Raw genomic sequence first — 55,533 nt, 5'->3', positions numbered from 1 at the left:
ATCTCCCTTGCCGCCGCGATCCGCGGGACCCTCACGCACACGGCCGCGAACGGCCGCGAATACGCCGTCACGGCGGAGCGCACGCCGACGATCGTGATGCGACCGCGCGGCTGGCACCTCGAGGAGCGCCACCTGACCTTTACCGACGCGCACGGCCGCACCATGGCGACGTCTGGATCCCTCGTGGACTTCGGGCTGTACGCGTTTCACAACGCCCGGGAGCTCGTCGAGCGGGGCCGCGGTCCGTACTTTTACCTGCCCAAGATCGAGCAGGCCGAGGAGGCCCGGCTGTGGGATCAAGTGTTCTCCTTCACGGAGCACTACCTGGGGCTCGCCCACGGCACGATCCGCGCGACGGTCCTCATCGAGACGCTGCCCGCAGCGTTCCAGATGGAGGAGATCCTCTACGAGCTGCGCGACCACTGCGCCGGCCTGAACGCGGGGCGCTGGGATTACATCTTCTCCATCATCAAGACGTACCGCGGCCGCGGGTCGCGCTTCGTCCTCCCCGACCGCAACGAAGTCACCATGACGGTCGGATTCATGCGCGCCTACACGGAGCTCCTCGTGCGCACCTGCCACCGCCGCGGCGCGTATGCCATCGGCGGCATGAGCGCCTTCATCCCGAACCGGCGCGACCCCGAGGCGAACGAGCGCGCCCTCGCGAAGGTCGCCGCCGACAAGCAGCGCGAGGCGCGCGACGGCTTCGACGGCACGTGGGTCGCCCACCCCGACCTCGTGCCGGTTGCCGAGGCGGAGTTCGACGCCGTGCTCGGCGATCGCCCCCACCAGCTCGGCCGCGTCCGGGAGGACGTGCAGGTGCGCGAGCGCCACCTGCTCGATCTGTTCATCGGACGCGGGATCACCGACGCCGGGGTCCGCGAGAACGTCGAGGTGGCGATCCGGTACATCGAGGCCTGGCTGCGCGGTCAGGGCGCCGTCGCGATCGGCGGGCTGATGGAGGACGCCGCAACGGCCGAGATCTCCCGGTCGCAGGTCTGGCAGTGGATCCGCCAGGACTGCGTCACGACAGAGGGCACGGCCATCACGCGGGAGCACGTCGCGGGCCTCGTCGACGCGGTGCTGCGGGACGCGCCGCGCACGCCGGACGACCGGTTCGACGACGCGGCGGACGTCTTCCGCGACGCCGCGCTCTCGCCGACCTTCGCGCCGTTCTTCACGACGAAGGCGTACGCGGACCACCTCGCCCCGCGGGCCTGAGCCTCGGCGCGCCTGGCGGGGGCTCACCCCCCGCCAGGCGCTCACGCGGGCGGCGCGCCCGGTGCGTCGCCGCCCGTGGGCTCCGTCGACGTGTCCACGCGGGCCACAAGCGGAGGTATCCGTTTGCTTGGAGTCGCGCCGCGCCCGCCGCCTGGCGTGTCACACTCGTCCCATGCCCGCCGCACCGCCCTCCCGCCCGGGCGGGAGCATCCCCTCGCGGCTGCTGCAGCCCGTCCTGCTCCTCGCCGTCATGTGGGCCGCGCGGATCATGGACGACCTCCTCCCGTACGACGCGAACCGCGAGCTGGGGATCCAGTCGTGGGCGTGGGAGGGGCTCGACGGGATCCTCGTCTCCCCCGTGCTCCACGGCAGCTGGGCGCACCTCGGCGCGAACACCGTGCCCTTTCTCGCGCTCGGCGTGCTCGTCGCGCTCGACGGGGCGGGCCGTTTCTGGGGCGTCACCGCCGTCATCGCGGTGTTCGGCGGACTGGGCGTGTGGCTCGTCAGCCCGCCCGGGACGATCACGGTGGGGGCGTCGGGCCTCGTGTTCGGGTACTTCGGGTACCTGCTGGTCCGGGCGTTCGTCGCGCCGTCGCTCGGGCACGGCATCCTCTATGCCCTCCTCGCGATCGGCGTCGCCGCCGTCTACGGCACCTCGATGCTCGCGGGCATCATCGACGCGGGCGCGGGCGTGAGCTGGCAGGCGCACCTGTTCGGCGGCATCGGCGGCGCGTACGCGGCCGTCCTGCTACGCCCGCGGCGGATCCGGCGGGCGCCCGCCCCGCCCGGCTGACGCCCCGCGGTTCCGGGCCTCTCCTCGCGCCTCGGGCCTCACACCGCGGGGGCGTTGTGGGGCGCGCACAATAGCCCGCGGCCGTCAGGTCCGAAGCCGGTAGCGTCGCCCGTCGTGAACGTTCTCTGGCGCACGATCCTCGTCCTTTTCCGCGCGCGTCGGCGGCACCGCCGCGGTGATACCCTCGCCTACGACGACATCGGGCGGATCCGCCTCACCACGCTGCCGACCGACATCGACCTCCTCCGTCACATGAACAACGGGCGCTACCTGTCGCTGTTCGACCTCGGGCGGTGGGACTTCACGACGCGCACGGGGCTCTCCGACGTCTTCCGCGACAACGGGTGGTACGCGGTCGTCGCGAACGAGACGATCTCGTTTCGCCGCTCGCTCCAGCTCTGGCAGCGCTTCGAGCTCGAGACGCGGTGGCTCGGCTACGACGATCGCGCGCTGTTCCTCGAGCACCGCGCAATCGTCGGCAGCGAGATCGCCGCGCGCGCCGTGATTCGCGCGCGGATCCTGCGCCGCGGGGGCGGATCCGTCACGCACGACGAGCTGTTCTCCGCGATGGGCATCTCCGGGGGCTTCCCCGAGGTCCCGGCCTGGGTCCACGACTGGGCGGCCGCGGCGAGCCTGCCGAGCACGCGCCAATCGGCCCCGCGCGACTGGCAGGACACACCGCGGAGGGGGTGACGAACTCGATTCACGGGAATAAGATGGCGGCGGCGACCTCCCCGTGGGCCGCCGCGTTCCGCGCCGCGAGCGCACCCGTCGCGGCGTACGAAAGGATGATCCCATGAAGGTCACGGCAGCCGTTGCCACGGCCCCCGAGCAGCCGCTCGACATTCGCGAGCTCGAGCTGGACGACCCGCGCCCGCTCGAGGTGCAGGTGCGCCTCGTCGCGAGCGGCGTATGCCACACCGACGCCATCGTGCGCGACCAGTGGTACCCGGTGCCGCTGCCCGCCGTCCTCGGCCACGAGGGCGCCGGCGTCGTCGAGAAGGTCGGCGCGGGCGTCACGTCGGTCGCCCCGGGCGACAAGGTCGTGCTCGCGCCGGCATCCTGCGGCACGTGCACGCAGTGCATCGGCGGCCACCCTGCCTACTGCACGAAGTTCTACGAGCTGAACTTCGGCGGCGCGCGCCCCGACGGATCCACCATGTTCCGCGACGGCGACACCTCGGTCGCGTCGAACTTCTTCGGTCAGTCGTCGTTCGCCTCCGTCACGAATGTCAACGAGCGCGGCGTCGTCAAGGTCGCCGACGACGCCCCCCTCGACATCCTCGGCCCGCTGGGCTGCGGCATCCAGACCGGCGCGGGCGCCGTCCTCAACGTCCTGCGCCCGGGGCCCGGCTCCTCGATCGTGATCTTCGGCACGGGCGCCGTGGGCATGGCCGCCATGCTCGCCGCGGTCGCCTCCGGGTGCACGACGATCATCATGGTCGACATCGTCGACTCCCGCCTCGAGTTCGCCCGCGAACTCGGCGCCACGCACACCATCAACTCGCGCGGCACCGACCCCGTCGAGGCCGTCAAGGAGATCACGGGCGGCGGCGCGAACTTCGCGCTCGACTCGACCGGCGTGAAGTTCGTCTTCCCGCAGATGGTCGCCTCGCTCGGCACGCGCGGTCACGGCGCGCTCGTGGGCGCCTCCCCGCTCGGCACGGAGGCGCCGTTCGACATCGGCACGCTGCTGCTCACGGGGCTCACCGTCAGCATGGTCGTCGAGGGCGACTCGGTGCCGCAGGAGTTCATCCCGAAGCTCATCGACATGCACGCACGCGGCCTGTTCCCGTTCGACAAGCTCGTGAAGCACTACGCGTTCGCGGACATCAACGAGGCGTTCGCCGACTCGGAGTCGGGCGCGACGCTGAAGCCCGTCGTCACGTTCTGACGCCGCAGCGCCCGGCCCGATCGGGCCGGGCGCGGCCGGCGCACCAGGCACGAAAAAGGCCCCGGGAATCCCGGGGCCTTTCTGTTCGAGCCACCTGTCGGAATCGAACCGACGACCTATTCATTACGAGTGAATCGCTCTGCCGACTGAGCTAAGGTGGCGTCTCGCGCCGCGCGAGCGGCACGAGAGACAATATTACCCGCTTGCCCGCCCGCGCGCGAATCCGACCCGCACCCCGGGCGTGCCGCGGGATCCGCCCGTCAGCAGGTCGCGCCGTCGGCGGGCACCTCGCCGTCGATGAGGTAGGCCTCGACGGCGGAATCGACGCAGTCGCTGCCCGCCTTGTACGCCGTGTGCCCCTCGCCCTCGTAGGTGAGCAGCGTGCCGCTGTCGAGCTGATCGGCGAGCGAGACGGCCCACTCGTAGGGGGTCGCGGGGTCGCCCGTCGTGCCGACCACGAGGATCGGGGCGGCGCCGGCAGCGTGGATCTCGCCGCGCTCGCCCGTCGGCTCGTACGGCCAGAACGCGCACACGTCGGCGCCCAGCATGTACTGCCACGTCACGGGAGCCTGCTCGGAAAGGATCCGCTCGTCCTCCGCCGACGTGTCCTCCGACTCGGTCGGGTAGTCCATGCAGTTGTAGGCCGTGAACGCCTCGGTCGAGTTCGTGGGGTAGGTGCCCTCCTCGCGGCCGTTGTAGAAGTCCGCGAGGAACATCGCCATGGTGGCGTCGCCCTGGAGCGCGCCGGCGAGGGCCTCGGTCAAATACGGCCAATTCTGCTCGCTGTAGAGCGCCGCGACGACCGCGGTCATCAGCGCGTCGCCGCCGAGCTCGCGGCCGTCCGCGGCCACGAGCGGCGCGCGGTCAACCGACGCGAGGAGCGCGGCCACGTCGTCCATCGCCTGATCCGCGGATCCGCGGAACGGGCACGACGCGCCCTCGAGGCAGCTCGCGAGGTAGGTGCGGAACGACTCCTCGAACGCGATGACCTGCGTGCGCCCGACCTCGCTGCCCGACACCGAAGGGTCGATGGCCCCGTCGAGCACGAGGCGGCCGACGTTCTCGGGGAACAGCTCGGCGTACGTCGCGCCCAGGAACGTCCCGTACGAGTACCCGAGGTAGTTCAGCTGCGCGTCGCCGAGGACGGCGCGCAGGAGGTCCATGTCGCGCGCCGCCTGCTCGGTCGTGACGAACTCGAGCACCTCGCCGGAGTTCTCGGCGCACGCGTCCGCGAACGCCTCCGCCTTCTCGTCGAGCGCGGCCTCCCACTCCTCGGAGCCTCGCTCTCCCGCCGGGATGTCATAGAGGTAGGCGTCCATCTCGGCGTCGTCGAGGCACGACACCGGCGTCGATCGCGAGACGCCGCGCGGGTCGAACCCCACGACGTCGTAAGTGGCCAGGAGGTCCTCCCCGATCCCGTCGTACTCGAGCGAACTGTAGAGCAGATCGATGCCCGAGGATCCGGGCCCGCCCGGGTTGATCAGGAGGGAGCCCGCGGGATCGGCGGGGCGGTTGGCGGGACGCGCGATCCGTAGCTCGATCTCGCCCGCGCCGGGATCCGCCCAGTCCTGAGGCGCAGTGACCGTGGCGCACTCGACCTCGACGCTCGTCTGCGGACCGTCGCACGCCTCCCACGCGAGCGTCTGCTCGTAGAACGGCAGGAGGTCGGCCGGCACGCCGTCGGTGGCGGGGGCGGTCGTCTCCTCGCCGGCGCCCGGCACGAGGTCCGGGAGGGGGTTCGCGCACCCCGCGAGCAGGAGGACGGTCGCGGACGCCGCGGCCACGAGGCTGAGGGCGCGCCGGGCGCGGGTGAGTGAGGTCACGGCTTCCTTCCGCTGACGATGGTCACGAGCAGGCTTTCGAGCGCGAGCGCGGGCTGGACGTTGCGCTCGAGCGCGGCGCGCGTCTCGGCGATGTGGTCGAGGATCGTGAGGGCGCGGCGGGGGCGCCAGGCCTGGGCGACCTGCCGGATGTCGTCGACGAGCTCAAGGTTGATCATGCCCTCCTCGCGGCCAAGCTGGGCCAGCGCGATGTCGCGAAACAGCGACTGCATGTCGGTGAGCACGCGGTCGAGCCCGTCGCGCACCCCCCTCTTCGCGCGACGCTCCTGCTCGTCCTTGAGCGCGTTCAGCTGCGACCGCACGGCGGGCGGGACCTTCGCGCCGTCGGGCACCCCGACCGTGCGCAGCAGGGCCTGGCGCTCCGCCTCGTCGCGCTCGGCGTTCAGGGCCTTCGCGTCGTCGGTGGCGGCCTGCACGATGCGCCCGGCGATCTGCACGACGTCGCCGATCGCGCGCACCCGGAGGACGTCACGAAGGGTCTGGTCGCGCCGGACGCGCGAGGGCTCGTCGGTCGCGAGGCGCTGCGCCATGCCGATGTGGCGCTGTGCGTGGCGGGCGGATTGCTCCGCGATGGCGCGGTCGACGCCCGTGCGCACGGTGATGAGGTGCGCGACGTCGTCAACCTCGAGCTCGCGCAGCCGCAGCGAGCGCACCCGCGAGCGGATCGTCGGCAGCAGGTCGGCCTCGCTCGGCGCGCACAGCACCCACACCGTGTGCTCGGGCGGCTCCTCGAGGGCCTTGAGGAGCACGTTCGAGGTGCGCTCGGTCATGCGGTCGGCGTCCTCCACCACGATCACGCGGTGACGCCCCACCGAGGGCGCGTAGTAGGACCGCTCGACGATGTCGCGCGCCTGCTTGATCGTGATGATCACGCCCTCCGTGCGCAGCCGCGTGAGGTCGGGGTGCGTCCCCGCGAGGACCTGTCGCATCGTCGCCTCGTCGCCCGGGCCGCCCGCGATGAGTGCGGCAGCGAACGCGAGCGCCAGCGTGGATCGCCCGGACCCGGGAGGGCCCGTCACGAGCCAGCCGTGCGCCAGCTGGGCCGGGTCGGCGGCGGCGCGCTGGAGCGTCTCGACGGCGTCGCGCTGGCCCAGCACGTCGCCCCACGGGATCGCGGCGGCGGAAGTCAGGGGCATGCGTTCAGCCTACGGGGAGCCACCGACAACGAGCCGGGCCTCACACGAGCGGCGCGACGCGGGCACGGATCCGCTCGGCGATCCGCTCCGGATCCGCCGACGCGTCCACGACGAGGAAGCGGTCGGTCTCGGCCGCGGCCAGCTCGAGGAACGCCTCGCGCACGCGCCCGTGGAACTCGGCCGCCTCGGCCTCTAGGCGGTCGAACGGCCTGTCGTCGGCGTCGAGCCGCCGTCGCGCCGCGGCCGGGGCGAGATCGAGCAGCACGGTGAGGTCGGGAAGCGCGCCGCCCGTCGCCCACAGCGACAGGTCGCGCACCTCGGTCATCCCCAGCACTCGCCCGGCGCCCTGATAGGCCACGGACGAGTCGAGGTACCGGTCCTGCAACACGACCTCGCCGCGCGCGAGCGCGGGCAGCACGCGCGTCGCGACGTGGTGCGCGCGGTCGGCGGCGTACAGCAACGCCTCCGCGTGCGGGGCGATGTCCCCGCGGTGGTGCAGGACGAGCTCGCGGATCCGCTCGCCCACCTCAGTGCCGCCCGGCTCTCGCGTGCGCACGACCGCGCGGCCGCGGGCGGCGAGCCACTCCTCCAACAGGCGCGCCTGGGTCGTCTTGCCCACGCCGTCGCCGCCCTCGAAGGTGATCCACGGCGCGCGGCGGGCCGCGGGTTCCATCACTCCCCCGCGGCCTCGCGCGCGGCCTTGTTCCGCGCGCGAGTCGCGGCGGCCTTCTTGGCGGCCTCCGAGCGCGCGGCCGAGACCTCCTTGCCCGCGGCGGTCGTCTTCTTCGCGGGCGCCTTCTTCGCGGGCGCCTTCTTGGCCGCGGCCCCGCGCTTCTTCGCCGGCCCCTTCGCCCGTTTGTCCGCGAGCAGCTGCACGGCGCGCTCGAAGTCGACGTCGGTCGCCGTCTCCCCGCGCGGGATCGTGGCGTTCGTCTCCCCGTCCGTGACGTAGGGGCCGAACCGGCCGTCCCGGATCCGAATCGCCTTCCCGCTCGTCGGGTCTTCCTTCTCGAACTCCTTCAGGGAGCTCGCCGCGCGACGGGCGCCGTACTTCGGCTTCGCGTAGACCTCGAGCGCCTCGTCGAGGGTGATGTCGAAGATCTGTTGCTCCGCCTCCAGCGACCGCGAGTCGCTGCCCTTCTTCAGGTAGGGGCCGTAGCGGCCGTTCTGCGCCGTGATCTCCTCGCCGGAGGCGGGATCCGTCCCGACCGTGCGCGGCAGGGCGAGCAGCGCGAGCGCCGTGTCGAGGTCGATCGTCTCGGGCGACATGCTCTTGAACAGCGATGCGCGCCGGGGCTTGGGCGCCGCGGCCTTCTTCGTCGCCTTCGCGGGCGACTCGGTAACCTCGCCCGTCGCAGGGTCGACCTCGCCCGGCTCCTCGGGCTCGCTCTCCTCGAGGTACGGACCGAAGCGGCCGTCCTTGACCACGACGATCTTGCCGTTGTCGGGGTTCTCCCCGAGCACGCGGTTGCCGGCGACGGGCTGGTCGATGAGCTCCTGGACCTTCTCGGGCGTGAGCTCGTCGGGCGCCAGCTCCTCGGGCACGTTGATCCGGCGCGGATCCGCCTCCGGCGCATCGGGATCGACGACCTCGAGGTAGGGACCGTACTTGCCGAATCGCAGGGTCGCGCGCTCCGTGATGGGGGTCGCGTTCAGCTCGCGGGCGTCGATCTCGCCGAGGTTCTCGACGATCGTCCGGAGGCCGGGGTGCTCGCCGCCGCCGAAGTAGAACGACTTCAGCCAGTCGGAGCGGTCCGCCTCGCCGCGGGCGATCCGGTCGAGATCCTCCTCGAGCTCCGCCGTGAAGTCGTAGTCGACGAGGTCGCCGAAGTGGCGCTCGAGGAGGCGGATCACGCTGAACGCGAGCCAGGTCGGCACGAGGGCCTGCCCGCGCTTGACGACGTAACCGCGGTCGAGGATGACGCCGATGATGCTCGCGAACGTCGAGGGCCGGCCGATGCCGCGCTCCTCCAGCGCCTTGACGAGGCTCGCCTCCGTGTAGCGCGGCTTGGGCGAGGTCTGGTGGCCCTTCGCCTCCGCGTCCGACAGCTGGACGGCGTCGCCGACCGCGACCTGCGGGAGCTGCTGGTTCTGGTCCTCCTCCGAGGCGTGGCGCTTCTCGTCGGCGCCCTCCTCGTAGGCCTCGAGGAAGCCCTTGAACGTGTACACCGTGCCCGAGGCCGTGAACTCCAGCGCGCGATCGTCCGCGTCGGCCGCGAGCGTGATCGTCGTGGTCTCGAGCTTCGCGTCGCTCATCTGGCTCGCGATCGTGCGCGTCCAGATCAGGTCGTACATCCGCTGCTCGTCGCGGCCGAGCTGGCCGACGACCTCCTTCGGCGTGCGGAAGGTGTCGCCCGAGGGGCGAATCGCCTCGTGCGCCTCCTGCGCGTTCTTCGACTTCGACGGATACACGCGCGGCTTGGCCGGGATCGCGGCGTCGCCGTAGAGCGCGACGGCCTGCGACCGCGCGGCCTGCACGGCCTGCGCGCTGAGGCTCGTCGAGTCGGTACGCATATAGGTGATGTAGCCGCGCTCGTAGAGGCTCTGCGCGACGGACATCGCGACCTTCGCGGTCATCCCGAGCTTGCGCCCGGCCTCCTGCTGCAGCGTCGAGGTCGTGAACGGCGCGGACGGACGGCGCGTGCCGGGCTTCGCCTCGACCTTCGTCACCGCCGCGGATCCGGCCCGCTCGATCGCGGCCGCGAGCCGCGTCGCCTGCTCCTCGTCGAGGACGACGACGGCCTTGGTCAGCTCGCCCTTGTCGTTGAAGTCGCGCCCCGAACCGAGCGGGGAGCCGTCGATCCGGGCGAGGCGGATCCCGAACCCGGTTTGCTCGCGCGTGGCGCGCGCCGAGATCGACCAGTAGCTCGCGGACACGAACGCCATGCGCTCCCGCTCGCGGTCGACGACCATGCGCGTGGCCGCCGACTGCACGCGGCCGGCGCTGAGCGCCTGGCCCGAGGCGCCGGATCCGACCTTGCGCCAGAGCACGGGCGAGACGTCCCAGCCGTACAGGCGGTCGAGCACGCGACGCGTCTCCTGCGCGTCGACAAGGGAGGTGTCGAGCTCGCGCGTGGACTCAACGGCCTTGCGGATGGCGTCCTTCGTGATCTCGTGGAACACCATGCGCTTGACCGGGACCTTGGGCTTCAGGGTCTCGAGAAGGTGCCACGCGATGGCCTCGCCCTCGCGGTCGCCATCGGTCGCGAGCACGAGCTCGCTCGCCCCCTTGAGCGCGCGCTTGAGCTCGCTCACCGTCTTCGTCTTGCGGTCGCTCACGACGTAGTACGGGGTGAAGCCGTGCTCGATGTCGATCGAATAGCGGCCGTACGCGGCGCGATCCTTCTCGGGGATGTCGCGCTTGTCGGCGAGGTCGCGGATGTGCCCGACCGAGCTCAGTACCTCGTAGTCGTCTCCGAGATAGCCCTGGATAGAGCGCATCTTGGTGGGCGACTCGACGATGACGAGTTTCTTGCCATCTGCCAAAGGGGGCGTCCTTTCTTCGATGCACACCATACACACCGGGCACTGTGCGCCGGCGTCGACCGCCGGACGCGGGTCCCTAGCCGCGCGCGGCGCGCCGCGGCCACGGCACGCGGGGGCGCCGGGGCGCGGCGGGGAGAACCGCGCGCCCCGCGGACGCGGTCGCCTCGCCGCGCGCGATCGCCCGCGCGAGGCGGAGCCGCCCCGTCGCGGCGACCCGCGCCGCGACGGAGGCGTCGTCGTCCGGTGCTCCGGGCAATGCTCGGGCGAGGGCACGGGCGACGCGCGCGTCCAGGTCGCGACGAGCCTCGCTCGTGGCGAGGTGGGCGTCGGCGGCGGCGACCACGTCCGCTCGGGTGCTCCGCGGATCCGCGCACGCCTCGAGCAGCTCCGTGAGCTCTCGGGGCTGCCGGGCGACGAGGAGCCTCGCGCGGACGATCGCCTGCGCCGCGGGATCCGGCGTCTCCCACCCCGCGCGAATCGTGAGGTCGTCGAGCGCGCGGCGCGAGGCGCGGCGCAGCTCGGCGTAGTCGGCGGAATCGTCGGCGAGCGCGGTCGCCGGCTCGGCCGACCACATGTCCGTCGGGAACGCGGCCTCGAGCGCGTCGAGATCGACCTCGGCGGCGGGGACGGGCCCCAGGCGGACCGCTTCGTCGACCGTCTGCGCGAAGGTCACGTCCGCGCGCCCCGTGCCGGCGTAGTAGTCGACGTATTTAAAGGCGTGCTCGGCGCGCGGCACGACGGGACGGGACGGGACACCGTAGGCGTCGGCCAGAATGAGAGCGTGGAGCGAGCTCGCCACGACGAACTCGGCGCCGGCGATCCGCGGCACGATATCGAACGGATCCCCCAGCGGGCTGAGCACGCCCTCGTCGCGGAACCGGTCGGCCTCGTTGAGATTCGGCACCACTACGACGCCGGCGGACGCCACGGGTCGCACGTCCGGGAACAGGCGCGGAAACAGCAGCGCGGGATCGCCATAGACCGCGGGGGTCGCGACGCCGAATCCGAGGAGGACCGACCGCGTCAGCGGGCCGCGCACCGCGCGGACGTCGAGCGGGTAGTGGAGGCGCTGGCGCACCTTGCCGTTGACGCCGGCTCCCCATATGACATCCCCGCCGCGGGCGAACTGGAGCACGCTGCCGACGGAGAGGAGCCTGCCGGGCCGCGTCGCCGCCGCGTCGCCCGAGAGCGCCGCCACGATGGCCGGGCCGATTTCGTCCCCGAAGTTCGCGGGCCCGCCCGCGCCGTCCGGCACCCATCGCGGTACGCGGACGCCGCCGATCTCCTCTTCGGTAAAACTCACGCGCGTCACCCTCACACTTCGTCGACTCCGCGCCCCCGAGCGCGACAGCTCCAGTCTCGCACGCCGTGCGCGACGCTCAGATCGACCCACTGCGCTCGGCGCGGACCCTGGAATCGGCGAGAAGGAGCCCCGTGCTCGGATTCACTCAGCTCGCGCGGCGTCGAGACGCCGCGTTCGTCGGCGCGGTGCGCCGTATCGCGGGTCGCCACGACCACGTCGGCGTGTTCAATCCGAGCCTGGGGCGCGTCGGGGAAACGACGCTTCTTGCCTATCGAGCGATCCCGCGCGGCGAGCGCGCCATCCGCGCGTACCTCGCGACCTGGACAGCGGATCCGATGGCCCACGAGCTCACCGACCTCACGCTCTTCGGCGAGGAACTGGGGCTGCCGCGCGTGGCGGATCCGAAGATCGTCACGGGAGCAGACGCAACGTACGTCACCTTCAACATCGGGTTCTCGAAGTCGGTCGACAACGACATCTATCTGATGTCCGCGTACCTGCGCGTCGGCCGCCCGCAGCGTATCGTCGCGGATTTCGATCGTCAGCGCGTCGAGAAGAACGGGGCGTTCGTGCTGCCCGCACATCACGGTCGCCTTCACGCCGGAGATGCTGGATCCCGAGCGCGGATCCGCCGCCGTGACGACGGCCGCGGAGACCTAGAAGACGAAGAACGCCTCGGCCCTCGACCCGGCGCGGGCGTTCGCCTGGCACGCCGAGCCCGGCGCGCACGCGCGGGCGATCGGTGTCCTCTGCACCGACGAGGTCCGCGACTTCGCGTATCCGGACGTCCCGACCGTCCGCGCCCGCGCGGCCGCTCTGATCGCCCGCAAGGAGGTCGCGGCAGCGATGGAGGATGCGCTGCTCGCGGCCGGGGACGACGGCGTGCGCGTCGAACGCGCCGGGCGCCGGACCGGGGCACGCTCCTCGTGCCCCAGTCCGGCGCGCTGCGGCGCGCCGGACTGCCCGACCAGGCACGCGCCGCGGCGACCGTCCGGCGCGATCGACGCGCGGCGCGCCTGTCGACCCGGACGCTCACCGCGCGCGCCGTGCGCCGGACGCGCTCAGCCGCGCCTCACGCGGGTGGCGGGCCGGCCCGGGCCGCCACCCGCACGGGGAACCGCGCGAACGCGCCCTCGGCCACGACCGTGACGGTCATGCCCTCGAGTGCGCACGAGACGATCGCCGCGCCCTGGGCGGAGGCGACGCGCGCTGCCCGCGCGCACGGCTCCCCCGTCGCGTAGCCCGCCGCCGCGTCGGCCGCGGCGAGGGCCGCGGCGTCGGCCACGCCGCTCACGCGCTGCGCCTCGGCGGCGGCCGCCCCGACGCCGGCGACACCCACGGCGAGCCCCGCCGCGACGCAGACCGCGGACGCCGCGGCGATCGACGCTCCCACGGCTACAGCCCTCCCGCGAGCGCGCAGCTCGTCGCGGAGATCGCGACGCGCAGGCCCGCGACGGAAGGATCCGCGGACGCCGTCACGCACACGAGGTCGCCGTCCTCCGAGACGCGGAGATCCGCCCCGGCCACGGCCGCCGCCACGACGCCCGGGGCGCGCTCCGGCTCGCCGCGCGCGACGAGGCGGGCCGCGTCCGCCGCCGCGTCCTGGAGCCGCACCTGCGTGCCCGCGACGCCGACCGCGCCCACGGCCAGCACCGCGACGGCGACGACCGCGGGGAGGGCGACCGCGAACTCCGCCGAGGCGGAGCCGCGGTCGCCCCGGGGAAGGAGCCGGATCATGGCACCTGCAGCGCCTGTTCGATGATGCCGTTCAGCAGTGACTGCACGCCGCCGGAGCGCATGATCGCGACGAGCACGCCGGCGATCGCGACCGCCGCCATCCTCCCGTCCCGGTGAGTTTCTCGGGAGCGGTGTGCAGCGGCACCGGCGCGGGGAACACCGGGGTCGGACCAGCGTCCGAGCCGCCGTTGCCGCCCGCCGAGCCGCTGTCGCCCCACATCCGCGGGTCGATCACGCCCGAGATCCTCAAGCCCTCCGGGCGCGCCACGCGGTCCTTCCCCGACACGACCTCGCCCGTCATCTGCACCTTCACCCGCAGGATCCGGTACACCTCACGGCGCTGCTCCTCCGAAAGCCCCTGCAAGTTCCCGCGGGCCCGCTCCGCGAGCTGCGCCAGGTCCCGCAGCGCCTCGCCCTGCTCCCGCACCGACGTCGCCAGCGCGAGGTAGCCCGCGCGGCGCTCCCGCAGCCCCTCCAGGTCCTGCTCGACCTCAGCCAGCGCCGCCCGGATCGGGGCGGGGTTGTCGGCGAGCAGCAGCTCGCGGGCGGCGTTCGCCTGCGCGGCTTCGAGCTTCGCGATCTGCCGCTCAACCGCCGCCAGCAGGGTGGCGTCCTGCGACCCGTCGCCCGCCTCGTCCGGCAGCTCCAGGTACGCCCGCGCCATCGCCTCCAGCCGCGCCGGGTCCGACAGGAGCCCGACCACCGCGGCCCACACCCGGGACTCCAGCGGCCCGAGCGCGACCTGCTTGCACTTGCACTTGTCCTCGCCGTACGTGTGGCGGCGGCCCGTGCAGCGCATCACGGGCTGCTTGCCGGTGATCGTCACGCCGTAGTACGCCTTCCCGCACGCGCCGTACACCTGCCCGGTGAGCGGGCGCGAGACCGGCGCGACTGCCTTGCCGCGGAGCGAGCGCCTCACCAGGGCGCGCATGATCGCCCGGTGCTCGGCCACCGTGAACGGCGGATCGGGCAGCTGCAGCTCGATCGCCTCGCCCCACCTTGCCGTGCCGTCGCGCTTCACCTTCGTCTTGTGCCCGCGCGGGTAGTAGGCGGACTTCCCACCGGAGACCGCGCCCCACACCACGACCCCGGTCGCGAGGGTCTCGTTCGCGAGGATGTGGCGCAGCGACTCCGCCACCCACGGGTTCGACTTCATGTGCTTGTTGCGCTCGGTCGGGCTGTCGAGCAGGTGCTGCGCCTGGCGCGTGAGCATCCCGGCGTCGTTGAGCCGCTCGGCGACCTGGTATGCGTTCATCCGCTCGGTGACGAGCATCCGGTACGCCTCGCGGAGGATGTGGCGCTCGCGCTCGTCAGGGACGGGGCGGGCGGTGCCCTTGTGCCCTTCGAGCCGCCAGCCGAACGGGGGCTTGCCGCCGGGCCACTCGCCGCGCTCGCCCTTCGACCGCTGGCCGCGCACGGTCTTCTCGACGATCGCGTCGCGGTCGAGCTGCGCGAACGACGAGAACACGCCCGCCATGGCGCGGCCCGCCGAGGTGGTGGTGTCGATGAACGACTCCTGGACGGAGGCGAACGCCACGTCGAGCTCGGCGAGGTCGTCGATGACCTTCGCGCTGATGTGGATCTTGCGGGCGAGGCGCGTGAGGTTGAGGGCGACGAGAACGTCGTACTCGTTCTTGGCGGCGTCGCGGAGAGCCTCGGCGAGCGCGGGCCGGTTCTCGACGGTGCCGGACACCCCGGCGTCCTCGTAGACCTTGCCGGTGAACTCCCACCCGCGCGACTCGATGAGCGACAGGCAGAGCCGCTCCTGGTCGCCGAGCGAGGTGCCGTCGACCTGGTCTTCGGTGCTGACGCGGGTGAGGATCGCGGCGCGCTTCCGGGTCGACGTGCTCATGCTGCTGCCCTCCGCTGCGCGCGTAGGGCGCGGAGCCGGGAAGCCTCGCACTCGCGGCACTTCGCGCGCAGCCAGTCCCGGTCGGCGCGCACCCGTGCGAACGCACCGGCCGGGAGTTCTCGACCGCACTTCGTGCAGGCCTTGGTCGTCGCCGCGGCGGTCACGCTGCCTCCTTCGCGAGCATCCGCTCGGCGGCGCGGATGAACTTGCCGCGCAGCGCCTCGGAGGGGAGCTGCTTCGCCGTCGTCGTGATGGTCGCCTTCGTGATCTCCTGGCCGTCGGCGATCGAGTTCTGCAGCGTCGCGACAAGCACCGACACGTGCCGCGCGTCGTGACCGGGGCGGTAGGTCGCCTTGGGGCCGACCTGCTGCCCGCAGGTGCCGCACGCGCAGGTGTTGACGGGGGTCTGGGTGGTGTTGGTCTTAGTATTCATGGGAGGTTCCGTTTTCCTGTCTGACCAGGGGTTTCTTGCTCTACTTCCAAGGAAATCACGCATACGCGTTCGCCCACAATTTCTGTTCCGACGTGTCGTTGAGTCGGCGTCGCGCGGTGCAGGTGGGTGCGGGTTTCGCCGCCCCACGTCCCGACCTGCTCGCCCGCGGGGTCGGCGTACCGCCCGCAGAGCGCGAGCGCCGGGCACCCGCAGCAGCGGTCGGCGGCGATCTGCTGTTCGTCGCGGTCGTCGGACGTCCACGCCTCCGAGCCCGGCCCGAGGCACGGCACCTCCTCGCCGCGCACCCGAGCCTCGGCGACGCTGTGCTGCAGTTCGTCGTACGCGGCGAGCGCGTCGGTGCTGGGCGTGAAGGCTCGGAGGCGTCGCCCCTTCCTGGCCTTCGGCGGAGGAACCGCTTGTCGAGCGGACATCCCTGCAGGAAACGTGCCCATCAGTCACACTCCTTGGGGTTGTGCCAGGGCCGACGGGACTCACCGCCGACCCCGGCGCGGATGGATCAGGGCTGACGGATCTCGACCGGCACCTCGTCATTGACGACCAGCACATACGCGCGCTCGGCCTCCTGGAACGTCGACCACGCGAACTGTGCAGCGCGGATGCGCCGCTCCACCAACTCGGCGCGCTCTTCACCAGTGAGGTCGTGATGTGCGACCCGATCGGTGGCCGCGACCGACCCCTGCTCGTAGACGAGCGAGGTCATCAGACGGCTCCGCGCGGATTCGTACTCACTCCAGGCGTCCGCATACGCACGTCCTGTGTCCTCAAGTAGCGCGTCCTCGGCGGCGGAGTACTCGTCCGGATCCGTGAACTGGTCGAGGACGTCGCGGGGGTTGCTAATCGTGCTGGTCATGTTGTTCTCCTTTGCTGGTACTGCTGATGTGGGTGGTTGATGTCGAGAGCAGGCCCCGAGCGGCGGCGGTCGTGCCAGCCTCGGAGCCTCGTCATGTTGGAGCGCGGTCACGGGCGGCCTCCCGTGGCATCTCCCGCGACGTGGAGGGCCGCGGACGCCCTCTCAGGGGTCCGAGCGCCTGCGAGGTCGCGGGAGGGCGACGGGACGGTCGCGCCAGGGACGAGGGCCAGCCACCCACGACGGAGCGACGCGACCACGTCGTCCACGTCGACGCCCTCTCTGGCGAGCAACACTGCCGACGACGACAGGAACGGGTTGTTCGGGCGGATCAGCTCCGCGACCGGGTGCGCAACGAGGCCCCAAGCCTCGGCGAACTGCCCTGCAGCGTCGAGGTGCTCCGCGAGAGACATGTACGGCTGGTTGAGGACCACGCGCCTGCCGCTGCCAGGCGTGAGCGCGTGGCAGTGGTCGAACCTCGCGCCGAACGCTGCGAGCGATCCACAGTCGGCATCAGGCCCGGGGTGCGCCCACGCTTCGTGCGCCTCGGGGTACCGACCTCCGAGGATCCAATGTGCGCACGCCTGCCCGGCGCTGGACTGCCGGTACGGGAGCTCGTCGACGGTGAGGTAGCCAAGGTCTGGTTCTCGGATCCTGCGATTGCTGCCCATCAGCCGTTCCTTCCTGCGGTTTCCGCGTCGGGCGTGCGTCCCTCGCTGTGCTGCTGCGCCGGGACGCGGCGGTAGTGCTCTTCCGATGGGCGCGGGTTCCACGCCCGCTGCGCTCGGCGGTGGTGCGCCTTGCAGAGGCCAAGAAGCCGGGCGTCGCGCTCGCAGCCGCCGACCCAGCACTGCGGGGCGGGCCTGTCGATCGGGCCCCATGCGGCGGCCTCGTCGGCGTGCGGCGCGAGCCAGACGGGGAGGCCGTCGGGGATCGTGCTGTCATTACTCATGTCGTGCTCCTATGGCTGCTTGTTCCTGAAATCTGTGAGGGCGATCTGTCGGCGAGGGTGGCCGGTCCAGCGGCACCCCCTCCTTTGGAGGGGGGGTGCGCCGCGTGGACCTCTAGGCGTGGGCCGCGCCGTGGACCCACGTGGATTGCTGCGTGGATTCCTCTCCCGCGTCGTGACGGGGCGGGGATCTCAGCCCGTGGATTCCCGTGGGCTTCCGCGTGGACTTCTGCCCCGAGAGGCCGCGTGGACTGCTGCGTGGACTGCTCAGAAGCCACCGAAGAGCGCATCGCCGTCACCCCCGACCGAGTCGTCGAAGGCGTCCTCGTCGGCGCGCTTCCGCCCCGCGTCGGTCGCTTCCCATCCGTCGCTCGGCTTCTGCCCCTGCACCTTCACTGCGCCGGGGTGGCGCTTCGCCCAGCCGCGCGCCTCGAACGATTCGAGCTTCCGCCGCACCTTCTGCTTCTCGCCCTCGTCGGGCTTCTCCGAGTCGAACAGGCCCGCCGCCACGGCGTTGGCCGTCGTGAGGCCGCCGTCCGACAGCGCGCAGAGCACGGCGAGCGCGTCGCGCTTCCGGTACACCCTCGACACGGCGCGCTCGCGGTCGTGGAACACCTGCCACGGGCCGAGCGGGTCGATCGGCTGCTTCAGGTGCGTCAGCTCGACGAGCGTGTCGCCCGCGGTGCCCCACAGCAGGACGACCGACCCCGCGCCCGCGGTGATCCAGATCGACCCGTACACGTCCTCCAGGCGGTCCGGCTTCGAGCCGTTCTCGCCCTTCTTCACCATGTGGTGCAGCTCCAGCACCTCGACGCCGCCGTTCAACGCGATCTGGCGCGCCCTGTTGTACGCTGCGCCGACCTCGTCAGACGACAGCCCGACGGCGGCGTCCTTCAGCGAGTCGACGACCACCGTGTCCGCCCCCGCCTGCTGCGCGAGCTCAAGGAGGGTCTCCGGGTGCGCGGCGAGGTCAGCGGGCGGCGGCCCCTTCCACACGACCAGACGCTGGTCGAGCACCTCCCGCCCGATGCTGCCGAGGTACTTGTTCAGCAAGCGGCGGATCTGCATCGGGCGGTCCATCGCGAGGTACAACACCTTCGACGCGGTTGCGGCGACGGGCAGCCCGAGGACCCGGCCCCCGGCGAGGCGGGCGCGGACCAGCTGCGCGGCGAGGGTGCTCTTACCGACGCCGTTCGGCCCGGCGAGGATCAGCGCCTCCCCGCTGTTCCACCCGATGGCCGCCCCGTCGCCCCAGACGGCGGTCGCTTCGGGGATGTCGAGGACGAACTCGCCGCCCTCCGCGAGGTGGCCCGCCTCCTCAGAATCCCGGCGGCGTTCCTCTCGGTAGATCCGCTCTGCAGCGCCGCGGATGCGCAGGTGCTCGACCTGCTCCTCGATTCGGCGCTCACGGTCGCTCTCATGCGACTGCTCGGTGACCCAGATCGACTCGCGCACCGTGTCGCGGTCCTCGTAGCTCGCGTCGACCTCGGCAATCCACGCGTCGACGTGGTGGTCGAACAGCTCCCGGTCGTCGCGGTAGAGGCGGGCGTAGTAGCCCGCGACCTTCGTGAGGGAGTTGTTCGTGACGCCTTCGCCGCGCGAGGGCGGGTTCAGGATGAGGTGGACGGCCTCGGAGCGCGCGAACAGCCCGCCCGCCGCCCCGGCGTCGAGGGAGGGCCGCCCGGGGGCCTCACTGTGGGGCTTCCGCTCGCCTGGCATCGGCGCGCCATACGAAACCCACACCGCGCGCACCTCGTCGACGGTCATCGGGCGCTCGGGTACTGAATCGTCCGCGACGGTGTAGGGCTGGCCGGTGTCGGGGTGGAGCGACGGGGGGAGGACGACGTACGCACCCGGCCCGCACTTGAAGTCGACGCCGTGGACGATGTGGCCCTGGGTCAGCGGCCGGTCGAAGCCACCGCCCACCCGATACACGAGGTGCTCGTTGCCGTTGCCGCGCCCGCTCAGGTGCGTGCGGGTCTCGGGTAGCGCGTCCGAACGGGACACGCCGTGCTGATAGTCAAGGTCAATCACAAGTCGACCGGTGGTCGCGCCGCCGACGTTCGCAGTCGGATACGGGCCGAAGAGCCGCGCCAACTTCTCCGGGTCGCGCGTGGCGTCGAGGACGCCGTGGCCGAGCTTGCCGCAGCGACCGTCGCACTTGGGTCCAGACTCACCCTTGTGGGCGCTCGGGATCGCGGGGGTCTTGCCGCCGGGGCGCAGCGGGAACACGGGCCACCCACGCGCCGCCCATTCGAGGGCGGCGGCGAGCGCCGGGTTGCCGGGCGGGTCGCCCGGGCCGTGGACGTAGCCGGGGGCCTTCATCACGCGCCGCCCACGATGTGCAGCAGCGCGAGGCAGCAGACGTACACGGCGGAGTACACGGCGCAGAACGTGACGATGGACACGGCGAAGAGCCGGTCGGGGTCGACGCGCGGCCAGCGGCGGGGGCTCACGCGGCCACCGCCCGGGTGGGCTGCGCGAAGAGCAGCTTGAGCAGGTACGCCAGATCGTCGTCAGCGATCGGCGCGGGGGTGAAGTCGACGGCTACGCCGTTCGGCTGTGGGGTTGGCTGAAGGTGTCGCACCTGGACCTCCTGGAAGATCCGAGCGCGCCAAGAACGACAAAAGCGCACTCGAATACCTAAGAGGGGAAGCGCGGGGCGATCGCTCGCCCGTTGCCGATCCGCTGTCGGATCTTCCACCCTCGTGGGTAATTCGATGTGCGCTTGGAGTGCTCACCGGCAGGAGTATTGGCCAACCCCTGCGACCGGAGCCGGGGCTCTGGCCTGTCGTCGTTCTTGAATTGCGGGGCCCATCTAACCAGGCGAGACGTACTCCCGCAAGTAATGTGCTGCTCCCGACGTGTCGCCGGGTACGACGAGACCCCCAGCCGGGCGGGGCCGGGGGTCTCGGGGTGTCTGGCCGGGGCCAATCTCCGCGCGAGCGGAGCCGGGTCGACGCCCCAATTCTACCGAGCGTAGAAATCGCGAACAAGCCAAAGCCCCCGACGAGGTGCCCGCTCTCGCGGCGTCGGGGGCCTCAGCCCTGGTAATGGAAATGGGGTACCTATTTTACCGCTCAGCCCGGGGTTCTTGCTATACGCCATGTCGCTTCGCGCGTCTGCGGTTTCCTTGTCGGATGCTAGCCCGATTACGAAATCTGATTGCAATGCGGCAACTCAGAACCCCGGAATTACAAAGTGGGAAACCATCCGCGTGTCGCATGGTCAAGTAATTCATCCGTGTGATCCAATCGAGATTTTTTCCTGATTGGAGCCACATTCCATGCAATCTCGACTGGTGATCCGCACCATCAGCCTCCGCGACGCTAACGCCTTCATTGACGCCGTTCACCGGCACCACAAACCAGTAGTCGGACACAAGTTCTCTTTGTCAGTAATCGACGCGGAAGGGAAGGTCCGAGGCGTTGCCACAGTTGGACGTCCGGTCGCACGGCACCGCGACGATGGCATCACGCTCGAAGTCACCCGAGTCGCCACCGACGGGTGCCCCAACGCATGCTCCGCCTTGTACGGAGCCGCTTGGCGCGCCGCGAAGGCGCTGGGCTATGCGCGGTTGGGAACCTACACGCTCGAATCCGAGCCTGGCACTAGCCTGCGAGCTGCAGGATGGCGCCCGGTTCACGTCGTGCGGGGGCGTTCCTGGTCTGCACCGAGCCGCCGCCGCAACGACCGCCTTCCTCTCGAAGACAAGATCCTGTGGGAACCTCATCAGCCCGCGTAACGGTCACCCTTCCGTCGGTTACACGTCCGGCAAAGCGTCTGCAGATTCTCGAATGAATCGTCGTGCGTCCACGAGTAGGGCACCACGTGGTCGACCTCAAGGAGCACCGCGCTGAACTGGCGAATGCAATGCACGCACGTATACCCGTCTCGCCGGAAGACGGCGAGGCGCATGTGGAGGTCAAACGTCGAACGCCGAGTAATGCCCATCGGGAATCTCCTCAACCTTCGGCGGGCGTCGCGCGATCGCGGGAGTTCTCGGGAGCTCAGCAGCGCTGTCCAGTTGCAGCCGCAGCGCGATCGCACGCGTGGTGGCCCACACGACGGCGGGCGTCACCAGGTCATTGTCGTCAAACACGACCGCCAGCTGATTCTTACGCGCGCCGGTCTCCTGCAGTAGGTTGCCCCGCTGCCCGATAAGTGCCTCCGTGAGGCCGTCGAGGCTGGCGGCAAGGTTGAATCCGAGAATCGCCGACAGTTCCATCTCCGAGGTCTTGAACACCTGAGGTGCCTGGTCGCCTTCACCTGGCTTGACGAGCCGAACTTCGGCCATTGACATCCCGCGGAACCTCTGCGCCGAGTGCACTCCAAGTCGAAGACGCCCAATGATGCCTTCGTATTGTGTGCCCGACCCGTGACGGTCCCAGCCTCGCAGTTCCCGCTCTCCGTTTGACCAGCGCACATCCGCGAAGGTGAGTTCGAGGTCATCACCCTCAAGCTTGTGGAAGATGGCCGTCCCCTCGTCGGCCTCCCCGTTGGGAGTCCGTCCGCGGATCTGTTCCTTCGAGACGGCAACTGCGATCGAGTACGGCCCAAGCGTCACTCGACCGTGGCGCGCGAGCGTGTGGCCCGCGACCGCCGTGGGGCGGGTCAACTCCGCCGTCAGCCGGTGGTCGTGATGTGACCAACGGGCGTACTCCGGCCGCCGTTCAGCGCGCCCGACTGCCCAGCGTTCGCGCCAGAACTCCCCGATATCGGCCGCTGGGAGGTCGAACGGCTGATAGTCGTTCGTCTCGCCCCGGAGGTACTCATCCCAGCCGGACGCGGTCGGCGCGAGGAACACCTCACGCTTAACGTTGTGCTGGAGGCTCTCGTCGGGGATGTCGAGCGACTTTAGGGCATTGCGAATGACGCGGAACCTCCAGTTTGGTCCGCTGCCGTAGATGGCCGACGCTGCCTTCGCGTCGCGGGTTTCGGTCACGTGCGTGCGCACGAACTCGAGCAACTCGGCGAAGAGCGCGTTGGAGAATTGGAAGTGACCGTACCCGCGGGTGAAGCCGACCGACCGGAACATCGTCTGCCCGCGGTACACCAGTCGGTTGTAGATCGACGAGCGACCCAGTGCCGATGAGGTCGTGATGAGTACCGGCGTAGGGTCCTTGACCTCCTTTCGGATCTCCGTCACGCTGCCGCGGTACTTCTGTGTGAGGAAGTCTCGGGTCTCGTTCGCAAGGCTCATCAGGGCAACCAACTTGCCTGCGATGAGTTGGCGGTAGGGCTCGACTGCACCGAGCACGAACGCGTCGTACACGCTGTACAGGCGCTCGTTACGCTGCTCGGTGGTCCATCCGATCACCGAATCGCGAGCGGACTGAGCGATCACGGGGTCCCCGAGAGCAAAGATTGCGATCAGTTTGCCGTTCTGCCGGTCCCTGACGAGAAACCGCGACCGGCGTCCGTAGCCGGACGAAACCGGGACCGACCACGTCAGCGACGCGTACCGGAACAGGTTTGCGTCACCCGTAGTGCGGACGGGAACAATGTACGGGTCGATGGCTGCCGGGTCGATGTCTCTTCCATCCGCGAACTGACGCAGCGCGTTCGGCTCGTTTTCCCAGAGCCATGCTTCGTTGTCTTGCAGGAGTGAGAGGCGCTGACCGGCGTGTGCGAGCCGAAGTTGCTCTTTAGCAACTGTCGGGTCGAGGTTGCTGTTCGCGAGATCAACGCGGCCTCGGACGGTCGAAAGCTCGTCCAGCACGCGCCGCCGGAGTTCCCCGAAGTAGTGCGGGTCGTCGGTGGCAGGCCGACGACCCGCCGGACGCTCGTTGCTCTCGTCCGGCAGGTCGTTGGGCATCTCAGGCTTCCTCGTCGTCTACTTCGACCTCGTCGAAGCCGTTGTCATGGTCGAACTCGTCCCGCGCTTCGAGACCGCCCTTCTCGAAAATCGAGGGGTGAAGGTCGAAGGCGTCAGCGAGCTTGCGCGACCAGTCGCGTCGCTCAGCGCGGTAGAAGAGCTTCGACTCGGCCGGAGCGTCAAGCTCCGATGTCGCGAGGATCCAGAGCATCAGTTCCAGGGCCGAACGCAGTTCCGCCTGATCTGCGCCCGTGCGGCTGTACACCTCGCGGTACCAGGGGTGCCCCGTGTTGATCCGGAGAATCACCTGACTGCCGATCATGGTCGGCGAGTAGAAGGGGTCGTCCTCGGTCTGCTGCTCGAACACCACCTTGTACGGCTTGTCCGCGGCTGCCTTCTGCTGGGCAGCCGCTACATCCTCTTCTGGAACGCCCGTCTCCTTCGAGACCTCCTTCACACGCTTGTCGAAGTTCTTCTGCGCCTCGTCCTGCGTGTCCTTACTAGCCTTGCGCGTGCGCCGGTAGTCGCGCTCCAACGCCTTGGCAATCGCTTCCTCCGACGGACGATTGCCGTCCGTGCCATCTACCCTGAGCGCGTCCGCTTCTGCCTTGCGTCGTTCGCGCTCGTCACTGATGACCTTGACGAGGTTCTTGATTGCGCGAAAGACCCCGTGCTGCTCAAGGAGCTGCTCCATGCGGTCCGTGAACACGATGGTCTGCTTATCCGGTGTGACACCGAACAGATCGTCCAGTTCCGGCGGGAAGTCAATTGCAACTCCAACCTGGCGCGAATATACGCTCCAGTTAAACGTTGACGACTTTGCGAGCTCGATGAAGCGCCCGTGCCTCGTGACGAAGAACCCGTTGTACTGCTTCCGGATTTTCTGTCGCACCTTCGAGGGGCGACCACGTCCCCCGGACGAAACCTCAGCGTTATGCGCGTCCATTCCGATGAGCGAGAAGCGCACGGTCACCGTGTGACGAGTGCCGTTCTCGTCCGCGACCTCGAATTCTATCGGGCTCTGCGCTTCCGCTTTGGGGAAGCCATCGATGTCGTAGTACCGGTGCCCAGGCGTCGTGAAGAGAACGTCAACCGGCTCCACTTCCTGGCCGTTAACGAACAACTTGCAGACATCGAGCCACCCCGCGTAGGTGATGCCGAGGTGCTGACGGAAGCTGTTCGTCGACTGCTGCTTGTTCGGCCACGCGAGACGGTCGAGCTTCGACCACACCACGACCGTGCGGACGGCGTCGGGGCCCCCCAGCACCGTTTCAGCAGCGTACTCGGCGATCCAGTCGGGGAGATCCTCGTGAACGACCTCCGGCAACTGTGCGGAGTGGCCCTTGAAGTTGAGATTGTCGAGGTCGACCGTTACCGAGCCGTACTTCGCCCCGTCTTCCGTGCGCGAGTAGACAGTGAACTTGCGACCGCGATTGACCGACGCGCTCGGCAGTCCAAACCCGAAACGGCCGAAGACGTTTCGCTGCCCCTGGTTGGAAGAGCCTCCCCACTTAGTCGCGTGGGGGAGGAACGACTCTTCGATACCCGACGCGTCATCGATAAATGCGATCTCGGTGACAGCCTGTCCCTTGCCGCCGGTCGACTCGATGATGTGTACCTGGGACGCGCCCGCCTCGATGGCATTGTCGATCAGGTCACCCGCCGCGTGAGCCTCGTCTTCATAGCGAACTGACCTCATCGTCTCGGCAAGCATGCGCTCGTCGACGAGACCCGATCCTGCGCCGTTCTTCGCAACCTCACGCTGACTATCGAGCTGACGCTCCTTGACGTAGTCGCGCTGGCGCTTGAGGTGATCCTGGGCGGTGTCCTTCTTGATGGTGGCCATGATGGCCCTCCGTTCTCTTATTCGTTTGCGCGGCGACGTTTGCGCCGCGTTCTGATACGTCGGGTGACGCACCAAGTCTTAGTGAGTGAGCGCCTGCTGCAGCGTTGCGCGTGCGCGCTTGAAGTTCCGGTCAACCGTCGAGCGGGAGATGCCGAGGACGGAGGCCGCCTGTTCGAGCGTGTAGCCGAACTCACCGCAAAGCGTGAACGCCCGCGACTCTCCCGCAGGCAGCCGAGCGATGAGGTCTCGGATCGTCGCCTCGGCATCCGAGGCTGACGCGGCGTGCCCGTGGCTCCAGAGGACAGCGTCGTCGTACTCACTCGCACTGAGACCGTCGACGCGCGACGCATCGCCGAAGCGGTAGCTGCTCGCGTACGGCTCGGCATCCTTCACCTTGCGGGAGATGTACCGGGGGCGGGAGGTGTTCGTGATCGCGGCGGCCGCGATCGTAACGCCGTCAGTCGGTGCGGTCCGAGCGGCGGCGAGCAACACGTCGCCGACGATGTCGTCGAGGTCGCTCGGGGTGAGGTAGCGCGAGGTCACGCTCCACTTGATCCGTCGCTTGACGGCGTCGAGGTCGCGAGACGTGAAGGAATCGGTCATGGTCATGCTCCATCCAGGTAAGGAGAGCTCCCCACGACCGTGAGGTCATGCGAACTTGAGGCTGTAGTACGGAGGGTATTTGGCGAGGCACTTTTGGCCACACCAGGTCCGGAGCTCCCGTGTTCTTCAGTTAACAGAGTAGAAGCATACACCTTGGCCCGGCACTTCGAGCCGGTGGGCTTCTACTACCTACCAGGCCACCGGAACGCGCGGATTTCCCACGCACTCGAAAATTCTTTAGCCGGGGCTGGTGGCCCGCGTTAGTGGAACGGAGCGTCGCGCGTCAGTCCGGCTGGGAAACGTGCCCGCACGCCGGGCAGCGCCACGCCTCGCCGATGTCGAACGCCGTCGGCTCCATGCGCGTCAAACACTCCGGGCAGTTCGGGGTGTCGAACTCGGCATCCGCCTCGCGTCGCCGCTCCCGGGCGCGCTCCAGGTCGTCAGGCACGCTCGACCAGCCGCCGGTCGAACTCGGACTGCGCGCTCGCGGTCTGCAGCTCCGCGCGGGCGCCCGCCTCCTCACGCCCAGCGAGCACGTCGCTGACCAGCTGCTCGATGTGCCGCCGGTCGTGGCCGGGGAGGTAGCGGGAGCCGGGGTACGCCGGGGTGCCGCCGCACCCGCAGAGGCACGCCCCTTGCTCCGTCGTCGTCATGCCTGCATGCTATCGGGCCGGGAGCGGGCCTCCCCGGCGCTCCGTGGGGTCTCCCTCAATACAGAGGACCCCCGGGGCCACTCTGGGCCGTCCGGGGGTCCTCATGTCGCGGAAAGGCCGTGGGGAGCCTCGCGCGTCGCCGGTCAGGGCGCGGAGTAGGTGATGCCGTTCGCCAGGTTGTACGACGCGCCGCTCGTCGCCGACTCCACGAACGCCAGCGCCACCGCCGAGTCCGCCGACTGCGGGTGCGCCTCCCTGTACGCGTCGAGCGTGTCCACCCAGCCCTCGTGGCGGGCGCGGTGTCCGACCGCGTGCGCCAGCGACTCGTCGCCGCCGCGGACCGCGTCGCGCAGCACGTCGAGCGCCTCGCCCTCGCCCGAGATCCGGCGGGCGCGGTCCGCCGCGTCCCGGCGCAGCAGCACGCTGTTCGCGTCCGACGGCTGGTCGCCCAGCAGCTCCCGCTCCAGCCGGTCGCGGATGCTCCGGACGCGCTCGTCCTGCTCCTTCCGGATCGCGTCGAGCTTCCCGCGCGTCTGCGCGCTCAACTCGTCGATGCGGGTCTGCTTCGCGAGGTCCGACGCCATCTCGTCGGCGAGGATCCCCTCGCGCGCCGTCCGGTGCGCCGCCTTCACCGACGCCGCGCGGTCGCGGAACCCGTGCATCGCCGACTCCAGCTCGCGCTCGACCCCTGCGGGCGTTGACTTTGCCATGATCTTTCCTTCCGTTGGTTGTGGTGCCGGGGAGTGACCGCCCCGGCGCGGTTGCTTAACCTGTCGCCGACAGCTCGTCGACGACCTCGGCGAGCGTCGCCTCGGGACGCTCCTGCACGAGCCGCACGACCTCCTCGGCGATGCGTTCGCCGCGGAGCCGCCTCCGGCGCGCGAGGTCGACCAGCGCACGCGCCGCGTCCCGCTCGGTGTCGACCATCAGAGCGACCCCTCGACCATCAGCACCCCGGCGACCTCCTCGACCGTCATCTCCGGGTGGGTCTTCAGCAGCTGCGCCGTGGCGGTGACCGTCTGCACCACCACCAGCGACACGTCGCTCGTCACGCTCAGGCGGTCGTCGTACAGCCGCGTGAGGCGCGCCCGGTGGTGCTTGATCTTCAGCATCGCCTCGATCGCCCTCGTGTCGCCCTGCCGGATCCGGTCGGCGAGCGCCACCTCGGCGACGTCCAGCCCTTCCAGCTCTGACTGGCGCAGCGTCTCGACCGACTCCATCGGGAGGCGCGCCATGTGCCGCCCGACCGCCTTGCGCGCCACGTCGCCCGACTTGTAGCCGAGCTCCCGCGCGATCGTGTCCCACGAGTAGCGCTGCACCCGCAGCTCCGCCGCCCGCGCGACGCGCTGCGCCGACGTGAGCCGCACCTCGTCCGCGGTCCTCTCGCTGTAGACGATCTCGCCGCCCTTCCGCTTGAAGGTCCGCGGCTTCGGCGTCCCGTCGCGCTGCGCGGCGTCCTCCGCCTCCCGGTACTCCTTCAGCGCCTGCGCGTACTCCGGGTCGCGCTCCTTGTCCTTGGGCGTCATGCCGCCACCTTCCCCTCGATAACCGACCAAGCGAACGGCGGGAGCGCCGGGAAACTCAGCGCGGTCGGACCCTCGTCCGATCCCTGCGTGTTACTCGCCGCCGTCCCGGGAAACTCGCGGGGATCGGGCGATCGTGACGATCGCATACTCGGCGGTCGAGGCGCCCTCTTCGTCGTCCCACAGTTCTTTCATCTCTTGCTCTTCCTTTCTCTTTTGGGGATCCGCCGGTCATCCGGCGAACGCGGGCATCGGCGTCGCGCTGAGCACGCCGAGGAGCATGGGTGCGACGCCGAGGAGCAGGAACGCCGGGAGGGAGCACACGCCCATAGGAAGCAGCAGCCGGGTCGACAGCCGCGCGCCGCGCAGGCGTCCCTCCGTGCGCGCCGCGTGGCGCGCGTGCGCCGCGGAGGCGCGCAGCAGCTCCACCGCAGGAACGCCCGCGTCGCGCGACAGCGCGAGGGCCCGCGGGGCGGATCCGCCCGAGGCCGCGGTCGTGAACTCCCCGCACGCCTCCAGCACGCGCTGGGCGCGTTCGATCGACGCACCGCCCGAGAGCGCGATCGCGAGGAGCTCCTCGTGCATTCCGGGGGTGTTCGTCGCGGGCTGCGCGGCGCGCACGAGCCGGCGCGTCCACGCGCGCCCCGCCCACATGAGGACCCCGCCGCCGGCGAGGCAGGCCGCGCCCGCGATGCTCCCCGTCATGACCGCAAGCGGGTCGAGGCCCAGGCCCCAGCCCACGACGAGCCCGAGCACGGGGAGCCAGGACATAAGCCGGGCGGAGGCCACGGGCTCCGCGAGCGCGATCGCGACGTCGTCGCGCAGCTCGCGGGCGTCGTCGAGCGAGGCGGCGATGTCGCGGAGCGTTCCGGCCAGCGGCGCGCCCACGACGTCCGAAACCTCCCACGCTGCGGCGACGTCGCCCCACGCGTCCGTCCCGGCCGCCCGCTCGGCGGCGATCGCGTCGGGGATGCGCTGGCCTGCGTTCATCCGCTCGAGAACCCGGCCGGCTGCCGCGTCGCCGCTGTCGGCGAGGTGCCGCCATGCGGCTGCGGGCGCGGCCCCCGCCTGGAGGAGCACGGCGAGCGGCAGGATCGTCTCGGCGGGATCCGCGGGCGGGGTGCGGCGCCGGGTCAGGATTCCCACGGGCGCACCTCCTCGATCGCGAGCCGGTCGCCGTGGATCCCGAACCGCCCGACCGCCTCGAGGCGCCGCGCGCCGTCTGCACCCCGGCCCAGGTGGAGGACGACGTCGATCGCGCTGGCCGTCTGGCGCGCGACCGCGCGATCGTCCCAGCCCGCGAGCGCGCCGAGCGCCTCGAGGCGCGCCGGAACGTCGCTCAGCCCGTTGGCGTGCAGGGTCCCGGCGCCGCCATCGTGTCCGGTGTTGAGGGCCGTCAGCAGGTCGCGAATCTCCTCGCCGCGGCATTCGCCGACGACGATCCGGTCGGGCCGCATGCGCAGGCTCTCGCGCAAGAGGCGTGCCAGGCCGATCCCGCCGGCGCCCTCCCGGTTGGCCTGCCGCGCCTCGAGCGCCACGTGGTGCGGGTGATCGAGGCGCAGCTCGGCGACATCCTCGATCGTGACGATGCGCTCGCGGTGGGGCGCGCGCCCGAGGAGGGCGGACAGCAGCGTCGTCTTGCCGCACCCGGCGCCGCCCGTGATGAGGAGGTTGCGGCGGGCGCGCACGAGCCCGTCGAGCCACGCCGCGACGGGCTCCGCGAACGCCCCCGCGGCACACAGGCCGCCGAGGTCGAGGCGCTCCGCGCGGGGCACGCGAATCGAGATGGCCGTGCCCGCCGCGGCGACCGGCGCGAGCGCGACGTGGACGCGGATCCCCCCGGCGAGGCGGACGTCCACGAGCGGGGTCGAATCGTCGACGTGGCGGCCGCCACGCCCCACCAGGTCCGTCGCGAGATCGCGCACCTCGCGCTCCGAGGCGCGCCACTCCGGCACCCGCTCAGCGCCGGATCCGCGGTCGACGAACAGCCCGCCGGATCCGTTGACGAACAGGTCCGTGACGCGCGGATCCGTGACGAACGGGGCGAGCGGCCCGAGGTCGGCGGGGGCGACGCGCTGGGCGGCGCCCCGCTCCCGCGCGTGGCGGGGCTGGCGCGGCTGGGCGACGAACGGCTCGGGCATGACGACGACGCTAGGAACGGGCCGCGGGCGGCGGGGCGCGTGCACGGCGCGGCCTCAGATGAACGGGCGCGATCGGGGCCTGTGGACGCGCTGGCGCGCCCGCGACACGCGCGTGCCACCTTTCGGAGGTAGCCTCGCGGATCCGATTGGCCGTACGGTCGGGAACAGGCGGGCGCCGCAGGAGGCGCGCGCCCGAGAGTCCCGTCGCAAAGGAGCGCACCATGTCTCAGCAGATCGACCACCTCCTGACGGAGGACCGTCGGTTCGCCCCCTCTGCCGCCTTCGCCGAGAACGCGATCGCGGGCCCCGCGATCTACGACGCGGCGCGCGCCGACCGGCTGGAGTTTTGGAAGGACCAAGCGGAGACACTCCTCGACTGGCACACCCCCTTTACGCGCGTCCTCGACTGGCAAAACCCGCCGTTCGCGAGGTGGTTCGACGACGGCGAGCTCAACGTCGCGTACAACTGCCTCGACCGCCACGTCGAGGCAGGCCACGGCGACCGGGTCGCGCTGCACTTCGAGGGCGAGCCGGGCGATACCCGCACCGTCACCTATGCGGAGCTCACCGAGGAGGTCAAGCGCGTCGCGAACGTGTTGACGGAACTCGGCGTGGGCCAGGGCGACCGGGTCGCCATCTATCTCCCCATGATCCCCGAGGCGATCGCGTCGCTCCTCGCGGTCGCGCGCCTCGGTGCGATCCACTCCGTCGTCTTCGGCGGCTTCAGCGCCGACAGCCTGCGCGCGCGGATCGACGACGCGGGCGCCAAGGTCGTCATCACCGCCGACGGCGGGTACCGCAAGGGGAAGGCCTCGGCCCTCAAGCCCGCCGTCGACCAGGCCCTCGCGGATCGGGGCGACGGGCCCCAGGCCACGGTGGAGCGGGTACTCGTGGTGCGCCGCACCGAGCAGGAAGTCGACTGGACCGCCGGCCGCGACGTCTGGTGGCACGAGGCCGTCCCCGCCGCGAGCGCCGAGCACGAGGCGCAGGCGTTCCCCGCCGAGACACCGCTGTTCATCCTCTACACCTCCGGCACAACGGGGAAGCCCAAGGGGATCCTGCACACGTCCGGCGGCTACCTCACGCAGGCCGCCTTCACCCACCGCAACGTATTCGACCTGCACCCCGAGCGCGACGTGTACTGGTGCACGGCCGACATCGGCTGGATCACCGGCCACAGCTACGTGACCTACGGCCCGCTCGCGAACGGCGCGACGCAGGTGCTCTACGAGGGCACCCCCGACTTCCCGAACCCGGGGCGCTGGTGGGACATCATCGAGAAGTACGGCGTGACGACCTTTTACACGGCGCCGACCGCCGTACGCAGCTTCATGAAGCAGGGGCGCGAGATCCCGCAGCAGCGCGACCTCTCCTCGCTTCGCCTCCTCGGATCCGTCGGCGAGCCCATCAACCCCGAAGCCTGGATGTGGTTCCGCGAGGTGATCGGATCCGGCGTCGCGCCGATCGTCGACACCTGGTGGCAGACCGAGACGGGCGCGATCATGATCTCGGCGCTCCCGGGCGTGACGGAGACGAAGCCCGGGGCCGCGCAGGTGCCGATCCCCGGCATCTCGATCGACGTCGTCGACGATAAGGGCCAGCACGTGGGGCGCGACGCGGGCGGGCTGCTCGTCGTCACGGAGCCCTGGCCAAGCATGCTGCGCGGCATCTGGGGGGATCCGGAGCGGTTCGTCGAGACCTACTGGAAGATGTTCGCCGACAAGGGGTATTACTTCGCGGGCGACGGGGCGCGCCTCGACCCAGACGGCGACATCTGGCTGCTCGGGCGCGTCGACGACGTCATGAACGTCTCGGGGCACCGCCTCTCGACCGCGGAGATCGAGTCGGCGCTCGTCGCGCACGACGCCACGGCGGAGGCAGCGGTGGTCGGCGCGAGCGACGAGACCACGGGCCAGGCGGTCGTCGCGTTCGTCATCCTCAAGGAGAGCTTCCTGCGCGCGCACTCGGCCGAGGGCCTCGCCCAGACGCTGCGCGCGTGGGTCGGCGAGCAGATCGGTCCGATCGCCCGCCCCCGCGACGTCTATATCGTCGGGGAGCTGCCGAAGACGCGTTCCGGCAAGATCATGCGCCGCCTCCTTCGCGACGTCGCCGAGGGCCGCGAGGTCGGCGACACCCAGACTCTGGCGGACACGGCCGTTATGAGCGTCATCAGCGCGCAGGTCCGCTGACCCCGCAAGTCCACATTTCTCCGGTAAGTCTCCGCGCTGAGCGCGGAGACTTACCGGAGAAATGTGGACATAGGGACCGAGCGCGTCAGCGGGCGAGGATGAACGCGACCTCGACCTCGACGGGGGCGTCGAGCGGGAGGACGGCGACGCCCACGGCGGAGCGGTTGTGGCGCCCGGCCTCGCCGAAGATCTCGCCGAGCAGCTCGCTGGCGCCGTTGATGACGCCCGGCTGGCCCGTGAACGACGGGTCCGACGCCACGAAGCCCGTGACCTTGAACACGCCCTCCAGGCGGTCGACGCCGCCCGCGGCCGCGGCGGCCGCGGCGATGGCGTTCAGCGCGCAGGTGCGCGCCATCTCCTGCGCGTCCGATGCCGGGACGAGCCCGTGGCCGTCGCCGACCTTGCCGGTCGCGGGCAGGGCCCCGGACACGAACGGCAGCTGTCCCGAGGTCCACACGAGGTCGCCGTGGACCTTCGCGGGGATGTACGCGGCGACGGGGGCGGCGACGTCGGGCAGCTCGATGCCGAGCTCCGCGAGCCGCGCCGAGACCGTCACTGCTGGCCCTCGAACTGCTTGGCGGCCTCGGCCGCGGCGCCCAGGCCCGCGTTGGCGTCACCGGCACCCGTGGGGCGCTTGAGGTACGCGACGAGCCCGCCGTCCGCGTTCGGCACGACCTGCACAAGCTCCCAGCCCTGCTTGCCCCAGTTGTTGAGGATCGCGGCGGTGTTGTGGATCATCAGCGGGGTAGTGAGGTACTCCCAGGTGGTCACGGATTCTCCCGTCGTAGAGGCGAGTGTGCCAGCGGCTGTCGCTGGGGATCGGGTCGAAGAACGGTGTGCGCGCGCGGCGTGACTCAGGCTTCTCCCTTACCATCAAGCCTATGCCTCATGCGAAAAGGACGGCCAGCGGCGTGCTCGGCGGGCTCGTGGGCCTCATCGGTCTCAGCGCCATCGCCGGGATTCTCGTGACCGCGACCGTCACCCCCGCCATCGCGGTGTCGGGCTACGCCGCCTCGAGCGCCATCTCCCTCTTCGACAGCCTCCCGGGCGCCCTCGAGGTGGACCGGCCGATGGAGCCGACGACGATCTACGCGCCGACGACCGGCGACGCGGACGAGGAGTACTACGAGCTCGCGTCGTTCTACGACCAGAACCGCGAGCCCGTGGAGTACGACCAGGTCTCCGACCTCATCTACGACGCCCTCCTCTCCAGCGAGGACCCGCGCTACTACGAGCACGGCGGCATCGACCTGATCGGCACGACGCGTGCGCTGCTCAGCAACGCGGTCAGCAGTGGCACGCAGGGCGGATCCTCGATCAGCCAGCAGTACGTCAAGAACGTCCAGGTCCAGGCCTGCGAGCGCGACGCGGAAGACCAGGAGGGCCTCGAGGAGTGCTACCTCGAGGCCACCGACGCGTCCGGCGTCGACGGCTACAAGCGCAAGCTGCAGGAGATGCGGTACGCGATCTCCATCGAGCAGGAGTACTCGAAGGAGCAGATCCTCATCGGGTACCTGAATCTCGCGAACTTCGGCGGCAGCACATACGGCATCGAGGCCGCCGCGCAGTACTACTTCGGCGTGTCCTCGGCCGACGTCAACCTCTCCCAGGCGGCCACGCTCGCGGGCATGGTGCAGAACCCGAACACGTACCGGATCGACCTGCCGAACAACGAGGCAAACGGCGCCGACAACTCCTACGCCCAGACCACGGAGCGCCGCGACTACGTTCTCGACCGCATGCTGACCGAGGGCGTCATCACGCAGGAGCAGCACGATCAGGCGGTCGAGCAGCCCATCGAGCCGAACATCACGCAGCGCCAGCAGGGCTGCGCGGCGGCGCAGGGCACGGCCTACTTCTGCGAGTACGTGAAGAACACGATCCTCTACGACGACCGCTACGCGGACGCGTTCGGCGAGACGACGGAGGAGCGCAGCGATCTCCTCACGCGCGGCGGCCTCGAGATCTACACGACGCTCGACAACGACCTGCAGTACCAGGCCCAGCAGACCATGCAGAACAACACCGACCCGTCGGTGGCGGGAATGCAGTTCGGCGCGACGACGGTGCAGCTGGATCCGACGACCGGCAACATTCTCTCCCTCGCGCAAAACACCGAGTTCAGCGAGGTCGACGGCGCGGGCGAGGGGCAGACCTCGCTCGTCTACGCGGGCGACTATACGCACGGGCGGTCGACGGGTTTCAGCGCCGGATCGACCTACAAGATGTTCACGATCATCGACTGGCTCGAGAACGGGCGCAGCGTGAACGAGGTGCTGGACGGGCGCGTCGGGCAGACCTTCCCGATGACGTGCAACGGGCAGCCGGCTCAGTCTGCTTCCCCCGTAGCCGGCGATAACTTCGCAGACAGCCCGGGTCGTATCGACGATGTCCGCACCTTCACAGGCCTCTCGCTCAACAGCGGCTTCTACGCCATGGCCTCGCAGCTCGACATCTGCGAGATCCACGAGGTGGCCAAGAGCATGGGCATCACCCGCGCCAACGGGGAGGACTACACCACGATGAACGGGTATGCGGGTCACTTCAGCCTATTGGGCTCGATGGACATCGCCCCGATCGACATCGCGACGGCCTACGCGACCGTCGCCAACGGCGGCGTGCGCTGCGAGCCCACGGCGATCCTGCGGGCGACCGATGCGGAGGGCTCCGAGCTCGACGTTCCGGGCGCCGACTGCGAGCGCGTGCTCGAGGCGAACATCGCCGCGACGACCGCCTACGACATGGAGGCCGTCATGGAGCCCGGGATGACGGGCTCCTCGGCGAACGTGGGCGACGGGATCGCGACCTTCGGCAAGACGGGAACGCACGAGAACATCCAGTCGTGGATGATCCAGACGTCCACCGCCGTCACGACCGCGACGTGGGTCGGAAACGTCGAGGGCGGCGAGCGCGACGGGCAGGGCGACCTGCTCGACTACGGGCTCGCGAACCTCCGCTACCAGATCTCGAAGGAGAACCAGGCCGCCGCCAACGCGAAGTACGGCGGCGAGGACTTCCCCGAGCCGGATCCGGAGCTTCTCGAGGTCGAGGAGACGAACGTCCCCGACGTCAACGGCATGACGGTGGACGAGGCCACGGCCGCCCTGCAGCGCGAGGGCTTCCGGGTCACGGTCGGCGACGAGGTCCCCGGCAACGCCGACCAGGGCCGCGTGGAGAGCACGAACCCCTCCGGCGCCGCGCCGACCGGCAGCCTCGTCACCCTCAACATCTCCAACGGCGAGGGGGCGATCGAGGTCCCCGACGTCACGGGCATGACGCCCGCGCGCGCCGTCTCCGCACTCCAGGACGCGGGCCTGCAGGGCACGCTCGGATCCTGCACACAGGACGACGGCGCCAGCGGCCAGAGTGTCACGGCCTCGAGCCCCGGCGAGGGCGAGATCGTCGGCGACGGCACGACCGTCACGATCGACTGGGAGGCCCGCAACTGCAGCGGGAACGACACCGGCGACGACGAGGAAGACGGCGGAAACGGCGGAAACAACGGCCGCGGCAACGGGAACGACGACTGATGGGGGCCGGGCGGGGTGCGCTCACCGCGGTCGCCGCGGCGGGGGCCCTCGCCGCCGCGTGGGGCATCGGGATCGAGCGGTACCGGTTCCGCGTGCGCACCCACACGGTGCGGATCCTCGCCCCCGGATCCGCCCCCATCCGCGTCCTGCACCTCAGCGATCTGCACCTCGCGCCGTGGCAGCGTCGCAAGCGGGAGTGGATCGCGCACCTCGCCTCCCTGCGCCCCGACCTCGTCATCGACACGGGCGATAACTTCGGCCACCCGGCCGCGCTCGGCGCGATCCGCGGGGCGCTCACGCCGTTTGCCGGAACGCCCGGCGTGCATGTGCACGGGTCGAACGACATCTGGGCGCCAAAGCCCCGCAACCCCCTGCGGTACCTCATCGGGCCGTCGCAGAAGGAGCAGTCGGTCCCGCCGCTCGATACGGACGGCCTCGACGCCTTCCTCGAGGGCGAGCTGGGCTGGTTCGGGCTGCACAACGACGGTGTCGCGTTCGACGTGCGCGGGCACCGCCTGCGATTCGTCGGCACCGACGACCCGCACCACGAGCGCGACGACTGGGACGCCGTCGACGCCGCGCGCGGCGAGCTGCCGGACGGCGAGCTGACGATCGGCGTCACCCACGCCCCCTACCGCCGCGTGCTCGACGCGTTCGTCGACCGCGGGGCCGACGCCATCTTCGCGGGGCACACGCACGGCGGGCAGGTGCGGATCCCCGGCGTCGGCGCGCTCGTCGCGAACTGCGACATTCCGCTGTCGCAGGCGCGCGGGCTGTCCGCGTGGGAGCACGACGGCCGATCCGCCGTGCTCAACGTGAGCGCGGGCGTGGGCCACTCGATCTACGCGCCCGTGCGCTTCGCGTGCCCGCCCGAGGTGTCGCTCGTGACGCTCGCGCCGAAGCGGCCCGCCTAGCGATCCCCCAGCGCCCGGCGGATGTCGTCGAGGTTCCGATCGGCCTGCTCGAGGAGGGCCGCCGTCAGAGCGAAGCGCCGGTTGATCTCCGGCGTCGTCGCGTCGGCCTCGGTCTTGTACCGGAAGTCGTGCTCGACCTCGGCCCAGACGTGCTCGAGCATCGTGCGGATCTGCACCTCGACAGGGACGCCCGCCTGGACCGCCTTGAACGCGCCCTCGCCGCGCGTGCGGCCGACGAACTGCACGCTGCGATAGCCGAAGCTCTCGTCGCCCAGCAGGTCGCCCTTGTCAATGTACGACTCCTCGACGACCTCGAGGAGGCGGCGCGTCATCTTCTCGATCTGCGCAAGGTCGCTCCGGAAGAACGCCATGATGCGCACGCCGACGATGTCCTCGACGGGCTTATCCGGGTCGCGCAGCACCTTCTGCTCGTAGGAGAACCGCTTCTTCACGCGCGCCTCGACGCGGAAGTAGCTCACGCCCCACTGCCGCAGGTGCAGGGGGATCTCCCGCTCGAGCGCGTCGCGGAGCGCGCGGTACTCGGGAAGCGCGCGATCGTACGACCGCAGCGCCTCCTTGACCTGCTCCTCCGCGTCCATGCCTCCAGGGTAGGGGCCACCCCCGACATTGCGGGCGCGCGCCGCGCGCACCGAGAGACGCAAAAGGACCCCCGCCGATCGGCGGGGGTCCTTTTCGTGGTCTGGTCGGGATGACAGGATTTGAACCTGCGACCCCCTCGTCCCGAACGAGGTGCGCTACCAAGCTGCGCCACATCCCGTGACAACCTGATCAGTCTATCCGATCCCGCGGGCATCGGCGAACCGGGGCCCCGCCCGCGCGCGTCGCTGCCGCTCCCCCGTCGGCGCGGAGGCCCCTCCCGCGCCGCCCGGCCCGGGCGGCGCGGGAGGGGCCACACGAATCAGTCGGCGACGGGCGCCAGGCGCGCGAGCTGCGTGACGTGGCGCGGTTCGAGCTCCTCGACCGAGGACACCCCGAGCAGCTTCATCGTGCGGCGGATCTCGCTCTCGAGGATCGCGATCATGCGGTCGACGCCCGCGCGGCCGCCGGCCATGAGCCCGTACAGGTAGGCCCGGCCGACGAGGGTGAACTTCGCGCCGAGCGCCATCGAGGCGACGATGTCCTGGCCGTTCATGATGCCCGTGTCGACCATAACGGTGGCGTCGGATCCGACCTCCTTAACGACCTGCGGGAGCAGGCGGAACGGGATCGGGGCGCGGTCGAGCTGGCGGCCGCCGTGGTTCGACAGCACGATGCCGTCGACGCCGCGGTCGATGAGCTTCACCGCGTCGGGCACGTTCTGCACGCCCTTGACGACGAGCTTGCCCGGCCACATCTCCCGGATCGTGTCGAGGTCCTCGTAGCTGATGGTCGGATCCATCGCGCTGTTGAGGAGGTCCCCGACCGTGCCGCCCGTCGTCGACAGCGACGCGAACTCAAGCTTGGGGGTCGTGAGGAAGTCGATCCACCACCACGGGCGCGGGATCGCGTTGACGATCGTGCCGAGCGAGAGCTGCGGCGGGATCGAGAAGCCGTTGCGGCTGTCGCGCATGCGGTTGCCCGCCACGGGCGTGTCGACCGTGAAGTGCAGGGTGTCGAACCCCGCCTCCGCGGCGCGCTTCACGAGCCCGTAGGAGATCTCGCGGTCGCGCATGACGTAGAGCTGGAACCAGTTGCGCCCGTTCGGGTTGGTCTTCTTGACGTCCTCGATCGACGTCGTGCCGAGCGTCGAGAGCGTGAAGGGGATCCCCGCGGCGCCCGCGGCACCCGCGCCGGCGACCTCGCCCTCGGTCTGCATGAGGCGCGTGAAGCCCGTCGGCGCGATGCCGAACGGCAGCGCCGACGTGCCGCCGAGGACCTCGGTGGTCGTGTCGACGTCGACGGCGGGCTTGAGGATGTCGGGGTGGAACTCGATGTCCTCGAAGGCCTGGCGCGCGCGCTCGATCGAGAGCTCCGCGTCAGCGGCGCCGTCGGTGTAGTCGAACGCGGCGGCCGGCGTGCGGCGCTTCGCGATGGCGCGGAGGTCGGCGATCGTCAACGCCTTGCCGAGGCGGGCGTCCTTACCGAACTCCGGGCGCTTGATCTTGAGGTATTCCAGCACGTCGGCCGGATTCGGGAACTGGCGGGTGACCATGGGGACGTCCTTTCGTGGGGTCAGGTGGCGCGCGTGAGCGCGTGGTAATCGCGGATGTGGTCGTGGATCCGGGCGCGGGCGCCCGGAGCATCGCCGCGGTCGATCGCGTCCACGACGCCGCGATGCTCGCGCTGGAGGCGGTCGCGCGCGGCGCCCCAGTCGGCGATCGTGTGCGCCCCGTGCTGCACGTAGGCCTCGATGGCGGCGCGCAGGCCGGTCATGATCGCGCCGAAGACGGCGTTACCGGTCGCCTCGGCGAGGAGCGCGTGGAAGCGCGCGTCGAGCGCGAGGAACTCGTCGCGCGCGAGGTCCGGGGCGTCCATTGCATCGAGGACCTCCCCCGCGCCCGCGAGGTCGGGGCGGGCGCCGGCGAGGGCCTCCGCCACCGCCGTCTCGAGCACGAGGCGGGTCGCCACGACGTCGTCGAACCGGAACGCCTGCGCCGCGGCCTGGAGCCCGAGCACCTGCGCGAGCCCGGAACCCGCCTGCACCGTGATGACGGCACCCGCGCGCGGTCCGGATCCGGTCGCCGTGTGCAGCACGCCCATCACCTCGAGCACCCGGAGCGCCTCGCGGACGCTGGAGCGGCCGACGCCCAGCTGGCTGGCGAGGTCGCGCTCGCCGGGGAGCCGATCGCCCGGGCCGAGGGATCCGTCGCGGAGGCGCTGTTCGACGTGCTCGAGCACGGTGCGCCACGCGCGCGTCTCGCTCATCCGTGCCCCCTCGCCCCGAAACCGTGTGGTCTGACCACAGTAGCGAAATTCGGCGCGGGCGCCAAACGGCGCATGTAACGTCGGATTGCGCCGACTTTGTGGATCCGCGCCCGTACCGTCATTCTGGGAACATGCCCGATACCCTCGAGAGCACGAGCGCGCCCGCCGGCGCCGTGCGCATCACCGGCGTCGAGCGCACCTTCGCCACGAAGGAGGGCGCCCGCACGGTGCTCGCCGACGTCGACCTCGACCTCGCCCCCGGCGAGATCGTCGCGGTCGTCGGCCCCTCGGGATGCGGCAAGTCCACGCTCCTCCGCCTCGTCGGCGGCCTCGACTCCCCCACCGCCGGCGAGATCACGCTCGACGGCGCGGGCGTCTCGGCGCACGACGAGGCCACGGCGATCGCGTTCCAGGAGCCGCGCCTGCTCCCCTGGCGCACGATCGCCCAGAACGTCGCGCTCGGGCTCCCCCACGGCACGAAGCGCCGCGCCGCGGAGGCGCGGGTCGCCGAGCTGCTCGACCTCGTCGGCCTGACCCACGCGGCCGGCCAGCGCCCGCGCGAGGTCTCCGGCGGCATGGCGCAGCGCGCCTCGCTCGCCCGCGCGCTCGCGCGCAGCCCCCGCGTGCTCCTCCTCGACGAACCCTTCGGCGCGCTCGACGCGCTCACGCGCCTGCGCATGCACGACCTGCTGCTCGACATCCACCGGGCGCAGCCCACGACGATCCTCCTCGTCACGCACGACGTGGAGGAGGCGCTTTACCTCGCCGATCGCGTGCTGATGCTCCGGAACCTCCACGCCACCGCGCCGGCCGAGCCCGAGCGCCCCCGCGCGCGCGTCGTCGCCCTCGGCTCGACCTCGGGAATCGGGGCCCTCGGATCCGCCGGCCCGCACGGATCCGCCACCGCCGGCGGTGCCGCCGTCGCCCCGCGCCGCGACGGCTCGATCGCGCGCGTCGTGCCCGTGCCCGGCACTCGCCCGCGCGACCGGGGCGCCCGCCCGTTCACCGATCTGCGCACCAGCCTGCTCGACAGCCTGGGCGTTCACCACCCCCAACCGCTCACCACCAAGGAGACCCGATGAGCACCTTCACCCGCCGAATCATTCCCGCGACCGCCGTCGCCGGGGTGATGGCGCTCATGACCACGGGGTGCCTCGCCGGCGAGAGCGGCGGATCCGGCGCGCCCGCCGAGGGCAGCGACTGGTCGACGAGCGAGCTCACGCTCGACTGGGCCACGTACAACCCGCTGAGCCTCGTCGTCCGCGACCAGGGCCTCCTGGAGGAGACCTTCGGCGACGACGTCCAGGTCGAGTGGATCCAGTCCGAGGGCAGCAACAAGGCCAACGAGTTCCTGCGCTCCGGATCCGCGGACCTCGCCTCGACGGCCGGGTCCGCCGCGCTGCTCGCGCGCGCCAACGGATCCCCCATCCAGGTGGTCGACATCTACTCGCAGCCCGAGTGGTCGGCGATCGTCGTCGGCCCGGACAGCGACATCGCGGGCCTCGGGGACCTCGAGGGCGCCACGATCGCGGCGACCACGGGAACGGACCCCTACTTCTTCCTGCTGCAGGCGCTCGCCGAGGCGGGCCTGACGATCGACGACGTCACGGTGCAGAACGTCCAGCACGCGGACGGGCGCACCCTCCTCGACAACGGTGACGTCGACGCGTGGGTGGGCCTCGACCCGATCATGGCCGCCGCCGAGGTCGAGTCGGGCGACGAGCTCGCCTATCGCAACGTCGACTTCAACTCCTACGGTTTCCTCAACGCGACCGAGGAGTTCATCGCCGACCACCCCGACGTCGTGCAGGCCGTCGTCGACGCGTACGAACAGGCCCGCGCCTGGGCCCTCGAGAACCCCGAAGAGACCGCCGAACTGCTCGCCGATGCCGCGGGCATCGACCTCGAGGTCGCCTCGACCGTGATCGAGGAGCGCTCAAACCTCGACGTCTCCGGCGTCCCGGGCGACGCGCAGCTCGCGGTCCTCGAGGTCATCGCGCCCGTGCTCGTGGAGGCCGGCGACGTGCAGGGCGGCGAGACCGCCGTGAACGAGGCGCTCGACACGATCGTGAACGACACCTTCGCCACCCAGGCCACCGAATGACACCTGGCACGACCACGACCCGGGGGGCGGCGCGTACGCGCACGCCCCTCTGGTCGCGCACGTGGGTGAAGATCGTCGGCGGCCTCGCGCTGCCGGTCCTCGTCCTCGCGGCGTGGCAGATCGCCACGACCACGGGCGCCGTGCCGACCTACCGCCTGCCCGAGCCGTGGACGGTCGTGCAGTCCGGGATCGACCTCGCCGCGGACGGCGAGCTGTGGTTGCACGTCGCGATCTCCGTCCAGCGCGTCGTCGTCGGCTTCCTCGTGGGATCCGCCGTCGCGCTCGTGTTCGCGGCGCTCGTCGGGCTCTCCCGCGCCGGCAACGTTCTGCTCGCCCCGACGCTCGTCGCCCTGCGGGCCGTGCCGTCGCTCGCGTGGGTGCCGCTGCTGCTCCTGTGGATGTCCATCGGCGAGGAGTCGAAGGTCACGCTCATCGCGATCGGCGCCTTCTTCCCCGTGTACACGACGGTGGCCGACGCGCTCCGGCACGTGGATCCGCTCCTCGTCGAGGCGGGCCGCTCCTTCGGGCTGCGCGGCTGGTCGCTGTTCCGCACGGTGCAGCTGCCGGCGGTCGTCCCGGCCGTCATCTCGGGCCTGCGCCTCGCGCTCGCGCAGGCCTGGCTGTTCCTCGTGGCCGCCGAGCTGCTGGGCGCGTCGATGGGCCTCGGATACCTGCTGAGCATCTCGCAGACCACGGGGCGCGTCGACCGGATCCTCCTGGCGATCGTGCTGCTCGCGCTGCTCGGCACGGTCACGAACGGCCTGCTGCAGATCTTCGAGAAGTCGGTCCTCAAGAGGTGGGTGTGATGGCGAACGAGGCGAGGCTGACCGAGAGCCGGTCCTTCCCCGCGCCGGCCGACTTCGCCGCGCAGGCGAACGTCGGCGCGGGCGCGTACGCCGAGGCGGCGGCGGATCCCGTCGCCTTCTGGGAGCGCCAGGCGGGCCGCCTCGACTGGGCGCGCGGCTGGGACACGGCGCACACCTGGGATCCGCCGGTCCCAGGGCCGGACGGCGAGCTGACCGTCCCCGCGGCGACGTGGTTCGCCGGCGGCACCCTCAACGTCGCGCACAACTGCGTCGACCGGCACGTCGAGGCCGGCCGCGGCGACAAGGTGGCCCTCTTCTTCGAGGGCGAGCCGGGCGACCGCGAGGCCGTCACCTACGCCGACCTGCAGCGTCGGGTGTCCCGCGCCGCGAACGGCCTCCTCGCGCTCGGCATCGAGCCCGGCGACCGGGTCGTGGTCTACCTGCCCGTCCTCGTCGAGACCGTCGTCATCGCGCTCGCGTGCGCGCGGATCGGCGCGGTGCACTCGCTCGTCTTCGGCGGGTTCTCGGCCGAGGCCGTGCGCTTCCGCCTGGAAGACACGGGCGCGAAGCTGCTCGTGACGACCGACGGCCAGAACCGCCGCGGGAGCGCGGTCGAGGTGAAGTCGGCCGCCGACGAGGCCGCGCGGGATCTTCCCCACCTCGAGCACGTCCTCGTCGTGCGCCGCACGGGCCAGGACGTGCCGTGGACGGCCGGGCGCGACGTCTGGTGGCACGACGTCGTGGACACGGCGAGCGAGACCCACGAGGCGACGCCCTTTCCCGCGGAGCACCCGCTGTTCATCATCTACACCTCGGGCACGACGGGGAAGCCGAAGGGCCTCGTGCACACGTCGGGCGGCTACCTCACGCACGCGAGCTGGGCGCACTACGCGCACTTCGACGCGAAGCCCGACGACGTGCACTGGTGCACGGCCGACCTCGCCTGGGTGACGGCCCACACGTACGAGATCTACGGTCCGCTCTCGAACGGCCTCACGCAGGTCATCTACGAGGGCACGCCCGACGCCCCGCACCGCGAGCGCCACTTCGAGATCATCGAGCGCTACGGCGTGACGGTGTACTACACGGCGCCCACGCTGATCCGCACGTTCATGACGTGGTTCGGCGACACGCTCCCCGCCACGCACGACCTCTCGAGCGTGCGGCTGCTGGGCACGGTCGGCGAGGCGATCAATCCCGAGGCGTGGGTGTGGTTCCGCCGCAACGTCGGTCGAGACGCGGTGCCCGTCGTCGACACCTGGTGGCAGTCCGAGACGGGCGCGGCGATGATCGCGCCGCTGCCCGGCGTCACGACGCTGAAGCCCGGATCCGCGACCGTCGCCCTGCCCGGCATCGACGTCGCCGTCGTCGACGAGGCGGGCGAGGCCGTCGCCCCCGGCCGCGCCGGGACGCTCGTCGTGAGGCGGCCGTGGCCCGGCATGGCGCGCACCGTGTGGGGCAACCCCGCGCGCTACCGCGACTCGTACTGGGCGCCGTACGCCGGCAAGGGCGAGGCCGGCGGCTACTACGTCGCGGGCGACGGCGCGACGATGGACGCCGACGGCTACGTTTGGATCCTCGGGCGCGTCGACGACGTCGTGAACGTCTCGGGGCACCGGCTCTCCACGATCGAGATCGAGTCGTCGCTCGTCGCGGACCCCACGGTCGGCGAGGCGGGCGTCACGGGCGTCACGGACCCGGTCACGGGCCAGGCCGTCGCGGCGTTCGTCGTCGACGGGGCGTCCGGATCCGCGGATCCGGACGCCCTGCGCCGCCGCGTGAGCCACGACATCGGCCCCATTGCGAAGCCGAAGCACATCGTCCGCGTGCCCGACCTGCCGAAGACCCGCTCGGGTAAGATCCTGCGACGGCTGCTGGCGCAGCTGTGGCACGGCGATCCGCTCGGCGACACCACGAGCCTGCAGAACCCCTGGGCCGTCGACGGCGTCCGCGACGCCATCGCCGCCGCCCGCGAGAAGGAGACCACATGAGCGAGCACCGTTTCGGCTTCCGCACCCGCGCCCTGCACGCGGGCGGAACCCCCGACGCCACGACCGGCGCGCGCGCCGTGCCGATCTACCAGACCACGTCGTTCGTGTTCGACGATGCGAAGGATGCCGCGAACCTGTTCGCGCTGCAGAAGTACGGCAACATCTACTCGCGCATCGGCAACCCGACGGTCGCGGCGCTCGAGGAGCGCATCGCGTCGCTCGAGGGCGGCATCGGCGCCGTGGCGACCGCGAGCGGCATGTCGGCCGAGTTCATCACCTTCGCAGCCCTCGTCGGCGCGGGCGACCACGTCGTGGCCTCCGCGCAGCTCTACGGCGGCACGGTGACGCAGCTCAACGTGACGCTGCGCCGCTTCGGCGTCGACACGACGTTCGTCGCGAGCGACGACCCCGAGGAGTTCCGCAAGGCGATCCGCGCGAACACGAAGGTCGTCTACACCGAGGTCATCGGCAACCCGGGCGGCGAGATCGCCGACCTCGAGGGGCTCGCGGCCGTCGCGCACGACGCCGGCATCCCGCTCGTCGTCGACGCGACCCTCGCGACGCCCTACCTCGTCCGACCCATCGAGCACGGAGCCGACATCGTCATCCACTCGGTGACGAAGTTCCTCGGCGGCCACGGCACGACGCTCGGCGGCGTCGTCGTCGAGGCCGGCACGTTCGACTGGGGCAACGGGAAGTTCCCCACCATGACCGAGCCGGTCGAGTCCTACGGCGGGATCCGCTGGTGGGACAACTTCGGCGAGTACGGCTTCCTCACGAAGCTGCGCAGCGAGCAGCTGCGCGACGTCGGCCCCGCGCTCAGCCCGCAGTCGGCGTTCAACCTCCTGCAGGGCGTCGAGACGCTCCCGCAGCGCATCGATGCGCACGTCGCGAACGCGCGCATCGTCGCCGAGTGGCTGGCCTCGGACCCGCGCGTGTCGTTCGTCACGTGGGCGGGCCTGGAGGGGCACCCCCACCAGGAGCGGGCGCAGAAGTACTTCCCGCTCGGGCCAGGATCCGTCTTCGCGTTCGGCGTCCGGCCCGCGGGCGAGTTCGCCGACGACGAGGCCCAGCTGGCCGCGGCCCGCGCCACGGGCGAGACGGTCATCGAGTCCCTCCAGCTCGCGAGCCACCTCGCCAACATCGGCGACGCCCGCACGCTCGTGATCCACCCGGCCTCGACGACCCACCAGCAGCTCACCGCCGAGCAGCTCACGGCCGCGGGCGTGCCCGCCGACCTCATCCGCATCTCGGTGGGCCTCGAGGACCCCGAGGACATCGTCTGGGACCTCGACCAGGCCCTCACCGCCGCGACAGGAGCGACCCGATGACGAACGCCTGCGAGTTCACCCCGGGAGCGGGAGCTCCCGTGCCCGCCGCGGCCGGCGGATCCGACCCCGCCCACGCGGGCCGCACCTGGCAGGGCCCGGGCGCCGGGGCGCGCCTCGGGATCCTGCGCCGCGCGAAGACGATCGCCATCGTGGGGGCGTCGAACAACCCCGCGCGCGCGAGCTACTTCGTCGGCACGTACCTGCTCTCGAGCTCGCCGTACGAGGTGTTCTTCGTCAACCCCCGCGCCGACGAGATCCTGGGCGAGAAGGCCTACGCCTCCCTCGCAGACCTGCCGGTCGTGCCCGACATCGTCGACGTGTTCCGGCGCGACGAGGACCTGCCGGGCGTCGCTCGCGAGGCCGTCGCGGTCGGCGCGAAGGCGCTCTGGCTGCAGCTCGGATCCTGGAACGAGGAGGCCGCGAAGATCGCGGAGGATGCGGGACTCAACGTCGTCATGGATCGCTGCGTGAAGATCGAGCACGCGCGCTTCCACGGCGGCCTGCGCCTCGCCGGTTTCGACACGGGGGTCATCTCCTCGAAGCGCCAGGTCGTCGCGCGCTGATCCGGGGCGGGTGGTGCGCTCCCACCCTCACCTCGTCTACCATTGTGCCTACAGACGCAATTAAGCGAGTGTTGAGTCTCCACGCACAAGGAGGGCCATGTTCGTCCTGACCGCCGACCAGCACGACAGCCGGGCCGGCCGCGACGCCGTGCCCGACGCGATCGCCCTGACGACCGCCGCCGCGGGCGCGGCGCTCGCACTCCCGCCCGAGCGCACGGCCGGCGACGAGTTCCAGGCCGTTTTCGACGCCGCGCCCGCCGCCCTCGACGTGGCGCTCGCCCTCACCCGCACGCGGGAGTGGAGCGTCGGCCTCGGCGTCGGGGAGGTGGAGCGCCCCCTCCCCCGGGAGGTGCGCGCCGCGCGGGGCGACGCCTTCGTGGCCGCGCGCGACGCCGTCGAGCGGGCAAAGACGGCACCCACGCGCGTCGCGGTCTCCGGGCCCGACGCCGCCGACGGCGAGGCCCTCGTCCGCCTCCTCGTCGAGCTGCGCGACCGCCGCAGCGAGGAAGGGTGGGAGGTGTACGACCTCCTCGCGCGGGGGCTCACCCAGCGCGAGGCGGCGGCCGAGCTCGGGATCACGCCAAGCGCGGCGAGCCGGCGCGCCTCGGCGGCGGGGCTGCGCGCCGAGGAGGCGGCCGTCCCGGCCCTGGCGCGCGCACTCGGCCGCCTGGATCCCGACGCCCCGGGCGAATAGGGCGCCCGCGCCGCGCGGGCTGAGACACTATCGCCATGCTCACCCCCGCGGCCCTGACCGGCACCGTGCTCGGCATCGTCCTGACGGCCGCCCTCGGCGCGGCACTCACACTCGTGCTCGTCGATCGACGAGCCACGCGCTCCGGCCCGCTCCTCGCCGCGGCGATCGTCACGGCGACGGCGCTCGTCGTGGCCGCGCTCGCGCCCGTGTCCGTGCCGCTCTCGATCGCCGCCGTGCTCGCGCTGATCGCGGTCGCCGTCGCGGTCCTCGGCGGGGATCCGGCCGCCCGGCGGGTCCTCGCGAGCGCCTCCGGCGGCGCGCTCGGCGAGGGACCGCACGGCGGGCTCCTGCTGCGCACGACGCCGGGCGCCCCCGGCCCGCAGCCCGAGGTCATGCGGGGCGGGGCCGCGATCGGGTTCCTCGAGCGCGGCGGCGCCGCCCTCGCCATCGTCGTCGGCTATCCCGAGGCGATCGCCGTCGTCGTCGCCATCAAGGGCATCGCGCGGTTCACGGAGCTCGGCACGCCGGAGGCGCGCGAGCGCTTCATCATCGGCACCCTCGCGAGCCTCGGCTGGGCCGCCGTCGCCGCGGCCACGGCGCGCCTCGCGATCTGGTGAGGCGCGCCGCGGCGCGGAGTCAGCCCTCGTAGCCGCCGGGGTTCTTCTGCTGCCAGTTCCAGACGTCGCGCGTCATGTCGTCGATCGTGCGCGTCGCCCGCCACCCCAGCTCGGCCTCGGCCTTTGCGGGCGTGCAGTAGGTGGCGGCGAGGTCGCCCGCGCGTCGCGGCTTCACGGACTTCGGGAGCTCGCGGCCGACGGCGCGCTCGAAGGACGCGACGAGCTCGCGCACGCTCACGGGGTTTCCCGTGCCGAGGTTGTACGCCGTCGTCCCCGGCGCCGCGTTCTCCAGCGCCTTGACGTGGCCCTCCGCGAGGTCCACCACGTGAATGTAGTCGCGCTGACCCGTGCCGTCCGGGGTGTCGTAGTCGTCCCCGAAGATGCCGACCTCGTCGAGCGCGCCGACCGCGACGCGCGCGACGAACGGCATGAGGTTGTTGGGGGTCCCCTTCGGGTCCTCCCCCACCAGGCCCGAGGCGTGCGCGCCGACCGGGTTGAAGTACCGCAGCAGCGTGACGTTCAGCTCCGGGTGGGCCGCCTGCACGTCGGTGAGGACCTGCTCGTTCATGAGCTTCGACTTCGAGTACGGGTTCGACAGCGCCACGAGGTTGCGCGTCGCCTCCTCCGTGAACGGCAGGTCGGCCGGATCCGAGTAGACCGTCCCGGTCGAGGAGAACACGAACGAGCGGATCCCGCGCGCGAGCCCGACGCGCAGGAGCGCGTAGGTCGTGTCGAGGTTGTTCGCGTAGTAGGACAGCGGCTGCGCGACCGACTCGCCGACCGCCTTGTACGCCGCGAAGTGCACGATCGCGTCGAACGGGCCGTGGGCGTCGAAGGCGCCCTCGACGACCTCGTCGTCGGCCGCGTCGCCCACGACGAGCGGGACCCGCGCGCCGGTGATCTCCGCGATGCGGTCGATCACGACGCTCGAGGTGTTCGACAGGTCGTCCAGCATGACCGGCTCGTGACCCGCCTCGAGGAGGGAAATGGCCGTGTGGGTCCCAACGTATCCGGCGCCGCCGGCGAGAAGAACGCGCATGAAACCAGCCTATCGGCAGGGCGCAGGCTCAGCCGCCGAGCGAGCCGCCCGACTCCTCGAGATAGCACGCGCCGCACAGGGACTCGTACGTGACGAAGTGCGCGTCGCGCACGGCGGCGGTCGCCGCGTCGATCGCCACCTGGTCCCCCGCGAACACGAACGTCCCGTTGATCACGCGGCCGTTGAACATCGCCTTCCGCCCGCACCGGCAGATCGTCTTGAGCTCCTCCAGCGCGTGCGCGACCTCGAGGAGGCGTCGGGACCCCGGGAACGCTTCGGTCTGGAAGTCGGTGCGGATCCCGTACGCCATCACGGGGATCCCCTCGGTCACGGCGACGCGAAACAAGCCGTCGACCTGCTCCCGCGAGAGAAACTGCGCCTCGTCCACGAGGATGCATGCGACGTCCGCGGGGCGGTCCGCGTCGAAGAGCGCGTCGGCCGCCTCCCGGCGGACGCGGGCGCGCTCGCGCTCCACCAGCGCCCGCACGTCGTCGTCCGGCCGGATCAACACGTCCACCGCGCGGGTCACGCCGAGCCGGGACTCGATCTCGTCGGCGCCCTTCGTGTCGATCGCGGGCTTCGCGAGGAGGACCGCCTGCCCGCGCTCCTCGTAGTTGTACGCGGCCTGGAGGAGCGCGGTGGACTTACCCGAGTTCATCGCGCCGTAGCGGAAGTACAGTTTGGCCACGGACCCAGGGTAGCCCGCCCGGCTCGGGAGGATCCCCGAGACGCCGCGGGCCCCGCCCGGGTGACCGGACGGGGTCCGCGGGACGCGGATCAGGCGTGGATCGCGAGCGCCTCGGCCGACGCCCCCGTGACGCGCTCGGCGAGCGCCGCGTCGGCGTTGAGCTGCTCGCCCAGGGCGGGGATGAGCTCGCGCAGCGTCGGCTCCCACGCCTCGCGCTGGTCGGGGAAGCAGGTCGAGAGCACGTTCAGCATGATCGAGACCGCAGTCGAGGCGCCCGGCGAGGCGCCCAGGAGGCCGGCGATCGACCCGTCGGCGGCCGAGACGACCTCGGTGCCGAACTGCAGCTTCCCGCCCTTCATGACCTGCGCCCGCTGGCCGGCCTGGATGAGCTCCCAGTCGTCGCCGTCGGCGGTCGGAAGGAACTCGCGCAGGCTCTCGATCTTGCGATCGCGGCTCTTGAGCAGCTCGCCCACGAGGTACTTGACGAGGTCGAGGTTCGTCGCGCCGACCTTCAGCATGGATCCGATGTTGCCGAGCCGGACCTGCTGGACGATGTCGGTCCACCGGCCGTTCTTGAGGAACTTCGGGCTGAAGGTCGCGAACGGCCCGAACATGAGGGAGCCCTCGCCGTCGACCATGCGCGCGTCGAGGTGCGGGACCGACATGGGCGGCGCGCCGACGGCGGCCTGCGAGTACACCTTCGCGCGGTGCTGGGCGACAAGCTCGGGACGCGAGGTCTTGAGGAACTGGCCGCCGATCGGGAAGACGCCGTAGCCCTTGATCTCGGGGATCCCTGACTTCTGGAGGAGCTTCAGAGCCCAGCCGCCCGCGCCGACGAAGACGAAGCGCGCGTTCACGCGGCCGGGCGTGCTGCCGACGCGGTTGCGGAAGCGCACGTCCCACGTGCCGTCGCTCTTCTTCTTCAGCCCGCGCACCTCGGTGTTCAGGCGCACGTCGACGCCCGCATCGTCGAGGTGCCGGAAGAGCTGGCGGGTGATCGCGCCGAAGTCGACGTCGGTTCCCGCCGGCACGCGCGTCGCCGCGAACGGCTCGCCGCGGCGGCGGTTCTTCATGAGCAGCGGCGCCCACTGGTGGATGACCCGCGAGTCCTCGCTGTACTCGATCCCCGCGAACAGGGGCTGCTCTTTCAACGTCTCGTACCGCGCGCGCAGGTACGCGACGTCCTTCTCGCCCTGCACAAAGGTCATGTGCGGAGTCTGGTTGATGAACGTCTCGGGGGCGCCGAGGATGCCGCGATCGATGAGTGACGACCAGAGCTGACGGCTGACCTGGAACTGCTCGTTGATGCCGACGGCCTTGGACGGATCCGCAGCGTCGGGCATGTAGTTCAGCTCGCAGAGCGCCGCGTGGCCTGTGCCCGCGTTGTTCCAGGGGTTCGAGCTCTCCTGCGCCACGTCGCCGAGGCGCTCGAAGGCCACGATCTTCCAGTCGGGCTGCAGTTCTTTGAGGAGGGTGCCCAGCGTGGCGGACATGACCCCGCCGCCGACGAGCACAACATCTACGGATTCGCTCACGATGTTCCAGCCTACTCCCGCCCGGGTGCGGGGAATCCGAGTGGATCCCCCGAAAGTTCGCGGATTCTTGCGCCCTCGGCGCGGATCAGGCGCCCTGCGCGACGCGCGCCGCGACGAGCTCGGCGATCTGCACCGTGTTGAGCGCCGCGCCCTTGCGCAGGTTGTCGTTCGCGATGAACATCGCGAGCCCGCGCCCCTCGGGGGCCGCCTGGTCCGGGCGGATCCGGCCGACGTAGCTCGGGTCGCTGCCTGCGGCCTGGAGCGGCGTGGGGACGTCGGCCAGCGCCACGCCGGGGGCGTCCGCGAGCAGCTCGCGCGCGCGCTCGGGCGTGATCTCGTCGCGGAACTCCGCGTTGATCGTCAGCGAGTGGCCCGTGAAGACGGGCACGCGCACGCAGGTGCCGGATACGCGCAGGTCCGGCAGCTCGAGGATCTTGCGGCTCTCGTTACGGAGCTTCTTCTCCTCGTCCGTCTCCCCGAGCCCGTCGTCGACGAGGTTGCCGGCGAGGGCGAGGACGTCGAAGGCGATGGGCGCCACGTACTTCTCCGGCGTGGGGAAGTCGATCGCGGATCCGTCGTGCACGAGGCGCTCGAGACCGCCCTGCTGGACCGCGGCCTCGACCTGGCCGCGCAGCTCCTCGACGCCGCCGAGGCCGGATCCCGAGACCGCCTGGTAGGTCGAGACGACGAGCCGCTCGAGCCCCGCCGCGCCGTCGAGGACCTTGAGGACCGGCATCGCGGCCATGGTCGTGCAGTTGGGGTTGGCGACGATGCCCTTGCGCGCCTCGTCGATCGCGTGCGGGTTCACCTCGCTCACCACGAGCGGCACGTCCGGATCCATGCGCCACGCGCTCGAGTTGTCGACGACGAGCGCGCCGGCCGCGGCGAAGCGGGGGGCGTGCTCGGTCGAGGCCGCGCCGCCCGCGGAGAACAGCGCCACGTCGATGCCCGAGAGGTCGGTCGTGTGGATGTCTTCCACGACGACGTCGACGCCCGCGTAGGAGAGCTGCCTGCCGGCGGAGCGCGGCGAGGCGAACAGCCGCAGCTCGCGGACGGGGAATGCGCGCTCGGCGAGGATCTCGAGCATCTTGCCGCCGACCTGACCGGTCGCGCCGACGACGGCGACCGAGACGCCCGAGGATGCGATGTGTGCCATGGGTGTTCTCCTGCTCAGCGGCCGGTGCCGGCGTAGACGGTCGCCTCGACGCCCCCGTCGAGGCCGTAGGCGGTGTGGACGGCGCGCGCCGCCTCGTCGAGGTCGGTGTCGCGCAGGACGACCGAGATGCGGATCTCGCTCGTCGAGATCATCTCGATGTTGATGCGGTGGCGGCTGAGGGCGTCGAAGAGCGTCAGCGAGACGCCCGAGTGGGACCGCATGCCCGCGCCGACGACCGACAGCTTGCCGACCTGGTCGTCGTGGACGATCGCCTCGAACCCCAGCTCAGACTGCTCGGCCTGGAGCTGCTGCGCGACGCCCCGCGCCTGCTCCTTCGGGAGCGTGAACGAGATGTCCGTGCGGCCGGGGCTCGCGGACTGCACGTTCTGGACGATCATGTCGATGTTGGCGCCGGCCTTCGACACGCGCGTGAAGATCGCGGAGGCCGACCCCGGCACGTCGGGGACCCCGACGACCGTGATCTTGGCCTGGCTGCGGTCGATGGCCACGCCGGCGACGACGGGCTCCTCCTTGCCGATGACGTCGGTCATGTCTTCTCCCTTGGCCAGGCGGGGGTCGGTCATCCCCTCACCGAGAACGTACGTGCCCTCGTTCGACGTGAACGTGGATCGGGCGTGGATGAGAACGTTGTGCCGCCGCGCATATTCCACGGCGCGAATGTAGAGCACCTTGGCGCCGTTCGCGGCGAGCTCGAGCATCTCCTCGGCCGAGATCGCGTCGAGCTTGCGGGCGAGGGGGACGACGCGCGGGTCGCACGTGAAGACCCCGTCGACGTCGCTGTAGATCTCGCACACGTCCGCGCCGAGCGCGGCCGCAAGCGCGACCGCCGTGGTGTCGGATCCGCCGCGCCCCAGCGTCGTGATGTCGCGGGTGTCGCGGTTGAAGCCCTGGAACCCCGCGACGATGACGATCGCGCCCTCGTCGAGCGCCTCGCGCAGGCGCACGGGCGTGACGTCGACGATGCGGGCGGATCCGTGGTCCGCCGTCGTGATCATGCCCGCCTGGCTCCCCGTGAACGAGCGGGCCTCGTAGCCGAGGGAGTGGATCGTCATGGCCAACAGCGCCATCGAGATCCGCTCGCCGCTCGAGAGGAGCATGTCGAGCTCGCGCGGGGCGGGCGTCGGCGCGACCGCGTGCGCGAGGTCGAGGAGCTCGTCGGTCGTGTCCCCCATCGCGCTGACGGCCACGACGACGTCGTTGCCCGCGCGGCGGGTGTCGACGATGCGCTTGGCGACGCGCTTGATGCTCTCGGCGTCCGCGACGCTGGATCCGCCGAACTTCTGCACAATCAATGCCACGAAGACACTCCTGGGTGGGGCTGCGGGCGGAGGACGTGTCGCCCGTCCGACCAGCTTAGAGCGGATTCCCAGCGGGGCGAGAATCGGGCTACGCCGAGCGACGCCCCTCGAAGGCGCGGCCGAGCGTGATCTCGTCGGCGTACTCGAGGTCGCCGCCCACGGGCAGGCCGGACGCGAGGCGCGTCACGGCGATCTCCATCGAGGCGAGCAGGCGGCTGAGGTACGCGGCGGTGGCCTCGCCCTCGAGGTTGGGGTTCGTGGCGAGGATGATCTCCTGGACCGTGCCGTCGGACAGCCGCGTCATGAGCTCGCGGATCCGGAGGTTGTCGGGGCCGACGCCCGCGATCGGGCTGATGGCGCCGCCGAGCACGTGGTAGAGGCCGTGGAACTCCCGCGTGCGCTCGATGGCGGCGACGTCCTTCGCGTCCTCCACGACGCAGACAAGGCTCTGGTCGCGCCGGGGGTCGCGGCAGATCGCGCACAGCTCGGCCTCGGAGACGTTGCCGCAGCGCTCGCAGAACTTCACGCGCTCCCGCACGTCGCGCAGGAGTTCGCTGAGGCGCGAGACGTCGAAGCTCGGCGTCTGCAGGATGTGAAAGGCGATGCGCTGGGCCGACTTCGGGCCGACGCCGGGCAGGCGGCCCAGCTCGTCGATCAGCTCTTGGACGATGCCGTCGTACATAACGAGTCCTTAGCTCGGGGCGTCAGTGGAAGCGGGTGGGAGGCTCGTAGTCCTCCTCGTGTAGGAAGCGCGCGCCGAGCTTCTGACGGACGACGGCCTCGCCGTACCGCTCGATGCCGTCCTCCAGGCGCACCTGACGCGCCTGGACGCGCGGCGCCGCGGGCTCATCGATGACCTCGCCGTCGCGCGCGGGGGCGGCCTGGCGCGCGGACTCCGGAACCTCGGCCTCGGCCGGGTCCTCGTCGACGGCGAGCGCGGGGCCGGCGGCGAAGGGCGGCGGCGCGGCCGCCGCGGGCGCGGGCGGCGTCGACCGCCTGGAGGGCGACCGCCCACCCGGACGCGGGCGCCGCGGCGTACGCGGAGGTCTGCGGCCGCGGCGCCTCGCGCGCGGGCGGGGGGCCCTGATCGTCGTCGGGCTCCGGCGGCTCGTCGCCGTACGGCGGCTCCTCCGGCGGCGCCTCCGGCACGTGCTTCGCGAGGAACTTCACGCGCGCGCCGAGGACCGCACCGAGGGCGGCGCGCAGGTCCTCGCTCACCCCCGCGCCGTCCGGGGCCCGGGTCTTGAAGCGCCCGAGGTCGGCGGCGTTCGTGAACGCGAGCCCGACGACGTCGCCCGCGACGTGGACGACGGACGCCGACTGCAGGACGAGCCACGAGGAGCGGCTCGCGGCCTCGACGGCGCCGAGCACGCGCGGCCACGCGGCGCGCACACCGTCGAGCGACAGCGTCGCGGGCGCCGCGCCGACCGGGTCGGGGTCGCCCCCGTTGCGCGCCGGCGCGGGGGACGCGGGCGCTGCGGACTCGGGCTCTGGCGCCGGGGACGCGGGCTCCGCGGGCGCGGCGGCGGCCGGTTCCGCACCGGCGCGCGACGAGGAAGCGCCTTCGCGCGGAGCGGCGGCACCGCGCGAGGACGGGGAGCCCCCGTCGCCCGCGGGCGCGGGTTGCGGAGCGGGCGCGGCGGTGTCGGCCGCCGCGGGCCGGCCCGGAACCGCCGTGGCCCAGCCCGCCGCGGGGCCCTCGTCCGCCGCGGGTGCGGCGGCGGGAGCGGGGCGCGCGGCCTCGGCGGCCGGCCCGGCGGATGCGGGCGACGCCGCGGTAGGCGGCGCGGCGGGGGCCGGCTCCGCGGACCGGGCGGGAGTCGCGGCGGGCTCCGCGCCCGGCGAGGCGGTGGGGGCCGCCGGCCCCGCGGACGGGTCGGGAGCCGCGCCCGGGGCAGGATTCTCCGCCGGCTCGGCCGCGCCGGGGGCGGGAGCCGCGGCGGGCTGCGGGGCGGGTGCGGTCGGAGCCACGGCCGGAGCTCCCGAGGCGGCGGCAGGAGCCGCCGTCTCCGGCGACTGCCGCGGCTCGGCGGCAGGGCCGGGGGGCGCGACGGCGGCGGGTCCGGGAGCCGCGACGGCGGCCGACGTCGCGGCG

At 71.4% G+C, this 55,533-nt stretch carries 56 protein-coding genes, 2 tRNA genes and 2 pseudogenes (1 of these 60 only partly in view); 16 read left to right on the top strand and 44 right to left on the bottom strand.

Features of this window, described 5'->3' with window-relative positions; genetic code table 11:
- The 4 genes from aceB to GJQ66_RS00260 all read left to right on the top strand — a co-directional run.
- A protein-coding gene (aceB, locus tag GJQ66_RS00275; RefSeq protein WP_155047383.1) for a malate synthase A crosses the window boundary here: on the top strand, nt 1–1,221 show its 3' portion. It extends 432 nt beyond the left edge of the window; 1,221 of the gene's 1,653 nt are visible here — the last part of the coding sequence; its start codon lies beyond the left edge, outside the window; the stop codon is at nt 1,219–1,221.
- 172 nt (nt 1,222–1,393) lie between these two features.
- Entirely contained in the window at nt 1,394–2,014 is a 621-nt protein-coding gene (locus tag GJQ66_RS00270; RefSeq protein ID WP_155047382.1) for a rhomboid family intramembrane serine protease, read from the top strand.
- Between the two features lie 114 nt (nt 2,015–2,128).
- Nucleotides 2,129–2,707 carry a thioesterase family protein gene (locus GJQ66_RS00265; RefSeq protein WP_368732477.1) on the top strand — a complete coding sequence of 193 codons (579 nt, stop codon included), beginning with the start codon at nt 2,129–2,131 and terminating at the stop codon, nt 2,705–2,707.
- Nucleotides 2,708–2,810: 103 nt separating this feature from the next.
- Nucleotides 2,811–3,908 carry an NAD(P)-dependent alcohol dehydrogenase gene (locus GJQ66_RS00260; RefSeq protein WP_155047380.1) on the top strand — a complete coding sequence of 366 codons (1,098 nt, stop codon included), beginning with the start codon at nt 2,811–2,813 and terminating at the stop codon, nt 3,906–3,908.
- Between the two features lie 88 nt (nt 3,909–3,996).
- Here GJQ66_RS00260 and GJQ66_RS00255 read toward each other — a convergent pair.
- The 19 genes and pseudogenes from GJQ66_RS00255 to GJQ66_RS15145 form a co-directional block, all read right to left on the bottom strand.
- Nucleotides 3,997–4,069 (bottom strand) — tRNA-Thr (locus GJQ66_RS00255).
- Between the two features lie 99 nt (nt 4,070–4,168).
- Nucleotides 4,169–5,731 carry an alpha/beta hydrolase gene (locus tag GJQ66_RS00250; RefSeq protein ID WP_368732476.1) on the bottom strand — a complete coding sequence of 521 codons (1,563 nt, stop codon included), beginning with the start codon at nt 5,729–5,731 and terminating at the stop codon, nt 4,169–4,171.
- On the bottom strand, nt 5,728–6,885 hold the full coding sequence (locus tag GJQ66_RS00245; RefSeq protein ID WP_155047379.1) for a DNA polymerase III subunit delta': 1,158 nt from the start codon (nt 6,883–6,885) through the stop codon (nt 5,728–5,730). The genes GJQ66_RS00250 and GJQ66_RS00245 overlap by 4 nt, the downstream gene beginning before the upstream one ends.
- 40 nt (nt 6,886–6,925) lie before the next feature.
- Nucleotides 6,926–7,558: a dTMP kinase gene (gene tmk / locus GJQ66_RS00240; RefSeq protein WP_155047578.1), complete on the bottom strand. Its 633-nt coding sequence runs from the start codon at nt 7,556–7,558 to the stop codon at nt 6,926–6,928.
- Nucleotides 7,558–10,371: a type I DNA topoisomerase gene (topA, locus tag GJQ66_RS00235; RefSeq protein ID WP_155047378.1), complete on the bottom strand. Its 2,814-nt coding sequence runs from the start codon at nt 10,369–10,371 to the stop codon at nt 7,558–7,560. Before topA ends, tmk begins: the two co-directional genes overlap by 1 nt.
- A 76-nt stretch (nt 10,372–10,447) precedes the next feature.
- Nucleotides 10,448–11,674: a polysaccharide pyruvyl transferase family protein gene (locus tag GJQ66_RS00230; protein WP_196215764.1), complete on the bottom strand. Its 1,227-nt coding sequence runs from the start codon at nt 11,672–11,674 to the stop codon at nt 10,448–10,450.
- Between the two features lie 11 nt (nt 11,675–11,685).
- Complete coding sequence (locus tag GJQ66_RS00225) at nt 11,686–12,273, bottom strand: hypothetical protein (protein ID WP_155047376.1); 588 nt, start codon at nt 12,271–12,273, stop codon at nt 11,686–11,688.
- Between the two features lie 473 nt (nt 12,274–12,746).
- The gene (locus GJQ66_RS00220; RefSeq protein ID WP_230379184.1) at nt 12,747–13,067 is read right to left on the bottom strand and encodes a helicase; all 321 of its coding nucleotides are present in this window, start codon (nt 13,065–13,067) and stop codon (nt 12,747–12,749) included.
- Between the two features lie 2 nt (nt 13,068–13,069).
- The gene (locus GJQ66_RS00215) at nt 13,070–13,411 is read right to left on the bottom strand and encodes a TadE family type IV pilus minor pilin (RefSeq protein ID WP_155047375.1); all 342 of its coding nucleotides are present in this window, start codon (nt 13,409–13,411) and stop codon (nt 13,070–13,072) included.
- Nucleotides 13,408–13,473 (bottom strand): hypothetical protein, encoded by a 66-nt coding sequence (locus GJQ66_RS14500; protein ID WP_230379195.1) that lies wholly within the window; start codon nt 13,471–13,473, stop codon nt 13,408–13,410. Before GJQ66_RS14500 ends, GJQ66_RS00215 begins: the two co-directional genes overlap by 4 nt.
- 650 nt (nt 13,474–14,123) lie before the next feature.
- Nucleotides 14,124–15,263, bottom strand: a pseudogene (locus GJQ66_RS14495) (recombinase family protein); the annotation flags it as partial.
- 160 nt (nt 15,264–15,423) lie between these two features.
- Complete coding sequence (locus tag GJQ66_RS00200; protein WP_155047372.1) at nt 15,424–15,696, bottom strand: hypothetical protein; 273 nt, start codon at nt 15,694–15,696, stop codon at nt 15,424–15,426.
- The gene (locus tag GJQ66_RS00195; RefSeq protein WP_155047371.1) at nt 15,693–16,127 is read right to left on the bottom strand and encodes a hypothetical protein; all 435 of its coding nucleotides are present in this window, start codon (nt 16,125–16,127) and stop codon (nt 15,693–15,695) included. The genes GJQ66_RS00200 and GJQ66_RS00195 overlap by 4 nt, the downstream gene beginning before the upstream one ends.
- 86 nt (nt 16,128–16,213) lie before the next feature.
- On the bottom strand, nt 16,214–16,567 hold the full coding sequence (locus tag GJQ66_RS00190; RefSeq protein ID WP_155047370.1) for a hypothetical protein: 354 nt from the start codon (nt 16,565–16,567) through the stop codon (nt 16,214–16,216).
- 107 nt (nt 16,568–16,674) lie between these two features.
- The gene (locus GJQ66_RS00185) at nt 16,675–17,235 is read right to left on the bottom strand and encodes a hypothetical protein (protein WP_155047369.1); all 561 of its coding nucleotides are present in this window, start codon (nt 17,233–17,235) and stop codon (nt 16,675–16,677) included.
- Complete coding sequence (locus tag GJQ66_RS00180; protein WP_155047368.1) at nt 17,235–17,516, bottom strand: hypothetical protein; 282 nt, start codon at nt 17,514–17,516, stop codon at nt 17,235–17,237. The genes GJQ66_RS00185 and GJQ66_RS00180 overlap by 1 nt, the downstream gene beginning before the upstream one ends.
- A gap of 264 nt (nt 17,517–17,780) precedes the next feature.
- Nucleotides 17,781–19,838 carry a bifunctional DNA primase/polymerase gene (locus tag GJQ66_RS00175; RefSeq protein ID WP_230379194.1) on the bottom strand — a complete coding sequence of 686 codons (2,058 nt, stop codon included), beginning with the start codon at nt 19,836–19,838 and terminating at the stop codon, nt 17,781–17,783.
- Nucleotides 19,838–19,969, bottom strand: a complete 132-nt coding sequence (locus tag GJQ66_RS15150; protein WP_268866045.1) for a hypothetical protein — start codon at nt 19,967–19,969, stop codon at nt 19,838–19,840. Before GJQ66_RS15150 ends, GJQ66_RS00175 begins: the two co-directional genes overlap by 1 nt.
- Nucleotides 19,966–20,100 (bottom strand): hypothetical protein, encoded by a 135-nt coding sequence (locus tag GJQ66_RS15145; RefSeq protein WP_268866044.1) that lies wholly within the window; start codon nt 20,098–20,100, stop codon nt 19,966–19,968. The genes GJQ66_RS15150 and GJQ66_RS15145 overlap by 4 nt, the downstream gene beginning before the upstream one ends.
- Nucleotides 20,101–20,799: 699 nt before the next feature.
- On the opposite strand from GJQ66_RS15145, the gene GJQ66_RS15315 reads away from it, so the two are divergent.
- Entirely contained in the window at nt 20,800–21,258 is a 459-nt protein-coding gene (locus GJQ66_RS15315; RefSeq protein ID WP_368732475.1) for an XF1762 family protein, read from the top strand.
- On the opposite strand, the gene GJQ66_RS00170 is transcribed toward GJQ66_RS15315, so the two are convergent.
- From GJQ66_RS00170 to GJQ66_RS00120, 12 genes are all read right to left on the bottom strand, one after another.
- Nucleotides 21,246–21,431 (bottom strand): HNH endonuclease, encoded by a 186-nt coding sequence (locus GJQ66_RS00170; protein ID WP_230379193.1) that lies wholly within the window; start codon nt 21,429–21,431, stop codon nt 21,246–21,248. The two genes, GJQ66_RS15315 and GJQ66_RS00170, sit on opposite strands and share 13 nt — an antisense overlap.
- Nucleotides 21,432–21,438: 7 nt before the next feature.
- A complete protein-coding gene (locus GJQ66_RS00165; protein WP_155047365.1) occupies nt 21,439–23,331 on the bottom strand; it encodes a Druantia anti-phage system protein DruA in 1,893 nt (630 codons plus the stop codon).
- Between the two features lies 1 nt (nt 23,332).
- The gene (locus GJQ66_RS00160) at nt 23,333–25,177 is read right to left on the bottom strand and encodes an ATP-binding protein (RefSeq protein ID WP_155047364.1); all 1,845 of its coding nucleotides are present in this window, start codon (nt 25,175–25,177) and stop codon (nt 23,333–23,335) included.
- Between the two features lie 78 nt (nt 25,178–25,255).
- The gene (locus GJQ66_RS00155; protein ID WP_196215763.1) at nt 25,256–25,780 is read right to left on the bottom strand and encodes a sigma-70 family RNA polymerase sigma factor; all 525 of its coding nucleotides are present in this window, start codon (nt 25,778–25,780) and stop codon (nt 25,256–25,258) included.
- A 283-nt stretch (nt 25,781–26,063) separates the two neighbouring features.
- Nucleotides 26,064–26,228 carry a zf-TFIIB domain-containing protein gene (locus tag GJQ66_RS15140; protein ID WP_155047362.1) on the bottom strand — a complete coding sequence of 55 codons (165 nt, stop codon included), beginning with the start codon at nt 26,226–26,228 and terminating at the stop codon, nt 26,064–26,066.
- Nucleotides 26,221–26,433: a hypothetical protein gene (locus GJQ66_RS00145; protein WP_155047361.1), complete on the bottom strand. Its 213-nt coding sequence runs from the start codon at nt 26,431–26,433 to the stop codon at nt 26,221–26,223. Before GJQ66_RS00145 ends, GJQ66_RS15140 begins: the two co-directional genes overlap by 8 nt.
- A gap of 143 nt (nt 26,434–26,576) precedes the next feature.
- Nucleotides 26,577–27,143: a hypothetical protein gene (locus GJQ66_RS00140; protein ID WP_155047360.1), complete on the bottom strand. Its 567-nt coding sequence runs from the start codon at nt 27,141–27,143 to the stop codon at nt 26,577–26,579.
- 55 nt (nt 27,144–27,198) lie between these two features.
- Nucleotides 27,199–27,360 carry a hypothetical protein gene (locus GJQ66_RS00135; RefSeq protein ID WP_155047359.1) on the bottom strand — a complete coding sequence of 54 codons (162 nt, stop codon included), beginning with the start codon at nt 27,358–27,360 and terminating at the stop codon, nt 27,199–27,201.
- On the bottom strand, nt 27,360–27,959 hold the full coding sequence (locus tag GJQ66_RS15135; RefSeq protein ID WP_155047358.1) for a hypothetical protein: 600 nt from the start codon (nt 27,957–27,959) through the stop codon (nt 27,360–27,362). The genes GJQ66_RS00135 and GJQ66_RS15135 overlap by 1 nt, the downstream gene beginning before the upstream one ends.
- Before the next feature lie 90 nt (nt 27,960–28,049).
- The gene (locus GJQ66_RS14040; RefSeq protein WP_196215762.1) at nt 28,050–28,151 is read right to left on the bottom strand and encodes a DUF4244 domain-containing protein; all 102 of its coding nucleotides are present in this window, start codon (nt 28,149–28,151) and stop codon (nt 28,050–28,052) included.
- 36 nt (nt 28,152–28,187) lie between these two features.
- The gene (locus tag GJQ66_RS00125; RefSeq protein ID WP_368732474.1) at nt 28,188–29,102 is read right to left on the bottom strand and encodes a type II secretion system F family protein; all 915 of its coding nucleotides are present in this window, start codon (nt 29,100–29,102) and stop codon (nt 28,188–28,190) included.
- The gene (locus GJQ66_RS00120) at nt 29,090–30,142 is read right to left on the bottom strand and encodes a TadA family conjugal transfer-associated ATPase (protein ID WP_368732473.1); all 1,053 of its coding nucleotides are present in this window, start codon (nt 30,140–30,142) and stop codon (nt 29,090–29,092) included. The genes GJQ66_RS00125 and GJQ66_RS00120 overlap by 13 nt, the downstream gene beginning before the upstream one ends.
- Before the next feature lie 176 nt (nt 30,143–30,318).
- Between GJQ66_RS00120 and acs (GJQ66_RS00115) the strand changes: the two genes are divergently transcribed.
- Entirely contained in the window at nt 30,319–32,286 is a 1,968-nt protein-coding gene (gene acs, locus GJQ66_RS00115; protein ID WP_155047356.1) for an acetate--CoA ligase, read from the top strand.
- A gap of 85 nt (nt 32,287–32,371) precedes the next feature.
- Here acs (GJQ66_RS00115) and GJQ66_RS00110 read toward each other — a convergent pair whose 3' ends face one another.
- The gene (locus GJQ66_RS00110) at nt 32,372–32,842 is read right to left on the bottom strand and encodes a RidA family protein (RefSeq protein ID WP_368732472.1); all 471 of its coding nucleotides are present in this window, start codon (nt 32,840–32,842) and stop codon (nt 32,372–32,374) included.
- Nucleotides 32,839–33,057 (bottom strand): DUF4177 domain-containing protein, encoded by a 219-nt coding sequence (locus GJQ66_RS00105; RefSeq protein ID WP_166319339.1) that lies wholly within the window; start codon nt 33,055–33,057, stop codon nt 32,839–32,841. The genes GJQ66_RS00110 and GJQ66_RS00105 overlap by 4 nt, the downstream gene beginning before the upstream one ends.
- 110 nt (nt 33,058–33,167) lie before the next feature.
- Here GJQ66_RS00105 and GJQ66_RS00100 point away from each other — a divergent pair, with 110 nt between their 5' ends.
- On the top strand, nt 33,168–35,816 hold the full coding sequence (locus GJQ66_RS00100; RefSeq protein ID WP_155047355.1) for a transglycosylase domain-containing protein: 2,649 nt from the start codon (nt 33,168–33,170) through the stop codon (nt 35,814–35,816).
- Nucleotides 35,816–36,730: a metallophosphoesterase gene (locus tag GJQ66_RS00095; protein ID WP_155047354.1), complete on the top strand. Its 915-nt coding sequence runs from the start codon at nt 35,816–35,818 to the stop codon at nt 36,728–36,730. Before GJQ66_RS00100 ends, GJQ66_RS00095 begins: the two co-directional genes overlap by 1 nt.
- Here the strand turns inward: GJQ66_RS00095 and GJQ66_RS00090 are convergent.
- From GJQ66_RS00090 to GJQ66_RS00075, 4 genes are all read right to left on the bottom strand, one after another.
- Nucleotides 36,727–37,329: a GTP pyrophosphokinase family protein gene (locus GJQ66_RS00090; RefSeq protein WP_155047353.1), complete on the bottom strand. Its 603-nt coding sequence runs from the start codon at nt 37,327–37,329 to the stop codon at nt 36,727–36,729. The two genes, GJQ66_RS00095 and GJQ66_RS00090, sit on opposite strands and share 4 nt — an antisense overlap.
- 102 nt (nt 37,330–37,431) lie before the next feature.
- Nucleotides 37,432–37,508: transfer RNA gene (locus tag GJQ66_RS00085), tRNA-Pro, on the bottom strand.
- Nucleotides 37,509–37,649: 141 nt separating this feature from the next.
- Complete coding sequence (locus tag GJQ66_RS00080) at nt 37,650–38,882, bottom strand: alpha-hydroxy acid oxidase (protein ID WP_155047352.1); 1,233 nt, start codon at nt 38,880–38,882, stop codon at nt 37,650–37,652.
- A gap of 20 nt (nt 38,883–38,902) precedes the next feature.
- The gene (locus GJQ66_RS00075) at nt 38,903–39,595 is read right to left on the bottom strand and encodes a FadR/GntR family transcriptional regulator (RefSeq protein ID WP_155047351.1); all 693 of its coding nucleotides are present in this window, start codon (nt 39,593–39,595) and stop codon (nt 38,903–38,905) included.
- Between the two features lie 131 nt (nt 39,596–39,726).
- Here GJQ66_RS00075 and GJQ66_RS00070 point away from each other — a divergent pair, with 131 nt between their 5' ends.
- From GJQ66_RS00070 to GJQ66_RS00035, 8 genes are all read left to right on the top strand, one after another.
- Entirely contained in the window at nt 39,727–40,677 is a 951-nt protein-coding gene (locus GJQ66_RS00070; protein WP_155047350.1) for an ABC transporter ATP-binding protein, read from the top strand.
- Nucleotides 40,674–41,699 carry an aliphatic sulfonate ABC transporter substrate-binding protein gene (locus GJQ66_RS00065; protein ID WP_155047349.1) on the top strand — a complete coding sequence of 342 codons (1,026 nt, stop codon included), beginning with the start codon at nt 40,674–40,676 and terminating at the stop codon, nt 41,697–41,699. Before GJQ66_RS00070 ends, GJQ66_RS00065 begins: the two co-directional genes overlap by 4 nt.
- Nucleotides 41,696–42,505, top strand: coding sequence for an ABC transporter permease (locus GJQ66_RS00060; protein ID WP_155047348.1), 810 nt, complete (start codon nt 41,696–41,698; stop codon nt 42,503–42,505). Before GJQ66_RS00065 ends, GJQ66_RS00060 begins: the two co-directional genes overlap by 4 nt.
- A complete protein-coding gene (gene acs, locus GJQ66_RS00055; protein ID WP_155047347.1) occupies nt 42,505–44,496 on the top strand; it encodes an acetate--CoA ligase in 1,992 nt (663 codons plus the stop codon). The genes GJQ66_RS00060 and acs (GJQ66_RS00055) overlap by 1 nt, the downstream gene beginning before the upstream one ends.
- Nucleotides 44,493–45,827 (top strand): O-acetylhomoserine aminocarboxypropyltransferase/cysteine synthase family protein, encoded by a 1,335-nt coding sequence (locus GJQ66_RS00050; protein ID WP_155047346.1) that lies wholly within the window; start codon nt 44,493–44,495, stop codon nt 45,825–45,827. Before acs (GJQ66_RS00055) ends, GJQ66_RS00050 begins: the two co-directional genes overlap by 4 nt.
- Nucleotides 45,824–46,390 (top strand): CoA-binding protein, encoded by a 567-nt coding sequence (locus tag GJQ66_RS00045; RefSeq protein WP_155047345.1) that lies wholly within the window; start codon nt 45,824–45,826, stop codon nt 46,388–46,390. Before GJQ66_RS00050 ends, GJQ66_RS00045 begins: the two co-directional genes overlap by 4 nt.
- Before the next feature lie 97 nt (nt 46,391–46,487).
- Nucleotides 46,488–47,084 (top strand): DNA-binding protein, encoded by a 597-nt coding sequence (locus GJQ66_RS00040; RefSeq protein WP_155047344.1) that lies wholly within the window; start codon nt 46,488–46,490, stop codon nt 47,082–47,084.
- Between the two features lie 35 nt (nt 47,085–47,119).
- The gene (locus tag GJQ66_RS00035; RefSeq protein ID WP_155047343.1) at nt 47,120–47,701 is read left to right on the top strand and encodes a hypothetical protein; all 582 of its coding nucleotides are present in this window, start codon (nt 47,120–47,122) and stop codon (nt 47,699–47,701) included.
- 19 nt (nt 47,702–47,720) lie between these two features.
- On the opposite strand, the gene galE is transcribed toward GJQ66_RS00035, so the two are convergent.
- The 7 genes and pseudogenes from galE to GJQ66_RS15130 all read right to left on the bottom strand — a co-directional run.
- Nucleotides 47,721–48,740, bottom strand: a complete 1,020-nt coding sequence (gene galE, locus GJQ66_RS00030) for a UDP-glucose 4-epimerase GalE (protein WP_155047342.1) — start codon at nt 48,738–48,740, stop codon at nt 47,721–47,723.
- Between the two features lie 28 nt (nt 48,741–48,768).
- Entirely contained in the window at nt 48,769–49,428 is a 660-nt protein-coding gene (locus GJQ66_RS00025) for a thymidine kinase (protein ID WP_368732471.1), read from the bottom strand.
- Nucleotides 49,429–49,517: 89 nt separating this feature from the next.
- Nucleotides 49,518–50,963 (bottom strand): malate dehydrogenase (quinone), encoded by a 1,446-nt coding sequence (gene mqo, locus GJQ66_RS00020; RefSeq protein ID WP_368732470.1) that lies wholly within the window; start codon nt 50,961–50,963, stop codon nt 49,518–49,520.
- 85 nt (nt 50,964–51,048) lie between these two features.
- Nucleotides 51,049–52,119 (bottom strand): aspartate-semialdehyde dehydrogenase, encoded by a 1,071-nt coding sequence (locus GJQ66_RS00015; RefSeq protein ID WP_155047341.1) that lies wholly within the window; start codon nt 52,117–52,119, stop codon nt 51,049–51,051.
- Nucleotides 52,120–52,133: 14 nt separating this feature from the next.
- Nucleotides 52,134–53,438: an aspartate kinase gene (locus GJQ66_RS00010; protein WP_166319373.1), complete on the bottom strand. Its 1,305-nt coding sequence runs from the start codon at nt 53,436–53,438 to the stop codon at nt 52,134–52,136.
- Nucleotides 53,439–53,526: 88 nt separating this feature from the next.
- Complete coding sequence (recR, locus tag GJQ66_RS00005; protein WP_155047339.1) at nt 53,527–54,120, bottom strand: recombination mediator RecR; 594 nt, start codon at nt 54,118–54,120, stop codon at nt 53,527–53,529.
- 164 nt (nt 54,121–54,284) lie between these two features.
- A pseudogene (locus GJQ66_RS15130) lies at nt 54,285–55,533 on the bottom strand (hypothetical protein); the annotation flags it as partial.

The sequence above is a fragment of the Microbacterium sp. ZXX196 genome, from assembly GCF_009709595.1.
Taxonomy (GTDB): domain Bacteria; phylum Actinomycetota; class Actinomycetes; order Actinomycetales; family Microbacteriaceae; genus Microbacterium; species Microbacterium excoecariae.
Note: the sequence above shows the minus strand (reverse complement) of the source record. Positions and strands in the feature narration are given on the sequence as shown.

Excerpts from the sequence above, each read along its gene's own strand:
- GJQ66_RS00080 (WP_155047352.1), bottom strand. The coding sequence starts at position 38,882 with ATGGTCACCCGCCAGTTCCCGAATCCGGCCGACGTGCTGGAATACCTC.
- GJQ66_RS00060 (WP_155047348.1), top strand. The coding sequence starts at position 41,696 with ATGACACCTGGCACGACCACGACCCGGGGGGCGGCGCGTACGCGCACG.
- acs (WP_155047347.1), top strand. The coding sequence starts at position 42,505 with ATGGCGAACGAGGCGAGGCTGACCGAGAGCCGGTCCTTCCCCGCGCCG.
- GJQ66_RS00145 (WP_155047361.1), bottom strand. The coding sequence starts at position 26,433 with ATGACGACGACGGAGCAAGGGGCGTGCCTCTGCGGGTGCGGCGGCACC.
- GJQ66_RS00165 (WP_155047365.1), bottom strand. The coding sequence starts at position 23,331 with ATGCCCAACGACCTGCCGGACGAGAGCAACGAGCGTCCGGCGGGTCGT.
- GJQ66_RS00140 (WP_155047360.1), bottom strand. The coding sequence starts at position 27,143 with ATGGCAAAGTCAACGCCCGCAGGGGTCGAGCGCGAGCTGGAGTCGGCG.
- GJQ66_RS00100 (WP_155047355.1), top strand. The coding sequence starts at position 33,168 with ATGCCTCATGCGAAAAGGACGGCCAGCGGCGTGCTCGGCGGGCTCGTG.
- GJQ66_RS00050 (WP_155047346.1), top strand. The coding sequence starts at position 44,493 with ATGAGCGAGCACCGTTTCGGCTTCCGCACCCGCGCCCTGCACGCGGGC.
- galE (WP_155047342.1), bottom strand. The coding sequence starts at position 48,740 with ATGCGCGTTCTTCTCGCCGGCGGCGCCGGATACGTTGGGACCCACACG.
- GJQ66_RS00215 (WP_155047375.1), bottom strand. The coding sequence starts at position 13,411 with ATGATCCGGCTCCTTCCCCGGGGCGACCGCGGCTCCGCCTCGGCGGAG.
- recR (WP_155047339.1), bottom strand. The coding sequence starts at position 54,120 with ATGTACGACGGCATCGTCCAAGAGCTGATCGACGAGCTGGGCCGCCTG.
- GJQ66_RS00075 (WP_155047351.1), bottom strand. The coding sequence starts at position 39,595 with ATGAGCGAGACGCGCGCGTGGCGCACCGTGCTCGAGCACGTCGAACAG.
- GJQ66_RS00040 (WP_155047344.1), top strand. The coding sequence starts at position 46,488 with ATGTTCGTCCTGACCGCCGACCAGCACGACAGCCGGGCCGGCCGCGAC.
- GJQ66_RS15315 (WP_368732475.1), top strand. The coding sequence starts at position 20,800 with ATGCAATCTCGACTGGTGATCCGCACCATCAGCCTCCGCGACGCTAAC.
- GJQ66_RS00035 (WP_155047343.1), top strand. The coding sequence starts at position 47,120 with ATGCTCACCCCCGCGGCCCTGACCGGCACCGTGCTCGGCATCGTCCTG.
- GJQ66_RS00065 (WP_155047349.1), top strand. The coding sequence starts at position 40,674 with ATGAGCACCTTCACCCGCCGAATCATTCCCGCGACCGCCGTCGCCGGG.
- GJQ66_RS00200 (WP_155047372.1), bottom strand. The coding sequence starts at position 15,696 with ATGAATACTAAGACCAACACCACCCAGACCCCCGTCAACACCTGCGCG.
- GJQ66_RS00160 (WP_155047364.1), bottom strand. The coding sequence starts at position 25,177 with ATGGCCACCATCAAGAAGGACACCGCCCAGGATCACCTCAAGCGCCAG.
- GJQ66_RS00015 (WP_155047341.1), bottom strand. The coding sequence starts at position 52,119 with ATGGCACACATCGCATCCTCGGGCGTCTCGGTCGCCGTCGTCGGCGCG.
- GJQ66_RS00045 (WP_155047345.1), top strand. The coding sequence starts at position 45,824 with ATGACGAACGCCTGCGAGTTCACCCCGGGAGCGGGAGCTCCCGTGCCC.
- GJQ66_RS00175 (WP_230379194.1), bottom strand. The coding sequence starts at position 19,838 with ATGAAGGCCCCCGGCTACGTCCACGGCCCGGGCGACCCGCCCGGCAAC.
- GJQ66_RS00090 (WP_155047353.1), bottom strand. The coding sequence starts at position 37,329 with ATGGACGCGGAGGAGCAGGTCAAGGAGGCGCTGCGGTCGTACGATCGC.
- GJQ66_RS15135 (WP_155047358.1), bottom strand. The coding sequence starts at position 27,959 with ATGACGCCCAAGGACAAGGAGCGCGACCCGGAGTACGCGCAGGCGCTG.
- GJQ66_RS00270 (WP_155047382.1), top strand. The coding sequence starts at position 1,394 with ATGCCCGCCGCACCGCCCTCCCGCCCGGGCGGGAGCATCCCCTCGCGG.
- GJQ66_RS00180 (WP_155047368.1), bottom strand. The coding sequence starts at position 17,516 with ATGAGTAATGACAGCACGATCCCCGACGGCCTCCCCGTCTGGCTCGCG.
- GJQ66_RS00070 (WP_155047350.1), top strand. The coding sequence starts at position 39,727 with ATGCCCGATACCCTCGAGAGCACGAGCGCGCCCGCCGGCGCCGTGCGC.
- GJQ66_RS00245 (WP_155047379.1), bottom strand. The coding sequence starts at position 6,885 with ATGCCCCTGACTTCCGCCGCCGCGATCCCGTGGGGCGACGTGCTGGGC.
- tmk (WP_155047578.1), bottom strand. The coding sequence starts at position 7,558 with ATGGAACCCGCGGCCCGCCGCGCGCCGTGGATCACCTTCGAGGGCGGC.
- GJQ66_RS00155 (WP_196215763.1), bottom strand. The coding sequence starts at position 25,780 with ATGACCGATTCCTTCACGTCTCGCGACCTCGACGCCGTCAAGCGACGG.
- GJQ66_RS00260 (WP_155047380.1), top strand. The coding sequence starts at position 2,811 with ATGAAGGTCACGGCAGCCGTTGCCACGGCCCCCGAGCAGCCGCTCGAC.
- GJQ66_RS00135 (WP_155047359.1), bottom strand. The coding sequence starts at position 27,360 with ATGGTCGACACCGAGCGGGACGCGGCGCGTGCGCTGGTCGACCTCGCG.
- acs (WP_155047356.1), top strand. The coding sequence starts at position 30,319 with ATGTCTCAGCAGATCGACCACCTCCTGACGGAGGACCGTCGGTTCGCC.
- GJQ66_RS00195 (WP_155047371.1), bottom strand. The coding sequence starts at position 16,127 with ATGTCCGCTCGACAAGCGGTTCCTCCGCCGAAGGCCAGGAAGGGGCGA.
- GJQ66_RS00170 (WP_230379193.1), bottom strand. The coding sequence starts at position 21,431 with ATGCGCCTCGCCGTCTTCCGGCGAGACGGGTATACGTGCGTGCATTGC.
- GJQ66_RS00190 (WP_155047370.1), bottom strand. The coding sequence starts at position 16,567 with ATGACCAGCACGATTAGCAACCCCCGCGACGTCCTCGACCAGTTCACG.
- GJQ66_RS14040 (WP_196215762.1), bottom strand. The coding sequence starts at position 28,151 with ATGAAAGAACTGTGGGACGACGAAGAGGGCGCCTCGACCGCCGAGTAT.
- GJQ66_RS00185 (WP_155047369.1), bottom strand. The coding sequence starts at position 17,235 with ATGGGCAGCAATCGCAGGATCCGAGAACCAGACCTTGGCTACCTCACC.
- GJQ66_RS00095 (WP_155047354.1), top strand. The coding sequence starts at position 35,816 with ATGGGGGCCGGGCGGGGTGCGCTCACCGCGGTCGCCGCGGCGGGGGCC.